At 46.7% G+C, this 57,671-nt stretch carries 48 protein-coding genes (1 of these 48 running past the window's edge); 25 read left to right on the forward strand and 23 right to left on the reverse strand.

Features of this window, described 5'->3' with window-relative positions:
* Nucleotides 1-164 precede the first annotated feature (164 nt).
* Both NG796_RS21790 and NG796_RS21795 read right to left on the reverse strand, forming a co-directional pair.
* A complete protein-coding gene (locus tag NG796_RS21790) occupies nucleotides 165-896 on the reverse strand; it encodes a hypothetical protein (protein ID WP_261209221.1) in 732 nt (243 codons plus the stop codon).
* Nucleotides 897-918: 22 nt separating this feature from the next.
* Nucleotides 919-2,367 carry a sensor histidine kinase gene (locus NG796_RS21795; protein ID WP_261209222.1) on the reverse strand — a complete coding sequence of 483 codons (1,449 nt, stop codon included), beginning with the start codon at nucleotides 2,365-2,367 and terminating at the stop codon, nucleotides 919-921.
* A 567-nt stretch (nucleotides 2,368-2,934) separates the two neighbouring features.
* Between NG796_RS21795 and NG796_RS21800 the strand changes: the two genes are divergently transcribed.
* Both NG796_RS21800 and NG796_RS21805 read left to right on the forward strand, forming a co-directional pair.
* Nucleotides 2,935-3,252: a DUF3155 domain-containing protein gene (locus tag NG796_RS21800; RefSeq protein WP_015150024.1), complete on the forward strand. Its 318-nt coding sequence runs from the start codon at nucleotides 2,935-2,937 to the stop codon at nucleotides 3,250-3,252.
* A gap of 265 nt (nucleotides 3,253-3,517) precedes the next feature.
* Complete coding sequence (locus NG796_RS21805; RefSeq protein WP_261209223.1) at nucleotides 3,518-3,670, forward strand: hypothetical protein; 153 nt, start codon at nucleotides 3,518-3,520, stop codon at nucleotides 3,668-3,670.
* Nucleotides 3,671-3,983: 313 nt separating this feature from the next.
* On the opposite strand, the gene NG796_RS21810 is transcribed toward NG796_RS21805, so the two are convergent.
* The 3 genes from NG796_RS21810 to NG796_RS21820 form a co-directional block, all read right to left on the reverse strand.
* The gene (locus NG796_RS21810) at nucleotides 3,984-4,523 is read right to left on the reverse strand and encodes a cofactor assembly of complex C subunit B (RefSeq protein ID WP_261209224.1); all 540 of its coding nucleotides are present in this window, start codon (nucleotides 4,521-4,523) and stop codon (nucleotides 3,984-3,986) included.
* 401 nt (nucleotides 4,524-4,924) lie between these two features.
* Nucleotides 4,925-7,051: a glycogen debranching protein GlgX gene (glgX, locus tag NG796_RS21815; RefSeq protein WP_261209279.1), complete on the reverse strand. Its 2,127-nt coding sequence runs from the start codon at nucleotides 7,049-7,051 to the stop codon at nucleotides 4,925-4,927.
* Between the two features lie 403 nt (nucleotides 7,052-7,454).
* Nucleotides 7,455-8,042 carry a thioredoxin family protein gene (locus NG796_RS21820; RefSeq protein WP_261209225.1) on the reverse strand — a complete coding sequence of 196 codons (588 nt, stop codon included), beginning with the start codon at nucleotides 8,040-8,042 and terminating at the stop codon, nucleotides 7,455-7,457.
* A gap of 588 nt (nucleotides 8,043-8,630) precedes the next feature.
* On the opposite strand from NG796_RS21820, the gene NG796_RS21825 reads away from it, so the two are divergent.
* Nucleotides 8,631-9,671, forward strand: a complete 1,041-nt coding sequence (locus NG796_RS21825) for a pentapeptide repeat-containing protein (protein WP_261209226.1) — start codon at nucleotides 8,631-8,633, stop codon at nucleotides 9,669-9,671.
* An 846-nt stretch (nucleotides 9,672-10,517) separates the two neighbouring features.
* Here NG796_RS21825 and NG796_RS21830 read toward each other — a convergent pair.
* Nucleotides 10,518-10,718 (reverse strand): hypothetical protein, encoded by a 201-nt coding sequence (locus NG796_RS21830; protein WP_207088410.1) that lies wholly within the window; start codon nucleotides 10,716-10,718, stop codon nucleotides 10,518-10,520.
* 626 nt (nucleotides 10,719-11,344) lie between these two features.
* Between NG796_RS21830 and NG796_RS21835 the strand changes: the two genes are divergently transcribed.
* On the forward strand, nucleotides 11,345-12,127 hold the full coding sequence (locus NG796_RS21835) for an MBL fold metallo-hydrolase (RefSeq protein ID WP_261209229.1): 783 nt from the start codon (nucleotides 11,345-11,347) through the stop codon (nucleotides 12,125-12,127).
* Between the two features lie 162 nt (nucleotides 12,128-12,289).
* On the opposite strand, the gene NG796_RS21840 is transcribed toward NG796_RS21835, so the two are convergent.
* From NG796_RS21840 to NG796_RS21860, 5 genes are all read right to left on the reverse strand, one after another.
* Nucleotides 12,290-12,889, reverse strand: a complete 600-nt coding sequence (locus tag NG796_RS21840) for a gamma-glutamylcyclotransferase (protein ID WP_261209231.1) — start codon at nucleotides 12,887-12,889, stop codon at nucleotides 12,290-12,292.
* 131 nt (nucleotides 12,890-13,020) lie between these two features.
* A complete protein-coding gene (locus tag NG796_RS21845) occupies nucleotides 13,021-14,313 on the reverse strand; it encodes a TolB family protein (protein WP_261209233.1) in 1,293 nt (430 codons plus the stop codon).
* Nucleotides 14,314-14,762: 449 nt separating this feature from the next.
* A complete protein-coding gene (locus tag NG796_RS21850) occupies nucleotides 14,763-15,782 on the reverse strand; it encodes a hypothetical protein (protein ID WP_261209234.1) in 1,020 nt (339 codons plus the stop codon).
* Between the two features lie 740 nt (nucleotides 15,783-16,522).
* The gene (locus NG796_RS21855) at nucleotides 16,523-17,707 is read right to left on the reverse strand and encodes a hypothetical protein (RefSeq protein WP_261209235.1); all 1,185 of its coding nucleotides are present in this window, start codon (nucleotides 17,705-17,707) and stop codon (nucleotides 16,523-16,525) included.
* A 275-nt stretch (nucleotides 17,708-17,982) separates the two neighbouring features.
* Nucleotides 17,983-18,648, reverse strand: a complete 666-nt coding sequence (locus tag NG796_RS21860) for a dual specificity protein phosphatase family protein (protein WP_261209236.1) — start codon at nucleotides 18,646-18,648, stop codon at nucleotides 17,983-17,985.
* Between the two features lie 115 nt (nucleotides 18,649-18,763).
* On the opposite strand from NG796_RS21860, the gene egtC reads away from it, so the two are divergent.
* The 4 genes from egtC (at nucleotide 18,764) to NG796_RS21880 (ending at nucleotide 23,171) form a co-directional block, all read left to right on the forward strand.
* Nucleotides 18,764-19,570 (forward strand): ergothioneine biosynthesis protein EgtC, encoded by an 807-nt coding sequence (egtC, locus tag NG796_RS21865; protein WP_261209237.1) that lies wholly within the window; start codon nucleotides 18,764-18,766, stop codon nucleotides 19,568-19,570.
* Entirely contained in the window at nucleotides 19,545-20,825 is a 1,281-nt protein-coding gene (locus NG796_RS21870) for an SUMF1/EgtB/PvdO family nonheme iron enzyme (protein ID WP_261209238.1), read from the forward strand. The genes egtC and NG796_RS21870 overlap by 26 nt, the downstream gene beginning before the upstream one ends.
* Nucleotides 20,826-21,033: 208 nt before the next feature.
* A complete protein-coding gene (gene egtD, locus NG796_RS21875) occupies nucleotides 21,034-22,092 on the forward strand; it encodes an L-histidine N(alpha)-methyltransferase (protein ID WP_261209239.1) in 1,059 nt (352 codons plus the stop codon).
* Between the two features lie 149 nt (nucleotides 22,093-22,241).
* On the forward strand, nucleotides 22,242-23,171 hold the full coding sequence (locus NG796_RS21880; RefSeq protein ID WP_261209240.1) for an ADP-ribosylglycohydrolase family protein: 930 nt from the start codon (nucleotides 22,242-22,244) through the stop codon (nucleotides 23,169-23,171).
* Between the two features lie 101 nt (nucleotides 23,172-23,272).
* Here the strand turns inward: NG796_RS21880 and NG796_RS21885 are convergent, their stop codons facing one another.
* The 6 genes from NG796_RS21885 to NG796_RS21910 form a co-directional block, all read right to left on the reverse strand.
* Nucleotides 23,273-23,644, reverse strand: a complete 372-nt coding sequence (locus NG796_RS21885; protein ID WP_261209241.1) for a hypothetical protein — start codon at nucleotides 23,642-23,644, stop codon at nucleotides 23,273-23,275.
* A gap of 67 nt (nucleotides 23,645-23,711) precedes the next feature.
* Nucleotides 23,712-24,593, reverse strand: coding sequence for an ABC transporter permease (locus NG796_RS21890; RefSeq protein ID WP_261209243.1), 882 nt, complete (start codon nucleotides 24,591-24,593; stop codon nucleotides 23,712-23,714).
* Between the two features lie 66 nt (nucleotides 24,594-24,659).
* Nucleotides 24,660-25,679, reverse strand: a complete 1,020-nt coding sequence (locus tag NG796_RS21895) for an ATP-binding cassette domain-containing protein (RefSeq protein ID WP_261209244.1) — start codon at nucleotides 25,677-25,679, stop codon at nucleotides 24,660-24,662.
* Nucleotides 25,680-25,893: 214 nt separating this feature from the next.
* Nucleotides 25,894-26,487, reverse strand: coding sequence for a Uma2 family endonuclease (locus NG796_RS21900; protein WP_261209245.1), 594 nt, complete (start codon nucleotides 26,485-26,487; stop codon nucleotides 25,894-25,896).
* Nucleotides 26,488-26,869: 382 nt separating this feature from the next.
* Entirely contained in the window at nucleotides 26,870-27,850 is a 981-nt protein-coding gene (locus NG796_RS21905; protein ID WP_261209246.1) for a heme o synthase, read from the reverse strand.
* A 77-nt stretch (nucleotides 27,851-27,927) separates the two neighbouring features.
* Nucleotides 27,928-28,848: a COX15/CtaA family protein gene (locus tag NG796_RS21910; protein WP_261209247.1), complete on the reverse strand. Its 921-nt coding sequence runs from the start codon at nucleotides 28,846-28,848 to the stop codon at nucleotides 27,928-27,930.
* Between the two features lie 500 nt (nucleotides 28,849-29,348).
* Between NG796_RS21910 and NG796_RS21915 the strand changes: the two genes are divergently transcribed.
* The 3 genes from NG796_RS21915 to NG796_RS21925 all read left to right on the forward strand — a co-directional run bounded on the left by NG796_RS21915 (nucleotide 29,349) and on the right by NG796_RS21925 (nucleotide 32,896).
* Entirely contained in the window at nucleotides 29,349-30,362 is a 1,014-nt protein-coding gene (locus NG796_RS21915; protein ID WP_261209248.1) for a cytochrome c oxidase subunit II, read from the forward strand.
* A 119-nt stretch (nucleotides 30,363-30,481) separates the two neighbouring features.
* Nucleotides 30,482-32,182 carry a cytochrome c oxidase subunit I gene (gene ctaD / locus NG796_RS21920; protein ID WP_261209249.1) on the forward strand — a complete coding sequence of 567 codons (1,701 nt, stop codon included), beginning with the start codon at nucleotides 30,482-30,484 and terminating at the stop codon, nucleotides 32,180-32,182.
* Between the two features lie 90 nt (nucleotides 32,183-32,272).
* The gene (locus tag NG796_RS21925; RefSeq protein ID WP_261209250.1) at nucleotides 32,273-32,896 is read left to right on the forward strand and encodes a heme-copper oxidase subunit III; all 624 of its coding nucleotides are present in this window, start codon (nucleotides 32,273-32,275) and stop codon (nucleotides 32,894-32,896) included.
* 276 nt (nucleotides 32,897-33,172) lie between these two features.
* Here the strand turns inward: NG796_RS21925 and NG796_RS21930 are convergent, their stop codons facing one another.
* Both NG796_RS21930 and NG796_RS21935 read right to left on the reverse strand, forming a co-directional pair.
* Entirely contained in the window at nucleotides 33,173-33,451 is a 279-nt protein-coding gene (locus NG796_RS21930; RefSeq protein WP_261209251.1) for a histidine kinase dimerization/phospho-acceptor domain-containing protein, read from the reverse strand.
* A gap of 457 nt (nucleotides 33,452-33,908) precedes the next feature.
* Entirely contained in the window at nucleotides 33,909-34,121 is a 213-nt protein-coding gene (locus tag NG796_RS21935) for an XRE family transcriptional regulator (RefSeq protein ID WP_261209252.1), read from the reverse strand.
* A gap of 255 nt (nucleotides 34,122-34,376) precedes the next feature.
* On the opposite strand from NG796_RS21935, the gene NG796_RS21940 reads away from it, so the two are divergent.
* The 4 genes from NG796_RS21940 to NG796_RS21955 all read left to right on the forward strand — a co-directional run bounded on the left by NG796_RS21940 (nucleotide 34,377) and on the right by NG796_RS21955 (nucleotide 37,096).
* Nucleotides 34,377-34,685, forward strand: a complete 309-nt coding sequence (locus NG796_RS21940; RefSeq protein WP_261209253.1) for a hypothetical protein — start codon at nucleotides 34,377-34,379, stop codon at nucleotides 34,683-34,685.
* Nucleotides 34,686-34,887: 202 nt separating this feature from the next.
* Nucleotides 34,888-35,847 (forward strand): GDSL-type esterase/lipase family protein, encoded by a 960-nt coding sequence (locus NG796_RS21945; protein WP_261209254.1) that lies wholly within the window; start codon nucleotides 34,888-34,890, stop codon nucleotides 35,845-35,847.
* 311 nt (nucleotides 35,848-36,158) lie between these two features.
* Nucleotides 36,159-36,761 (forward strand): hypothetical protein, encoded by a 603-nt coding sequence (locus tag NG796_RS21950; RefSeq protein WP_261209255.1) that lies wholly within the window; start codon nucleotides 36,159-36,161, stop codon nucleotides 36,759-36,761.
* Between the two features lie 155 nt (nucleotides 36,762-36,916).
* Nucleotides 36,917-37,096 (forward strand): DUF433 domain-containing protein, encoded by a 180-nt coding sequence (locus NG796_RS21955; protein ID WP_261209257.1) that lies wholly within the window; start codon nucleotides 36,917-36,919, stop codon nucleotides 37,094-37,096.
* Between the two features lie 72 nt (nucleotides 37,097-37,168).
* Here NG796_RS21955 and eis read toward each other — a convergent pair whose 3' ends face one another.
* Nucleotides 37,169-38,341, reverse strand: coding sequence for an enhanced intracellular survival protein Eis (eis, locus tag NG796_RS21960; RefSeq protein ID WP_261209259.1), 1,173 nt, complete (start codon nucleotides 38,339-38,341; stop codon nucleotides 37,169-37,171).
* Nucleotides 38,342-38,947: 606 nt separating this feature from the next.
* Here eis and NG796_RS21965 point away from each other — a divergent pair.
* Nucleotides 38,948-40,024, forward strand: a complete 1,077-nt coding sequence (locus tag NG796_RS21965) for a glycosyltransferase family 4 protein (protein ID WP_261209260.1) — start codon at nucleotides 38,948-38,950, stop codon at nucleotides 40,022-40,024.
* A 332-nt stretch (nucleotides 40,025-40,356) separates the two neighbouring features.
* Here the strand turns inward: NG796_RS21965 and pbpC are convergent, their stop codons facing one another.
* Nucleotides 40,357-42,687 carry a penicillin-binding protein 1C gene (gene pbpC, locus NG796_RS21970; RefSeq protein WP_261209262.1) on the reverse strand — a complete coding sequence of 777 codons (2,331 nt, stop codon included), beginning with the start codon at nucleotides 42,685-42,687 and terminating at the stop codon, nucleotides 40,357-40,359.
* Nucleotides 42,688-43,140: 453 nt separating this feature from the next.
* On the opposite strand from pbpC, the gene NG796_RS21975 reads away from it, so the two are divergent.
* The gene (locus NG796_RS21975; RefSeq protein ID WP_261209263.1) at nucleotides 43,141-44,340 is read left to right on the forward strand and encodes an ATP-binding protein; all 1,200 of its coding nucleotides are present in this window, start codon (nucleotides 43,141-43,143) and stop codon (nucleotides 44,338-44,340) included.
* Nucleotides 44,341-44,397: 57 nt separating this feature from the next.
* The gene (locus NG796_RS21980) at nucleotides 44,398-44,853 is read left to right on the forward strand and encodes a response regulator (protein ID WP_261209265.1); all 456 of its coding nucleotides are present in this window, start codon (nucleotides 44,398-44,400) and stop codon (nucleotides 44,851-44,853) included.
* A gap of 172 nt (nucleotides 44,854-45,025) precedes the next feature.
* On the opposite strand, the gene glgA is transcribed toward NG796_RS21980, so the two are convergent.
* Together glgA and NG796_RS21990 are read right to left on the reverse strand one after the other, a co-directional pair.
* The gene (gene glgA, locus NG796_RS21985; RefSeq protein WP_261209266.1) at nucleotides 45,026-46,501 is read right to left on the reverse strand and encodes a glycogen synthase GlgA; all 1,476 of its coding nucleotides are present in this window, start codon (nucleotides 46,499-46,501) and stop codon (nucleotides 45,026-45,028) included.
* A gap of 288 nt (nucleotides 46,502-46,789) precedes the next feature.
* A complete protein-coding gene (locus NG796_RS21990) occupies nucleotides 46,790-47,641 on the reverse strand; it encodes a WYL domain-containing protein (protein WP_261209267.1) in 852 nt (283 codons plus the stop codon).
* 98 nt (nucleotides 47,642-47,739) lie between these two features.
* Between NG796_RS21990 and cas3 the strand changes: the two genes are divergently transcribed.
* The 7 genes from cas3 to cas6 form a co-directional block, all read left to right on the forward strand.
* Entirely contained in the window at nucleotides 47,740-49,917 is a 2,178-nt protein-coding gene (gene cas3, locus NG796_RS21995; protein ID WP_261209268.1) for a type I-D CRISPR-associated helicase Cas3', read from the forward strand.
* Nucleotides 49,918-50,475: 558 nt separating this feature from the next.
* Nucleotides 50,476-50,721 (forward strand): hypothetical protein, encoded by a 246-nt coding sequence (locus NG796_RS22000; protein WP_261209269.1) that lies wholly within the window; start codon nucleotides 50,476-50,478, stop codon nucleotides 50,719-50,721.
* 309 nt (nucleotides 50,722-51,030) lie between these two features.
* Complete coding sequence (gene hepT, locus NG796_RS22005) at nucleotides 51,031-51,465, forward strand: type VII toxin-antitoxin system HepT family RNase toxin (protein ID WP_261209270.1); 435 nt, start codon at nucleotides 51,031-51,033, stop codon at nucleotides 51,463-51,465.
* The gene (cas10d, locus tag NG796_RS22010) at nucleotides 51,458-54,913 is read left to right on the forward strand and encodes a type I-D CRISPR-associated protein Cas10d/Csc3 (protein ID WP_261209271.1); all 3,456 of its coding nucleotides are present in this window, start codon (nucleotides 51,458-51,460) and stop codon (nucleotides 54,911-54,913) included. The genes hepT and cas10d overlap by 8 nt, the downstream gene beginning before the upstream one ends.
* Before the next feature lie 72 nt (nucleotides 54,914-54,985).
* Nucleotides 54,986-56,044 carry a type I-D CRISPR-associated protein Cas7/Csc2 gene (gene cas7d / locus NG796_RS22015; protein WP_261209272.1) on the forward strand — a complete coding sequence of 353 codons (1,059 nt, stop codon included), beginning with the start codon at nucleotides 54,986-54,988 and terminating at the stop codon, nucleotides 56,042-56,044.
* A 112-nt stretch (nucleotides 56,045-56,156) separates the two neighbouring features.
* Nucleotides 56,157-56,879, forward strand: a complete 723-nt coding sequence (cas5d, locus tag NG796_RS22020) for a type I-D CRISPR-associated protein Cas5/Csc1 (protein ID WP_261209273.1) — start codon at nucleotides 56,157-56,159, stop codon at nucleotides 56,877-56,879.
* 98 nt (nucleotides 56,880-56,977) lie between these two features.
* Nucleotides 56,978-57,671, forward strand: the 5' portion of a protein-coding gene (gene cas6 / locus NG796_RS22025; protein ID WP_261209274.1) for a CRISPR-associated endoribonuclease Cas6. Its footprint extends 134 nt past the window's final position; 694 of the gene's 828 nt are visible here — the first part of the coding sequence; its start codon is at nucleotides 56,978-56,980; the stop codon falls past the right edge of the window.

The raw sequence follows: 57,671 nt of genomic DNA on the forward strand, positions 1-57,671 counted from the left end.
CAAGGGGAGCCTAGATGCAAGTCGGGCTCCCCTCTTTATTGCTTTCGTGTCACTGGCTTAGTCTAAACTCCAGTTAACCAGAATAAATACCTAAAAGATACTCCAAGACCTTGGAGGGTTTGGAATACTCTGCTCAACAATCAATCCTATTGCCTTTCTGGGTGTCAGATGATCAGTAACAGCACAGAATAAACCCCTGCACCCGTAGCAAAGGCCCAAAATTGGGTTTCTCGTTCTTCCGGTAGTTCTTCCTTAAGAATATTGAGAATAATGCCTCCCGCTAAAAAGGCAAATAGCAGGGCGATCGCCTCATGAGAAATAGTCGTTACCCTACCGATCGCCCATCCGACAATCACCGACGTTGCCAATACCCAGCGCCCCTTATGATTGTAAGCCCGTTTGTGATGTTCCCGTAAGCCAAAGTCATTAACCAGAAAATGTAACCCCATAGCGATGAAAAAGAGCCATAAACTCAAAACACTCGCTTCTTCTTCGGGATGGGCCAGCAGATAGCCAATGAGGGCATTATAAAGCCCAAAAGAAATAATATGTAACCAAAAAACTCTCTCGCTCGTTCCATGTCCTCGCCCGATTTTAAGTTGGTGCTGTCGGGATGTCTTTGCTAATTTTTCCAACCCATAAAATAGAGAAAATCCTAATAGGGACATGAGATAAACATGGTGTTCTAAAAATTCTAAGCCATTGAGGGATGATGCCTCAACCGTGGCTTGTCCTTCACTCAGTTCAGGAAAAATGTGAATAAATGTGTAAGCGACAGATACACCCCCCGCCATAGAAAGCCAGTAATTACGCGGGACTGAACCCAGAAAGAGTAGATTTTTGGCCCAAATATGAACGATCGCTAAGGCGATCGCAAAGAGGAAAGATAAAGTCATAGAGTAAATGAAAAGATTGAGACTATTTAGGGAAAAATCCCTCTGAGAGTTTCAGCCAAACAATACAGGTTGTCCCCGAATGATCGAAACTAGATCGGTTTTGCCAATTGGGGTCTCGCCATTGTGGGGGAGTGGGACTAAAAACCTCGATTTCCCCTTGCATTTGGGTCATCAATTCTCGGGCGATCGCCAATCCTAGTCCCGTCCCGGGAATATCACTCTGGGCTTTGACTCCTCGATAATACCGTTGAAATAACTGTTCTAAGTCTTGGGGAGGAATGCCGATACCCGTGTCACTAATGGCGATCGCCATCAAGGTTACCCCCTCCATTGGGCGCTGATCCCCCACTTTCACATAAATTTTGCCTCCGGAGGGGGTATATTTCAAGGCATTGTCAATCAAATTGCTCAATACTTCCCGCAGGGCTTTGGGAGAAGCGAGAACCGCAGGCAATTCCGAGGGGATATCGGTCCTCAACTCCAGATGCCGATCGCTGGCGATCGCCAGGGCCGAAATTAGCAACGGTTCCAGTACCGCCCGGATATCGCAGGGTTCTAAATCAAAAGCGGGGAGTAACAATTGTGGCGATCGCTTCTCCAACATCGGAGTTTCCAACGGGACCTCGGTTTGCACATCTGGGACCGCTTCTATTTCTTCGGGTTCGATCGCCAAATTCATCTGTTGTAGCAACTCTTGCACGCGATCGCTCTCCCGCAGAATACTTCCGGCAATATCTCGGTTCGGATCCGGTTCCCGCAGGCGTTTTAACAACAATTTCCCAAAGGTGCGTAAGGCAGTCAGGGGACTGCGCACCTGGTGCAGGAGGTTATCGAGTAAATCATGTTGTTCCGCCTGGAGGCGTTGATGTTGGCGTAGTTGCTGACTTAACCACCGTTGCCGCCGATCCAAAATGCAGGCGATCGCGATGGTTTGGGCGATGCATTCAATCTGCATCCGTTCGCGATCGGTCCAGGGTCGGTCCTCTCGGCGGGTTACCAACAGTCCCATAACGATTTCTTCATGGATCAGGGGTAAGACAATTTGTCGGTGTTGCGCTAAATCCTCCCCCTCGACGATCGGTTCATCTTCTGGGTTTAAATATCGGATCGGTTCGATTAAATGAACCGTCACGGGTCCTTGGGAGGAAGCCGACACTAAGGGGGGCCCTTGAGCCAGGGGGGCATTCGTTCCCGTTGTCGGCGTTTCCCCGGGAATTGCCGTAGGGGGAAAGTCGGGGGTAGGACGCCCTGGGATTTCTGTGGCAATCTCTGAACCGGCGATCGCCCGGGCAGGATTTTCTTCCCACACCACAGCACTTTCGGGATAAGTCACAATCGGAATCAGCTTGGCTTCTCGGTCTTCTGCCAGTTCTTCGGTCAAATACACCACGCTCACGGAGGATCCTAGCCCTTTCGAGAGCAAACCCACCTGTGATTTACACAGGGCCACAAATTCTGAACTGGCTCCCATTCCCATCTTCCCTTATTCGATTTACAGTAACGCTCACCGATGCCCGCCGCTTTCCCCCCGTACCCTGTTTATCCTAACTAGGTGAAGCCTAGGACCGGACCCTCTATGTTCATGTTGGCAGAAATTGAGTCCGGTTGCTTACTTCTGGGGTAAGATACTTTAGCCCCATTGAGAAAACCCGTTGCACGTTCTTTTATTTTCGGGCAATTCTGTGGCAATTCTGTGGCAATTTTATGGCAATTCCGGGGCGTCAGGAATTGAATACAGGCAATTACCCCCCTTCGAGAGCGCCGCTGTCCTCGGGTCAACTCCAGTGAGTAATTCTGATCTCCCCCATCGGCTCTACTCTATTGATTTTTGTAACAAACTTTATAGTTTTGTGAATTTTACCCCACCCTCGCTCTAAAGGGGAGCAAAAAAAGTCTGAAAAGGCTTATGATATAAGAGATGCGGCGTTTTGTAACAAACTTAGCAAGAGGGATTGATTTTTTTTATTACAGCGGATATAATCAGCACGACTTTTGTAACCATCACTACACCTGTCGGCTGAAATAGGAGGTAAGGATTTTGGCAAGGAGACGTAAGCGTAAGAGCCGTCGCCGCCAAGAAGGGCGCAGGATTTTAGAGCACGTGCCTCAGTATAGTATCGAAAGCGGTGAAGATAAGCCAGTCACAGCCGCCCGTAAATTCATCAAGGCAGAAGGCATCGTGCCACCGGCTTTGTTGTTAGTTAAGAGAAACGAGCATACCACGGATCGATACTTCTGGGCAGAAAAAGGATTGTTCGGTGCTCAATATGTAGAAGAAAATCATTTCTTATTCCCAAGCTTAAAGTTTTTTGAAAGCAAAGCAGAAATACCCCCTGTGGCTTTATCAGTCCGGTAAAAGGGTTTTTCTGTCAGTCATAAGAACTGAAGGGTTAAGGGACTTATCGGCGGCGAGAGCAGGATTGTCCTGATCTGGCGATCGCCTCGGATCATCCTTCGGTGCGAAGGTTCGATTTATAGCAGACTCGAACAGCGTACCGAGTAAATTTAGCAGATTTACAGGGGCATTAACTCAGTTTTGGCAAAAACTGGCGTTATAGAGAGTCCCGTAACGGCAAATGTTCCGTCAATCGGTTGATTGGTCACGGGAAAAAACGGTTTGAGTGCCGCATCAGAAGTCGCGATCTTTACAGGCGCATCCAGTTTCCTTGGCGATTAGGGAAACCTGCGTTGGGTCGCGATCGCCGCGAGTGCTAAACCCTGAACGGGTCCCGGGCGATCGGTTGCGCCACGGTCAGGGTAAAGTTCCGGTCTGAATTCCGGCTATCACACTGCCGAAATGTCCCGTCCTCCTAACCAGGAACAGGGGAAAAAGCGTTTGGCCGATCAAAACTAACCGTTAAAATCCGACTTGACCTCATGGGGTCAATTAAGGAAACAAACCGATTAAACTTACCACGCTTTTTTGAAATTAGCTCCATGACAAGCTCACGGGTTTGCATCGGGCTAATTTCTGCTATCCTATCACCCTCTAGGGTCACAGGATTTAAAATAACCCGGGCGGTTACCGGGTTTTTAGCCCTACTGAGTCAGTTTCTTGAGTAGAGATCCAGTCAAGCAACCGGGTTTCTAACCTTGACTGTACTGAGGTCCTAGGGTTTGCTTGAGTACGGCCAGTTCATCGCGATGACCCGTAACTTTAATTCTATTTTGGGTTGGATTATTCCCGGAACTCTCCAGTGACGTCACTTGGAGAGACACCTGTTCAATCCGACCCGAATTTTGCCAATAAAACCACCCGGCGACTGGAGATAACAGAATCAATCCCAGAAATAAATTCCCGACTTGGGGGATGACCATTGATAAAATTAGGCTCAAACACAGCATCCCCACTGCCGCCAACAGGGTCAAGAAAATCGCCAGAAACCAACTGGGACGGACAAATCCTTCAAACGTGACTTGATTGCGTTCCCCATCCACGGCCTTCACCCGATAAGCGCGGCGATCAAAATACCCTTGTAACTCAGGCAGAATCGACTCTTCCGGCTGTTCCGTTACCCATTCCAGTTCCTCCGTTCGGTCTTTTACCGACGCCCGAATAAAGAAAAACAACCCGATTGTCATGAGTAGGGTTAAAAAAAACGTTGATGAGAGAGTCGTCGTATCCATCGGTTCTATCTAAATGACTTCATGACGCAATTTTACATAAATTTACAAACAAACTACGACTCGGGCCTCGTCTAAGCAAGTCCTGGAGTACCCTCTTAAAGCCCAGAGACTAGAAACTGGGCCTTTTAACATCTACCCGTTCCCCGGATCTCCCTTAAATTAAAATCGATTTGAAAAAATTGTGATTTTGGATGCAGACAATATGGTAATCTACAATTCCTTACTATCCTGTTACATTGTCTTGCCCTAAAAAAGGCAGGTGTTTTGGTGCGTTACGGTGGCTTCCGTGACGCACTCTTTTCCCCAAAACTCAATCCAGCAGTAATCCAGCATTTCTGAGATTAATCCCAGAGGATGTCGGGACAATTCAGCGACTGTCCCGACGCAGTGTCCTGGCGTCTCTACTCAGAACGCCTTAACACGACCACCGATTGCCCGAAAACGGGGACCGCCTTATCTGCGGTATAGATGGGTCCATCTTCTAAAAAGCTAGGTTCCTTGGTATCAATCACAGTAATCCACTGATGTTCGTTTAACCCCTCGGGTAACTTAAACTCGATGGATTCCCAATGGGCATTAAAGAACAGGAGGAACGTTTCGTCAATGACTCGCTGACCATAGCGATTGCGCCGGGGAATTTCCTGTCCATTTAACAAGACTGCGATCGCCTTGGCAAACCCTACACCCCACTCCTCATCCTCCATCTCGCTGCCATCAGGATTAAACCAGCTAATATCATTCACCGTCTTCCCATAAATCGGGCGGCCCTGGAACCACTTGCGCCGCTGAAACACCGGATGCTTGCGACGGAAATAAATCAATTGCCGAGTGAAATCTAACAACTGGGCTTTTTCCTCGGGAAACTCCCAATTCAGCCAGGAAATTTCACTATCCTGACAGTAGGCATTATTATTCCCCCCTTGGCTACGTTCCATTTCATCCCCCGCCAATAACATGGGGATACCTTGGGACAGCATCAGGGTCACCAGAAAATTCCGCTTTTGGCGTTCTCGCAAGGCCAATACCTGTTGATCATCCGTATCTCCTTCTGCGCCACAATTCCAGGACCGATTGTGACTCTCCCCATCACAGTTATTTTCCCCATTGGCTTCATTATGCTTCTCGTTGTAGCTCACTAAATCGTAGAGGGGGAAGCCATCATGAGCCGTGATAAAGTTGATGCTGGCATAAGGACTGCGCCCTGTGGTTTCATATAAATCCGAACTCCCAGTGAACCGATAAGCAAATTCACCTAACGTCCGGTCCTCTCCCCGCCAGAAGTCACGCACCGTATCCCGATATCGCCCGTTCCACTCGGACCATAACAGAGGAAAATTCCCTACTTGATAGCCGCCGGGACCCACATCCCAGGGTTCAGCAATCAGTTTCACATCGGAAAGGACTGGATCCTGATGGATGATATTAAAGAAAGAACCCAAATTATTGACGTCATACAGTTCCCGCGCTAGGGCCGATGCCAAATCAAATCGGAACCCATCGACGTGCATTTCTAGCACCCAATAGCGCAAACTATCCATAATTAATTTCAGGATTTGCGGATGGCGCACGTTGAGGGAATTGCCGCATCCGGTGAAATCCATGTAATACCGGAGATTGTCATCGACGAGGCGATAGTAGCAGGCATTATCTACCCCCCGCATGGACACCGTGGGACCGAGGTGATTGCCTTCCCCGGTGTGGTTGTACACCACATCTAAAATAACTTCGATTCCGGCTTTATGCAGGGCCTTGACCATTGCTTTAAATTCCTGCACTTGTTCTCCCGGTACAGTCGCGGAACTATAACCGGAATAAGGGGCAAAGAAATTAATGGAGTCGTAACCCCAATAATTTTTGAGTCCTTTATCCGCCAAATGTCCAGGATAGGCGAGGAAGTGATGAACCGGCATCAATTCGATCGCCGTAATTCCCAAGGTTTGCAGGTGAGAAATTACCGCCGGATGCGCTAGTCCGCTATAGGTTCCGCGCACTTCTTCGGGGATATTCGGTTGAAGTTTGGTAAATCCTTTAACGTGGGTTTCATAAATGATGGTTTCATGGAAGGGAGTTCTTAAAAGTTGGTCTCCTTCCCAATCAAAAGACTCATCAATCACGATGGATTTCGGGATTAAATGAGCGCTATCAGTTTCGCTGAAAGAGAGGTCTTCCTCGGGAGATTCCCAGTTATAACAAAACAGTTCGGGCCCATTGATTACATCTCCTTCAATCGCTTTAGCGTAGGGGTCAATCAGGAGTTTGTTGGGGTTAAATCGATGACCTGCACCGGGGTCGTATGGCCCATGCACTCGATATCCATATCGCTGCCCCGGGGAAATTCCAGGGATGTAGCCATGCCAAACATGGTTATCAACTTCGTTTAGAGAAAGGCGTTGCTCTTTCCCATCTTTGTCAAATAAACAGAGTTCTACTCCCGTGGCATTTTCACTAAATAAAGCAAAATTTGTTCCTTTACCATCCCAGTAGGAACCCAAGGGATAGACTTTACCGGGCCATACTTCTAAATGCATATTGATCGGTTCACTCACCACGAATTTTTAAAGAGAATCAAAACTGGCGATCGCAAGTTATACCCGGAACTTGAGGGGGTCTGTTGGCGATCGCATTCGATTGTTCTCTCTTTAAATTTACGGGCTTCCCTGTTCTGTGGCTTCTACCCTAGGAGTGATGCGAACTGTTAGGGGTTATGTTACTGTAATTAGCCGGTCTGCACCCGAACCCTTGTTTTTAAGCAGTCCGGGTCAAGGCGGCTCAATAATTGGGGTTACATCATATCTCACTTTTGAGGCTGGGTCAAGCACAAGGGCTGATTCCCTTTACCTCATGAGTCCAAGAACCGCTATATATCAAGAGGAGGAGAAAATAGCCGATCGCGCCAGGACCGGGGTTTTCCTCCCCTGGGGCGATGGGTTCCTACCATGCCCCATAATAGGCCGGTTCATGGCCCGGTTTCCATTTAATATTGCAGCCAATGCTAGGTTTTTGGTCTGGGGAGATGGGGTCTCCTGCCAATACCGCATCGATCGCCTCCCGCAAGTCTTTTCCCGTCACAGGTTGATTATTCCCAGGACGACTGTCATCGAGTTGACCCCGATACACCAAGTGGCGACTGCGATCAAACACAAAAAAATCTGGGGTGCAAGCGGCAGTATAGGCGATCGCCACTTGTTGGGTTTCATCGTAACAATAGGGAAAGGAAAATCCTAACGTCAACGCCATTGCTTTGAGATGTTCCGGGGCATCCTGGGGATGTGTCTCCACGGAATTAGAACTAATGGCTACAATTCCCACCCCGCGATCGTGATAATATGACCCCATCTTGGCAAGTTCTTCTTGAACGTGCTTGACAAACGGGCAATGTTGGCAGATAAACATGACAACCAGTGCGGTTTTGTCCCGAAAGGTTTCCAGGGAGATGGTCTTTTTGGTCACCACATCCGGGAGTTTAAAATCTGGTGCCGGGGTTCCCAGTGCCAGCATGGTTGAAGGAGTTAAAGTCATTTTTATCTCTGGAGTTTTTCAAGGGTTGGGCTTCAAGGGTTTATTATCCGTCAGGAACCGCCCTCGGTTCAAATCCCTAGGACATTTCCCCCTTAACTTCCCGTCCCTTGATTTGACCTCTTACCATAAATTATCCCCGTTGTCATCCGCGAATTCTCGTAAAATTTTCCTGATCGGGAAAATGTAACCCAGGAAATGAACGCCTATAAACAGGTAGAAAAATACCCTAATAGTCCGCGATCACTGGTTTTTGGATGGCGAGCAAAATGAGCGCGTAACCTAAATGCTTTTTTTAGACGTAACCTACCCCCAGACGGGTACACACTTTTCCGCCGTCTCTAAAATTCTTTGTTTAGAGAAAATACCAGGTAAAACCCTTTCTATACAAGGCTTTGCGACAAAATTTTTCTCAGAATTATTCAGACAATCTCATCAAAATTCAGCGGAATTGAACCCACGGACATCAGCCCGAGAGCATCCGTTACAAAACGTAATGATACTTCAGAAAATACTCGGTTTCCCAGACTCCGTAATTTTGAGTAAGATTTTAATAGAAAGATTAAATAATTATAAGAAAGTATTTTAGCTATGACGGCGGACCTCCTGAGCGCACCAAAACTTAGCTTTTCCAAAGAAGAACTCCTCCAGCAATATGCAGGAGGAACCCGAGATTTTAATCGCCTGAGCCTTGCCAAAGCCGACTTAAGGGGAGCCAACCTCAGTGGCGTTTACTTAGGTGGAGCCAGCCTCACTAAAGCCGACTTGAGTGGAGCGAATCTCAGCCGAGCCAATTTAAGCGGAGCCAGCCTGAGTGGCGCTAACCTCACCGGAGCCAACCTCAGCGGGGCTAACTTAGCTGGAACTCACCTGAATTGGGCCGATCTCAGTGGGGCCGACCTCAGTGGGGCCAATCTCACCAATGCGGACGTCAGCGGAGCCAATTTAAGCGGAGCCAACCTCCATAACGCCAAATTAAATCAAACCTACTTAATCGGAACGAATCTGAAATCTGCGGATCTGCGAGAAGCGGATCTCACTCTAGCGAGCCTCAACAAAGCCGATTTAACTGAAGCTAATCTGCGTAAAGCGGACCTCAGTGGTGCCAAACTCAAGCAAAGCAACTTGAACCTCGCCGATCTAACTCATGCCAACCTCACGGGTGCTAATCTCAAGCAAGCCAACCTCAGTCAAGCTCATCTCAATTGGGCTAACCTCACAGGAGCAGATATTCGGGAAGCGAACCTCTGCGGTGCTAATCTCAGCAAAGCCAACCTGAGCCAGACGGATTTGACCGAAGTCTGCCTTAAGGATGCGCAATTAAGTGGGATTAACTTTAGTGGGGCTAATTTGACCGGGGTTGACTTGAGTCATAAACTACTTACCGGCGCAAACCTCAGTGGTGCTGAACTCAGTCTTGCTAACTTGAGTGGCGCATATCTGATTCAAACGAATCTGAGTGAAGCGAACTTGAGTGAGGCAAATCTGATGGGTTCTCATTTGATGGATGCAGATTTAACAAAAGCGAATCTTTCTGGCGCAAACCTCTCTCAAGCCAATGTGGTCAATGTCAACCTTCGCGGAGCCAGTTTGAAAGGGGTGATTCAACCCAATGGAAAACCCCGCACCTAAAATGCCTGTTCAATAGCAGTTAGCAACCCAGTTTCTTGACAAAATGTGGGGGAGTTGACAACAAATTAATGGCACAAACTGGGTTTTGGGTTTGAGTTTCTTCATCCGGTAAGGGAAGACAACTTGATTTCTGTACAGAATTTTAGGGAAGTCCCCACAAATTATACTCCATAAGGTATCGGCCTCTGAGAGCGTCGATATTGGAGCGGGAAGAGCAATTGCATTTTTTTAGGGAATTTGTAGCAATGAGCGATATATTTCGCCCAGAAACTACGGTTTTTGTCCTAGGGATTGAATGCTCGGGCAACTCCTATCCGAAGAATGGCCGTTGCTTTCCATCGGTCGTCTTGAGAAGGAGATCGGGCGATCGCCGCTTAAAAATGCCGATTAAAGGGGCTGAGTATTCCATAGATTGACCCCTGGATCTCTCGGTGTGCGTTCAACTTGTGGAGAAAGGGGAGAATGCACTAGATCTACGACGTCTGGAATGGAGAGCGAGAAACTATTAAAAGGGAACAATGTCCGAACAGTAGACCTGTTTCGGGCGGGGGAGTATAGGAGTGGATCGGGATACGGCAGTTGGTATGCTTTGGACGCTCCAGGCTTTATCGGCCATGAAGTTAGGAACCTTGTCTCTCTACTGGCGCATCATGGGGGGTCTAGTTTTTTAAAAAATCCAAAATATACCTCAGACACTGGAGAAACCCGATCTTGCTCTCCTTCTAATGACGAATCGCTGCAAACCGAAAATTTATTTGTTTTTAGAGGGATCCCAGATGACTGTTTAATCACCCTTGATCTGGATAATCTTGGCTTGGAGTACAATTATCCCTTGCTAAAGCGGGTTTACTCTTCCACGCGTAACCATCCCCGGCGGACTGCATGAAGTAGACGGTTGATGGCGTCCATTTCATCTTCCGTTAGTGAATCCTTGAGCAGCGCACTCATTAACCCCCAGCGTTCTAGGTAAGTAATTTTTCCCGATCGCCAGATTTGACAAAAAATTTCTGAAATTGTCAATTTGTAGAAATTTCCCTGAATTACCATTTTCTCCCCTCGTGAAAACGTAATGATTTCTTTAACTTTATTATCTCAAGTATCGGGTATTTTATCAAGTCAATCTGTGATTTAAAACTCCGTCTCGGTGTGATTTGAGTTCTAAATTTGGATAAATTTTCAGGACCCCTGCCTGGAACCCATTGCTGTAGGAGCGTTCTTACGCCTAGGCGATCGCGAGAAAAAATGAGGCGGAATAGAATCGGGGATCGAATCTTTTCGACTAGGGATCGCGACTAAAAAAAGGGCTATGGATTCTGGCGATAATAGGGGGTTTGTTCCCTTACAGGGTTTGCACCACTTCGGAGAGGTTAGAACGTATAATTAACTAGCCTTGGATCGTCAATTTTCTATCTTTCCCCCCCCTCTTAGCTGATAGACTCTTGAGATTCTGAGAACCGGCGATCGCTATACAGACTGGAGCAGCCCTGACTACTCTAACCCAACTCATCCCTCAGCGCTACTAGCGAGGGTTGAAGAAGGGGTAATTTTATGGACGTCCAGTCTCATGGGATGCAAGCCCCTACCCGAGGCAATTCCTAAAAATTTGATAAGCAATTGTAACAAAGACGTAAAATATTGAAAGGCATTATCAATAAGATAAGATTGTTCGGATTATGTATTTGACTTGGTTAGACAGTAATTCATGGCTGATTGAATTAGCCTCTAAGCGGATCCTACTTGACCCGTGGCTCGTGGGTCCATTAGTATTTGGAAACCAGCCTTGGTTGTTCAAAAGCGATCGCCGCAGTCCTCGCTCCATCCCGGACAATATCGATCTGATTTTACTGTCTCAGGGTTTGGAAGACCACGCACATCCACCTACCTTAAAACAACTCGATCGCCAGATTCCCGTTGTGGCTTCTGTTAATGCGGCTAAGATAGTCCAGGAGTTGAATTATACTCAAGTTACCCCTCTAGGGCATGGGGAAAGTTTTTACTTAGGAAATAAATTGGAAATTAAGGCGATTCCCGGTTCACCCCTCGGACCTTTTTTGGTGGAAAATGCCTATATTATCCGGGATTTAGAAACGGGTACGAGCCTATATTATGAACCCCACGGGTCTCATTCTCCGACCCTAAAAAATGAAGGTCCAATTGATGTGGCGATCGCCCCCATTGTTGATTTATCTTTGCCTTTGTTGGGGTCAATTATTAAAGGGAAAGAAAGTGCATTAGAACTGGCTAAAATGCTGAAACCCCAAGTGATGTTACCCACAGCTGCCGGAGGGGATGTGATATTTGAGGGGCTGTTAATGTCTCTGATTCGCGCCCAAGGAACGATTGAAGATTTTCGCTCGTTGTTGGCAAAGCACCAGCTTTCCACCCGGGCGATCGACCCCAAACCGGGCGATCGCATTGAGATTCCACTAGAACAGCGTACGGTTCCGGTTAGTTAAACCGCTGGGTCTCTCCCCAGTGCGGTAGAGATTGAAAATACTCCAAGTTCTCACCCGTTTTCGTCACAGAAACGGGTTTTTTAAGGGGTGTAAGGAGGCAAAATATAGAGGGATTGAAATGAGCAGGTTCGGTCAGGTTACCCCCTAGAAAAAGGGCTGCTTTCATCGAGCCAATTGAGCAGAAATTAAAGCCTTTTTGAGGGTTGCGTTTTGACGGGGGCGGGTTTGCAACTGATGCATATAGTTAAATAGATGCCAACAGTAGGATTCCGGAAGTCCGCAGGTAACTGCCCCGCGTAAGACAACCTGAAAGTACCAATCGTTAGGGGGAAGTTCTTCCGAAAGTTTATGGGCTACGGTATAAGTGCGAACATTTGGGTAAACTTGGTGACCCGAGGAAATTTCGATCGCCTCACGATGATAGCCTTTTTCTCGTTCATCCAGGCGATCGGACAGTCGCCAAGGGAGTTGATAGAGAACGCCTTCTACAGAGGCGGTTGGGTCTTTGATGATATCCAGAACGCCGCAATTTCGTAAGGTTGAATACCCAGAAAATTGCAGTCGATAGCCTTTGAGAGTAGCCGGACCGATCGCATACGGATGGGTGGGTTCCCCCAGCGATCGTTTTAAATCCACCGGACACATACAAGAACCATAAGCGAAATAGTAAAAGGTTTCGCTGGGAGATTCTAATCGGGTTGACCTTTTGCTCAGGGAAGGTTGGGCCTGCAAACCCTGTAAATGTCGAGGGTGAACGCTCATTTTTAGCTAACCAGTTGCTAGGTATAAAAGAAATTCTATCAAAGGCTTGAAGAAAAAACAAGCTAATTCCGACCGGAAAACCGTAGATTAAACAAATCTTTAAAATTGTGCCCAGACTCCGAAGCTGGACCCTACAAGTCAACGGTCATCAGGAGGGTACTAAAGGTCTGAGTTTGGACATCTTCCAGAGGAACAACCAGACGATCTCCGGCCCACTCCAGCTTGCGTTCTGTGGCAAAGAGTCGTTTACCCGAAGGGAGGTAAACCCGCTGGCTGATTTGGCGAGGTAAATCATAAACCCAGAGGGTGTGACCGCCAATGCTATCACTGAGGACCGCCACCACGCGATCGCTTTCTTCTGAGAAATCTGGGCGGATGCTAGATAACCGTTCGATGGGCGTTTCTTCAAATAAGAGTTGGCTTTTTCCCGTATCCGCTGAAAAGGCGTAGAGTTTAGCAAAGCTACTGGTAGAGTTTTCCCCCGAGGGGCGGCTGGCATAGAGTAACGTTTTGTAATCATCACTCAGGGCCAAGAATTCCAGATGTTCACCTTGTAATAAAACTTCCTTATCTCCGGTGGAGGGGGAGATAGCCACCAATGAATTCGGTAATTGGCTATATTCCCAAGCCAAAATTTGACCTTGGGCCGTCCATCCAAAAATCCGATATTTATCCCCAGTGCTGCCCAGGGTTTTTTTGGCTTGACCCGTTGCCACATCCAAAACCCACACACTCATATCAGAGCCTGATCCCAACGTTTCCCGATTCGAGGTAAAGGCAATCATCCGACCATCGGGGGACCAATTGGGATCAGAAGCCCAGTAGAGAATTTTTACCCCAGCCTCGCAAGCCGATTCTTGGCAAGTGGAGGGCGGGGGCGTTGAGGGCAATGCCCTAGTTTTGGAGATAGTCTCCCGTAGCGCATGATGGTTGCCGATCGCCTTCACTTCCAGAGTCTTCGTATCCAGCAGATATAAACCCCCCAGGTTGAATTGAGGTTGAAACAATAGGACCGAGTGGTCTTGAGGATTCGGCCAGAATTGTGGGGAAGGATGCTGGGGATCAGGAATCCAGCGTTGGCTTCCAGCCCAATTAAAGCCCAACAGATGTAACAAATTGGATTCCCCCGTCACCGAATCCGGATATTCAAGTTGCTTCCGGGTGACCTCAAGGCGGCGCTTTTTCCCGTTCAGGTCGATTTCTAGAACTTCGGCAGAAAAGTCGGGATTCGGGTTACTTAGAGGGGAGGGCAGACTGACGAAGACGGCTTCGCGATCGGCTTCGGCGATTAACCGCACTGGCTGATCCACCCTGAGATTCCCGGATGAACCCAAATTGAAGTTTTGACATCCCGCAAGACTGAAACCCGTCAAGCCCAAGAGTACATAGCAGGTGGCGATCGACAGGTTTTTGGGTAATAACATGGCAAAATCCTCCTGGAGTTCGATTCCCTTAACAAGGAAAGCGCTTCCTCGCGTATTTAGCCACCGAGACACGATACGAAGGAAAGCGCTTCTTTCTCTGTAGAATACCTTAGTTTAAAAGCTAAAGCGGCTTGGAGCAAAGGGAGCTGGATCGAGGGAAACTCCCGAAAATATGAAATCCCCCCTTTTGAGAGGTAGATTAGCACTATTTGAGGAGATTGTTCTGAGTCTAGGAATCCTTTTTGGGGGAGTTCCCTAAGCGATGATCCGGGCAAATCTTGCCGGATCCGGATGGGTTTAAAGTTCATAAAAATAGGCCCGCTTTCGGAGTAAATTCCGAGCGGGACGGGGTGGGGTAAGGTTTCCTTTTAGAGGGTTTAAAAGCTGGGATCAGCGGAAAATTTGACGGTTTAAGGTTATAGATTCGGTCTAAATTAGGTTTTCAAGGCTTAGTTTTTAGGGTCCCGATGTTCCGAAATAGCGGTTTCTAAGCCGAGGGTTTTGCCGGTGGCATCGGTGCGATAAACCCAGCGAGTGCCACCATTGGATAAGACGATTCGCCAGCCGTTGACAGTGTTGCGATCGCAGACGGCTTTGGAATGGAGCAATCCCAGACAACTGTCGGTCCAAGTTTGGCGGCTATATTCCGCTACTTCCACTTGTTCCGGTGAAATTCCCACGTTTTCGGCGAGGTCGGCTTTAACTAAGGCGGCTAAACCCGAGGGCAAAGGGGGCTGCATCAAGCGCTCAATGGTGGAAGATAAGAGGGGATTGAATAAGATCTGGTCTCCAGAACGATCCACCTGATAAACCAGACGTTCCTGACCAGCGGCGATCGCAATCTGCCAACCCGGGACCGTCCCCGTATGACAAGTTTGACGGGAGGGATCTACCTCTAGGCAGAGGTTCGGCCAATCCCGGACCTGAATTTCGGTAATGCTGAGGTCAGAGAGGTCCAAACCGGAACGACGGGCGGAGGCTTCTAACACGGCATTGGCAACCTCTGCGGGGAGGTAGCTAACCGGCACATCCGGGGTTTCCAGTTTCAGGGTTTGTCCCTGGGGATCGCTGCGATAGACCCAGCGATCAGAGACCACAATCCGCCATTGATGTAGGGTGGTATCGTTACAATCAACCGGGGGATCCAACTTTTTCTGGCACTGAGAAGGGTGGGATTCGAGACTGTACTCTGTAATGGAGAGTTCAGAAGCGGGAATTCCCAGTTTGAGGGAAAGGTCTTGTTGAACCGCTTGAGTCACTGCATCCGGGAGCCGGTAAGGGTCAATCGTTTGACGCAGGAGATTGCGCGTGTTGCGAACAAGTTGCCCCGCGATCGCCATTGGATCGCTCACTGCACTCGCACTAGAGGTTGCTTTGGGATGGACCTCTATGAGTAAGACACCTGTCAGCATGACGGCGAGTACCAGCGGGTTAGGCTGTTTTTTACGGCGTTGTTCGTCGTGGTTCATAGCACTGCTCCGTTATTGGCGATGCCTAAATGCCTGTTGGAATTAACCCAGATTGCACGTGGCATCCTGGGGGAAAGATCGCAATGGAGTTTCTGCGATCGGGCCAAACCTCAGATGTCAATTTAGACAACAACACCCGGGTTGCAAGTTCCGCAAACGCGACTTCAATCGCGAGATTGCAAGTTCCTGGATCATGCCACAACTGAACCTTAACTCAAAGACTTTCCCGGTCATTTAAGCAGACTTCAAATCAGAAGATATTACTCGCAACCTATCTTTTTCCCTATAGGGATCCGAGTAATTGCAGGGAATTGGCGATCGCGGTTTGCTCGGAACCCGCCCCCTTATTGATTCGGTGTTTTTGTAAAACCCACTACGGGTATATTTTTAACTGTAACAGAATATATCCCCTAAATCAAGACGGGCAGTGCGATCGCGCTAAGTAAAGCAAATCGTTCTGCCCGTTTGTAGCCCAGGCTACATAGATTCAATTTATCCGGGTTGAGATCCCAGGGACCCTATTCGATTTTGTTGATCTAACCCCTTGATTCAGTCTGAAATAGGTCTAAAAAAACACCAGGTTTCTTGATAAGATTGAGGCAGAATTAATCACTTAATCGGACTAAAAAGCCGCTTTTCAACTTTTCTTTTACCCTCGTTTTCAGTCACTCCTACTCCTCCTGAACTGGCTCCTATTCATCTCAATTCATTGGGATGGATTCCCCATCCTATCGGACCCTTTACTGTCCAATTTGACTCACAATGCGATTCCATGATTGAATCACCGGCTGTAAATTGGACGGAAGCTGTTCTTGGTTGATATCGGCATAGCGAATTGTACTCGAACGGCTAGAAAGGATAACCGTAATATAATCTGCACTCCCCCCAGGCGGAGATACATTCAAACCGTTATAGCGATCGAATTGCTGCTGAGAAAGCAACCGTCGAAACTCCTGGACTTCTCGGGGCGAAATCCGACCCACTCGCCGTCCGGAATCATTAGCATTGCCCGGTCCTTGTAAGACCTGCATGATTGTGCCATTATTCATCAGTACCGTTTCATAGGTCTGTCCAGTGATGCCCCCACTCGAAATGCCCCGGAAGATCATGCCTTGAGTTAACGGTTCCGGCATTTCGTGAGAGGGAATTTGGGAAGAATTCAGGAGAGGGCGATTTGCAACCTGTTGTAAGACACCACTAGGACCCGATCGCGGTAAGCTGGACTGACTATCGTAAGCTTCGGATAAAATAACAGTACGACCGGCGTTATCGGTGCGATAAATCCACCGCTGACCCGCAGCGCGATCGCTGATGACCGTCACTTCCCATCCCTCAACCAGCGCTTGAGTACACATTGATCCAGCTTGAGGAACTCCGAGACAGCCATCGGGCCAAGTCTGGCGGACTGCTTTGACAATCCGAAAGTTATTGATAGACATCCGCGCCCGACTGGAAACTGCTTGTAAGACAGCATCGGACACTGATCGCGGTAACTCTGTACTCGTTGCATTCTGTCCCGATTCTAACCGGACCGTTCGCCCATTTTCATCGGTGCGATAGACCCACCGATTATTGTTTTCCGTGAGTACCATCCGCCATCCATCGGTTCGCACTTGAGCGCATAATTCATTCGGTCCTCCCAAACCCAGACAGGAATCCGTCCAAGTTTGGCGGGTCGCTTCCGTAATCCGGATTTGTCGTTCGGGGATATTTTGGCGGCGCGACAGGTCACTAATCACCGCACTTTGGACAGATCTGGGGACCTCATCCAGATTCAACTGGCGATCGCCCTTAGCAATCAAAGTGGCGGACTCTACACCGAATCCTTGGCGCGTCACTTCAGCAGCATTCACTCCCCCTAAAGGGGCGATTAATCCAATCAACCCCATTAACACCAACGAAAAAAGAATTTTTTCAGATTTCATAAAGCCTTGACTCCTGTTTTTGTCCTAATAAATAGCATAGACGCCGGATTCCAATTCAATGTTTACATATTTTTAGTCCGCCATAAAATAACCGATTTATAGGGAATTAAATCTCCAGCGGGGGATTCATGAATTCCCCGGTATTAAGTATTTACTTCATCACCCGATTAAACTCCCCCAATTCCGGGAGCCAGGGGGTGAACTGGGGGTGAAAATCTTTAATTTTCAAGTCTGACTGACTTCAGGACAGTTCACCCGCTCAGTTTATTCTTGAACTAAAACACCAGGGTTTCTAATAACTGGCGCTGGGCGTGATTTAACTTAATCCAAGGTCGGGCTTTCTTTAACATCGCTTCCGCCTCCTGGGCATTGGTTGCCAATCCTCGGGCCATCAAAACAGCAGCACCGACAGTAGCCGATCGCCCATGTCCAATCGCACAGTGAATGTAAACATTTCCCGGCCAATCCGCAATTTTTTGGACTAAGGCGCGGAATTCTCCCTCATCAGGAACATGAGCATCTAACGTGGGTAAACAAAGATAGTCTTTCCCTTTTAGCGCCCCTTTGGGTTCGGGAAACTCGGCGGTTAAATCCACTAATAAACTAATATCGGCGGGTAACTCATCTACAAACGCCCGTCTTCCCATCCACAAACCCGGAGCGATATAATTATAACAGTCTTCTCTCAAAAATCGGCGTTGTAGATGCCAAAATCCCCAACAAAATAACAGATAAGGGAATAATAAGATAACCGAAGGAAGCGCCAATTGTCCATCGGTGGAGCGCTTGCCAAAAATTTTATACCCCAGTTTTAGATAAGCCGCAGCCACAATTAAAAAATCCAGACCTAACCACGCGAACCCCCATCCGAATCCGCCTAATTGCTCTCCCAACGTGAGCAGTCCGGTCCCCAAAATGATAAACAAAACAATATACTTCATAGTTCTGAGTGGGTTGCCTGTCTTTACAAGAGTTTTGACTCACCCGAGTAACGTTGAAACTTCACTCGGGACTGATTTGCTCTATAATTTTACAGAGTCAAATCAAAAATTTACTATGTGTCGTTTACTTGCCTATTTAGGCCGTCCGATTCAACTCGATCGCCTACTCCTGAAACCTGAGCATTCCCTGGTAGCGCAAAGCTATCAACCCCGAGAGATGACTTCCGGAGTCGTCAACGCTGATGGGTTTGGTATCGGATGGTATGATGCGGATCGGGACGTTGACCCGTTTACCTACAAAAATTTGCTGCCGATTTGGAATGATACGAACCTGCCGCATTTGAGTCGGTATATTGAAACCGGAACGTTCCTCGGATGTGTCCGCAGTGCGACGGCGGGACAGGATGTGACCTTAAGCAATTGTCCGCCTTTTGGCGATCGCCGGATTATGGCGGTTCACAACGGGTTTATCGAAAACTTCCGCAAAACCCTGTATCGCCCAATTCGCAACAAGCTAGAGGATGATATTTACCAGCAAATTAGTGGGACGACGGACACCGAACATATTTTTGCCCTCTTTCTATCCCTCTTAGATATCACGGCAGATCATCACCCGCAATCTCGTCCCCCTCTCACTTCTGCATTACACAGTACCTTAACCATTTTAACGGAACTTGCTAGACCCGATAGGGTGAAATTTTCGGCGAATTTTATCATTACCGATGGACATCAATTGGTAGCTTCACGCTTTGCTAATCAGACGGGTGCACCGTCTTTGTACTGGTTACGGGATGATCCGAACTTTCCCGAGTCGGTGATGATTGCCTCGGAACCTTTGTTCGAGGGAGATTGGCATAAATGTCCGGAAGAAAGTATAATTACGGTGGGGGAGAACCTTGACATCAATATCCATCAAATCTAAAGCGATCGCCTCGGGGGTAGTCCGTGACCCGGATGCGGTGAGAGAGGAACTCCGAGAATCCCTGCATCACTGTCGCCTCGGGACCCTCAAGCTGTTTGAATCGATGGATGACGCGACCTTTCGCTGTCAAGTCCATCCCGATTTTAGTCCCGTGGGTTGGCACTTAGGACATATCGGATTTACGGAAGGATTATGGTTGCTGGAACGCGGTGCAGGAATACCGCCCTTATTTCCCCAGTATCGGCAACTGATGGCACAGGATGGATTGCCGAAACATCAACGGGTCAAATTACCTCCGTTGCCGGAGATTCTGGATTATATTTCGGCAGTGCGATCGCAGGTTTTCGACTATTTAAAAACCGCTGACTTGGAAAAACAAGAGCGCATTTGGCGGTTTATCTTGCAGCATGAAAGTCAGCATACGGAAACCATCGCCTTTGTTTTACAATTGCACAAACGGGCTAGGGGAAAACAAGACGAGGCACTTCGCAATGCTTCAGAATTGCAGACTCAAGCTGTCCCTATTCCTGCCGGAGAGTTCTGGTTTGGAAATAATGGACCCGATGCCCTGGATAACGAGCAATCCCCCCAACGATTGTACCTGCCCGATTACACGATTGACCCCTATCCGGTCACCTGTGCCCAATATCGGCAATTTATACAATGCGGAGGGTATCAAACCCAGGAATGGTGGTCTAAGGCCGGTTGGGACTGGTTGCAAGGCGCACAAGTGACTCAACCGCTGTATTGGCGGGATGAACCGGCGTTTCATCATCATCCTGTCTGTGGCGTCAGTTACTATGAAGCGGAAGCATATGCGAAATTTGTCGGGAAGCGACTCCCTACAGAAGCGGAATGGGAAAAAGCCGCCTGCTGGGACCCCCAGACCCAGACCCCGCGCATCTATCCTTGGGGGGATGAATTTCCCACAGGCGATCGCTGCAATCATGATAATCAACAAGCGCAAACAACCCCGGTTAATCAGTATCCCCAAGGTGTTAGCGCCTACGGTTGTTATGACATGATGGGAAATGTCTGGGAATGGACCTCTAGCTGGTTTGCCCCCTATCCCGGATTTAAGCCCTATCCCTACCCCGGATACTCCCAAACCTATTTTGACCAACAGCATCGCGTCTTACGCGGCAGCAGTTGGGCGACTCGTCCTTGGGCGATGCGCGGCAGTTTCCGTAACTGGTATCATCCTTGGATGCGACAAATTTTAGCAGGATTTCGCTGTGCTGGGGGACGTGATTAATAGGAATTATGCAAACCTATCGGATTAATTAGAGTTCGCGATTAGTGAGAAAATTTATTCCTAAAGCAGGAACTTTTCTGCCCGCTCTTCCCAGACAATGAGACAATAGTAAGAACGGCGATCGGGATTCTATCAGCCTCATAAGCCATGAGATAGCTGATAGAACCGTGAGCCTGATTTGTTTATGCCTCACACCTAAAAAATACGGATGAAATTTGCAAAACCGTCTGATACCCCAGAATTAGCCACTCGGGTTGACTTTGAACCGGCTATTCTATCTAAACGATTGCGGCTAGAACGATTAGTCAGTCCCACCCTTTCTCCTGCGGAAATTGATAATGGTTCTGATGTCATTGAGGGGTTAACCCAGATGCAAAAAACCCTTTCCCCTCGCTATTTTTATGATGATCGCGGGTCTCATTTATTCGAGCAAATCTGCGAATTACCTGAATATTACCCGACTCGGACTGAAGCGGCCATTTTGCAAAATTGTTCCGCAGAAATTGCCCAAATTACGGGTTCAAGCGAAATTGTAGAACTCGGCAGTGGCAGTTCCACCAAAACCCGAATTCTGTTAGATGCTTACAAAAACCTGGGATATCCCCTTCGCTATCTGCCGATTGATGTCAGTGGGGGAATGTTAGAAAGCAGCGCCAACCAGTTACTGTTAGATTACCCCTCATTGCAGGTGCATGGATTAGTCAGCACTTATGAATTAGCCCTAGCTAATTTGACTCCTGCCATTCTACCGACCCGCACCCTTTGCTTCTTAGGCAGTACCTTGGGAAATTTGAACCCAGACGAATGCGATCGCTTTTTTACCGATATTGTTCAAGCATTAGAATTGGGAGAATATTTCCTGTTAGGCATTGACTTGCATAAATCTCCCACCATTTTAGAACCGGCTTATAATGACGCTCAAGGGGTAACTGCCGAGTTCAATCAAAATATTCTGCACCATTTGAATTGGCGATTTGATGGAAATTTTAAATTAGAACAGTTTGAGCATTGGGCATTTTATAACGAAGAACTACATCAAATTGAAATGCACTTAAGAAGTCGGCGATCGCAAACTGTACAACTGCGCGCTTTAGATTTAACCGTTGACTTTGAACCCGAAGAAACCATCCTCACGGAAATTTCCCGCAAATTTGATTTACAGGAAATGCGGCAGTATTTGCAAGAACAAGGGTTGACTACCGTCAAAACTTGGACCGATCCAAATCATTGGTTTGGATTAGTTTTGGCCCAAGTGCGATCGGCTTGATAACGCCTCACTTTTCTAAAAGATTTCCCGAAAAAAAGTTCTGTATTTAACCAGAGGGACAGGGCAATGCCTTGTCCTTACTGTTAATATAGTGGTTCCCACAGCTATGATGTACATTTGGGGAGTATCACTGTAGAAGGGTTAATCTGATGTTAAAGTCGAGTTCCCAAGTGTTATCCGGGTTAATGGGTGTCTGTATTGGTGATGCCCTGGGCTTTCCAGTACAATTTATTAGCCGGGAGGAACGAATCAAGGATCCTGTAACAGGAATGAGCCCTTATTCTCTGTGGTCCGATGATAGTTCTCTGACATTTTGCTTGGCAGAATCAATGTGTGGCGGATTTTCTCTTGAAGCGATCGCTGATTCTTTTATCAAGTGGTCTGAGGAGGGATTTTGGACACCACATGGTCATGCCTTTGACATGGGAATGACGACGATTAACGCCATTGATCGTCTCAAAAGGGGTATTCCGCCGGTTGAGGCTGGAGGTTACTCGGAACGGAATAATGGTAATGGCTCCTTAATGAGAATTTTACCCGTAGCATTTTATCATCAAACTTTAAACTTTGCTGATTTAATTCAGCGTGTCCATGAAGTATCTTGCATCACTCACGCCCATCCCCGCGCACAAATGGCTTGTGGAATTTATGTGAGTATTGCGACCCAATTATTAGCGGGATGCGATCGGCAATCCGCCTATTTACAAGGAATCGAAAAAATTAAAGAGATTTATCAAACCCCCACTTATTCCAGCGAACTCTCTCATTTTAAACGGGTATTTAGCGGTAAAATTGCTGATTATTCGATGGATGAAATTGAGTCGAGTGGCTATGTTGTTCATACCCTGGAGGCTGCATTATGGTCCTGGTTAAATACCTCTTCTTATGCCGAATCGGTATTAACCGCAGTTAATTTGGGAGATGATACCGATACGACAGCAGCCGTTACGGGCGGTTTGGCAGGAATTGAATATGGCTTTGCTGCCATTCCTACCCACTGGGTCGATGCAATTCCTAGAAAAGATGACATTATTGATTTAGCTAACCGTTTAGAACTCGCACTTAATCCTCCCTTATAAATTGCCCGAGTGATAGTATCCCTGCCTAATTTATGATAAAAATAAACGCCGATGGAACTGAATCCATCAGCGTCTATTACTCATTTCTAAACTCAACTGAGTTAAGGAGTATCCCCAGAGGTTGAATCCCCATTCGGTAGGGCTTCTTCTTCAGAGATTTCCGGTTCAGAATTGAGCAGCATTTCCAATTGTCGGGAACGGAAATCGGCGGCTGCATCATTGATGCTTTGCTGTTGCTGGAGATTGAATTCCTGCATACTGCGGGTGGTTCCGAATTGGGCGCGATGAATGAGATCCAATACATTCAACTGCTGCCCATCCCCCGTTGTCGATTCAAAGGGATTCTTTTGAAGCTGAATTTGGGGTTCTAGTAAATCACTGGCGCGGTTGGTTTCTTGTGCTGCCGCCGACTCGGGTAACATTACGGCAGTCAGGGCGATCGCCGCCAGGGTTCCGAGTGAAATTCGAGCCATTGGGTTAAAGGTGAACTTCGATTTCATAGGGTTGTCAGGTGAACCATGAGTTATACTGACCATTCTACTAAGCAAAAGTTCTCCGGAGTAGGGGTTGAATGCTCAATAATGCTACGGCTGCAAATCCGGCGAGTATCCCCAATGCACCGCCAAAGCTGACTTCTCCCCAAGGGGCTTGCATGACAATGCTGCTGAGGGTCCAGTCAGAATGGAGGTACAGATAGCGAATCGGTTCGATCGCATAACTCAAGGGATTTAAGGTAGCAACAATTTGCAACCATTTCGGCATAAAAGAAAGAGGCGCTAATGCCGTACTCGCAAACAATAGCGGCAAGTTAATCACGAAAATCACCGCCAGCAGTTCGATATGTCCCGGTAAGGCAAAGGCTAATCCCAGACTCAATCCGGTGACGCCTAAAACCAGCAGCAGGGTAATAAAGGCGATCGCCCCTAATCCGAATCCTCCCGGTAATCCTGCGCCCATAAAAGCCCCGGCAGTTACAATCACCCCAGTTTGAATGAAGCTCAACAGCAAAATATAAATTGCTGAAGCCACTACAATCGAAAATCGAGTTGAAAGGGGGGCAACCAGGAGGCGATTTAGAAAGCCAAATTCGCGATCAAACATAATCGGCAATCCCGCATTTAACGCCCCGGAAAAGGCAGTAAACACAATCACTCCCGCCCCTAAAAATTGGGCATAATTCACGCTCTCCCCAAACATTCCTTGGGGAGCATTTTGAAACAATGCGCCGAATAGAATTAACCACATTAAAGGTTGAATTACTCCGGCAATTAAACTAGAAGGACGGCGTTGTAATTGAATAAATAGCCGTTTGGTTAGGGCCAAGGTTTCCTGAGTAAATTCTCCCAGGGGTTTACTGGCGGGAATCTCAACCCCGGGGTTACTTAAGGCGGTAGCTGAATTGGGTGTAACGGTTTGACTCATAATCTGATTGTTTATGGTATTTTTTGCAGTTGAATGAACAGGGTAAAGACCCAATTGGGAAGGATGTTATCGCATATTCTGTTTACGTTCCTGTTTCGGGTCCCGAGTTCCCGCAGCGGCAATTTCTGCATCTAACAGGGTGCGACCCGTGGCGGTGAGATAAACATCATCTAAACTGGGTCGAGATTGGGCAATTCCGAAGGTGGGTAAACCGGCATCTCGTAAGGCTTGCTGAATGGTTAATAGGGCATCACTTTGAGATTTGACTACCAAATTCAGGGAATTGCCTTGGGCGTTATTGATGATAATTTCTTCTACAAAAGGCAGGGGTTCGAGTAAAGATTTGGCTTGTTGCGCCTCTTCCATTGGGGAGAATTCCCGGATGCGTAGGGTAATGCGATCGCCTCCGACTTTATCTTTTAAGGCAGAGGGAGTACCACTATCAATCACTTGACCGCGATCGATAATTGCCACGCGGTCGGCCAAGGCATCAATTTCTTCCAGATAATGACTGGTAATCAAAACCGTTGTCCCATTTTCGCGCAACTGCCGCAGAAATCCCCAAACCGCCATGCGAGTCTCAATATCCAATCCCACGGTCGGTTCATCTAAGACTAAAACATCCGGTTGGTGCAACAATCCTGCGGCCAAATCCAGACGCTTCTTGAGACCCCCGGAATATTTGCCTGTTTGGCGATCGGCCCATTCGTCCAATCCTAATAAGGCGAGGACCGTCTTAATTCTATCTCTTGCCAAAGATTTGGGAATGTGATATAATGCGGCTTGCAATTCCAACAGTTCGCGACCTGTCAGCACCTTATCTAAGGCGACTTCCTGGGCCACATAACCCAGACGCCCTCGGGCCAATTTAGGATTTGCCACCACATCGATGCCTGAAACCTCCAGACGACCGGCATCCGGTGTGACCAGACTGCATAAACAGCGAATGGTAGTGGTTTTGCCTGCACCATTGGGACCCAACAGCCCGAAGATTTCACCCGGATCAATTTGGAACGAGACGTCTTTGACCGCTTCAACGGTTCCGTAACGCTTTTGAAGGTTTTCGATTAAAACAGCAGGGGCCATGAGTTTCTTAATCCGAACTTGATACAAATCTACACACTCTGTAATTTTATTTTAAACGCTTTATGGTATATCCGGAGTAAAAATTTCAAAATGGGGCCTTTTAGTCCGAGGGATTACCCTCGATCAAGGGTTGGCGGTGGATGAGGCGAATTGGGCGAGGGGGATGGCGTGGGTAATTCCTAAATTGCTAAATTTCTACCAATTTTTCCGGGGATTAAGGAATTTTAGCATCATCAAAAATTTGGCCGGGAGTGAATTCTAATCCGGGGAATAATTCATCGGTAATAACTTCATCCCCGCGTTTGGTTTGAGGGGGAGAATCGGGATAGAAAATTGTTATAGTTTTGACCTTAGCATCGACAATCCAAACGCGAGAAACTCCGGCATTTAAGTAATCGATCGCCTTGCCACTGATTTCGCCAAAACTTTGATCCGGTGAAATAATTTCAATGGCTAATTCGGGAGGAACAGGACAAGCTTCATCGAGGATGCGATCGCCTCTGTCGCGATCGGCTGAGATATACAGCAAATCCGGGATGGGTACCCAGTCGTGACCCTTGCGTTTGAGTCTTATGGCCCACTCAACCCCCACCTCACCCCGGTCTTGATTCCATTGCGTCAGCAGTAAACAGAAGATGCCCGTTAATCTGGAATGAAATCGTTTTGGTAATAGTTTGGGTTTAGCTTCTCCATCAACCAGTTCGTAAGTAATATCCCCTTCCGGTAAAGCAAAAAATTCTTCTAGGGTCAGTTTGGCTTTGACTTCCACATTCCCTCCTCTGATGTTAATATCTATGCACTTTAACATTTTACTCCGAGTTGTTTAAATTATGGGAATGATTACAGCATTGGATAGGGTTATTCTCATACATTATTTTAGGTTTTTGTACATTTTTTCCTCGTGACGTGGCTCTGCCGCGTCACGCCGCTTTGGAGGCTCTGCCTCCAGTCCCCAAGCAAGTGTTTAAGTTAACTATTGTATCTATTACAGCTTCAACTCCTCATGAGAGCTACAGGCGGCAGAGCCGCCAAAAGTGCGTGACGCAGCAGAGCCACGTCACGAGGAAAGGGTGCGGGTTAATATGAAAATTATCCAAAAAATTAGGGGTAGGCAATTGGCCCACCCCATCCCACAATCTCTGTGGTTTACTAACCCAAATGGGTTAGTTTTATTGGCAATTAACTGAGAATTACATGATTCCAGTGGCACTGATTAAAACCTGGACATTCTGAGCGATCGCCGCCGTTACCTGATGAGTTACGGGCAAACTATCTACCACCATTCCGGCAGATAATAACATCAGATATAAAATCGAGTATTTAAACAGCGATCGCGCTTTGTCTCGGTCTGTGGGGGCTTGCAACAGTTCCCAGGCTTTTTTGGCAAAAATCGCCCCTAAAAACACCGCCAAGGCGGCATATACCATTCCACTGGTATGCAAGGGATAAGTCAGCCCTAGGGTTAATGGCAAAAGCAATAAAGTATAATACCAGATTTGACGGGCGGTTTCTTCATCTCCCTTAATCACCGGCAACATGGGGACATTGACGGCGGCATAGTCATCGCGGATCATCATGGCTAATGCCCAGAAATGAGGCGGTGTCCAGAGAAAAATAATGGCGAACATTACCCAAGGTGCCCAACTCAAGTCTCCGGTGACTGCCGCCCAACCGACTAAGGGGGGAATTGCCCCGGCAGCGCCTCCGATGACGATATTTTGGGTACTGTGACGCTTGAGTAAATGGGTATAGATGGCAACGTAGAAGACGATTCCCGACATGGCGAGAAGTGCGGCGAGTAAGTTCGCAAACACCGTTAGCAAGGTAAACGAAGTGACAGCTAGGGCGATCGCAAAAATCAGCGCATCCCGAGGTTGCACCCGACCCGAGGGTAAGGGTCGATGACGAGTGCGTTCCATGATGTAATCGATATCGCGATCGTACAAACAGTTAATCGTATTCGCTGAGGCAGCAGCTAAAGCACCGCCCGCCATTGTCACTAACACTAACAGGGGATCGACTTCGCCATTAGCTGCGACCCAGAGTCCGGATGCCGTGGTAATCAGCAGCAACAGAATAATTCGAGGTTTGGTTAACTGGTAGTAACTTTTTAGCACTTGCAACAGAGTTTCATGATGCCGTTGTGTACCAGTTGCGATGATTTCTTGCATGATAAATATTTTGTTTCCTTTCAGCAGTCAAGAGGCTGGGCCATTGCATCGAAATACAGTTGACGATGGAAAAATTCTCAAACCCGAACGCTTCCGGCGCGATCGCGCAGTGCTAATACGGTAAACGCCACCAGGGTTCCGAGTAAGGCTGCACCCGTCGCTTGGTGAGATACCGTGAGCAGTTCCACTTGCAGATGTTCGTAAAAGGTAGCAATCCCTAAGCCAATTTGCAAGAGCAACAAAATACCGGCCCACCTTGCGAGTTGTCGTAATTTAGGATGCAATGCTGGAGTTCGTAATGCCAAAATCACTAAGGCGAGAATCGTGACGGTCGGGGGAACAACCCCCAGAATGTGACTGTTCATCACGGTACATAGCTGATTGTAGCCGAAACATTGGTGAAGCGCCCATTGGGAACCGACTAATCCCCCGAGTAAACTTTGGACATACACGAAAATTGCTCCGAACAGGCCAATCCAGGGGAGTTTCCCCACACTGCCCGTCCCTTGATAGGGTAACAGTGCCATGCCGATGATTAACAGGGTAGTGAAAAATAAGAGGGCAGTGCCCAGGTGAGCGGTTACAATGTCAAACCGCAGCAGTTCGGTGACGGTGAGCCCGCCTAAGACGGCTTGAAAGACGATTAAACCCAAGGCGCCGGTGGAGGCAAAGGGTAACCAACCGGGGAGTTCCCGGCGATACCACCAGGATAATCCGGCTAAGGCGATCGCGCTAAGACCGATTAATCCCGCATCTAAGCGGTGAAACCATTCCAGGAACACCTGAAGATTCATCTGCTGGGTGGGGACTAACTTCCCGTAACACAGCGGCCAGTCTGGACAAGCCAGACCCGCATTCATCACCCTTGTTGCACTGCCGACTGCCATTAATAGCAGGGTCGCGATCGCAATTTTCCAGACTAAGCGACGAATCCGATCCCGAGGGGGAGAGTCCGTGGGTGCGATCGCCGGATGCCGATCAACGACTGAGTTCGCCATGATTGCTACTCCTTCGCGTCATTTTCGTTCCTTATGTTAAAGTAACACTGAGTAATTATTCTGATGTAGTTTATCCTTTCCCCCAAATCCAACAAGCCCATTCTTTTTCTACAGTAGCGAGTCAGAAGCGAGAGCGACAAGCCTTTTCCCTGATTTTCCCTCCCCGAAAAATTGCCTGGATTTCCTGACAATCTCTCCCCTAAAGTTAACCTTTCTTCACAAATCCCGTTTTAGAGTGACGATTTTAACCGTCCTCCCCGTTCACTGCCGAAAACATTCACCGAGAACAACTGTGCAATTCCCAGGCGATCGACGCGATATTGCCAAAACATCCCCCGATTTATCCCGTATCGGTGACAAATTGAGGGACGGAATATACCCACAACCGATACAGAGGACCCGAAAAATTGCTAACTTAGCAATTGGAGTCAGAAAAAACTGTTGCAAGACAGCACTCGGAGTCGCCGATCGCGGCCAAATTTCTCATCAAGGAGGTTGAAGTGAAAGTACCCAGTGCTATTTGGACGATGATAGCAGGCATCACCATCACGCTGGTGAGCTTGTGGGTCGGCCAGAATCATAGTCTCATGCCCGTTGCCGCCTCAGAAGAAGCGCCTCGGATTGATGCACTATTTAACACGATGATGACCATTTCCACAGGTCTCTTCCTGATTGTGCAAGGGATTATCGTGATTTCCATTTTCAAATTTAGAAAACGGGCCGATGACAATACCGATGGGCCACCCATTCACGGCAACGTTCCCCTAGAAATTCTCTGGACTGCGATCCCAGCCATCATCATCATGGGGATCGGGGTCTACAGTTTTGAAATCTACAACTCAATGGGGGGCCTAGACCCAATGGCCTCCCATGAGGCTCATGTCGCCCATAAACACCAGGCTGGGGCTGCGATCGCCGCCGCCTTACCCTCGGATGAACCCGCCGTTGCCCCTAGTAAAGCACCGGGTAAACTGGTTGCCCTGGGCGTTGGGGCTTCCCCGCGCACCCAAGGCCAAGACCCGTTTGTTAGTGTCAACGTCCTCGGACTCCAGTTTGCCTGGATTTTCACCTATCCCCAGACTGGGGTCACCTCTGGAGAATTGCATCTCCCGGCAGGAAAAGAGGTGGAATTGACGATTAGTGCTAATGATGTGATCCATTCCCTGTGGATTCCGGAATTTCGACTCAAACAAGATGCCATCCCCGGACGAGAAAGCGAGTTGCGCTTCGTTCCCCAGAAAGTGGGGGAATACTCCGTGGTTTGCGCCGAACTCTGTGGGTCCTATCATGGCGGGATGAAAACCCGTGTGATTGTGCAGACGGAAGAAGATTTTCAAGCTTGGTTACAGAGTCAGATTGCCGCCCAATCTGAAGGACTGGAAACCGTGGCCCTGAATCCAGCGGACTTATCGGAAACGGACTATCTGCAACCAATGGCCGCTGAGATGGGGATTGATGGCGAGACCCTCAATCAACTCCATGCCGAACACCATCCTGGCGATCGGGCGATTTAACCCGGGCACTGTCTTTAGTTGTGCAGGGGAGATGCAATTCGCCCTTTAAGCGGGACCGAATGACCCATCCTCCCCCACCCGCCGGGGAACTCAGACGCATCAGTAATAACAATTGATTTATGGCACAAGTAACCGAACCCGAAACCGATAATCTCGGGGAAACCCTGGCTGTTGAAGCCGGTGGACAGACCCCTTGGCGAGAATACTTTAGCTTTAGTACGGACCATAAGGTGATCGGGATTCAATACCTGGTCTGCACCTTCATTTTTTATCTGATTGGTGGTGCCTTAGCCACTGCTGTTCGCACGGAATTGGCAACTCCTGACTCAGATTTTGTCAGCCGCGAACTCTATAACGGTCTGTTTACGATTCATGCCACCGTCATGATTTTTCTGTGGATCGTCCCTGCGGGGACCGGGGCCTTTGGCAACTACCTGATTCCCCTGATGATTGGGGCGCGGGATATGGCCTTTCCCCGGTTGAATGCGATCGCCTTTTGGCTGATCCCCCCCGGCGGAATCCTGCTATTATCTAGCTTCTTCGTCGGTGCCGCTGGTGCCGGTTGGACCTCCTATCCCCCCTTAAGTACCTCTGGGGAAAAAGCGGGCGAATTTATCTGGATTTTGAGCGTTCTGATCCTGGGAACCTCTTCCATTTTGGGCGGGATCAACTTTTTGACCACGATCCTGAAAATGCGGATGCCCGGAATGGGCTTAAATGATATGCCCTTGTTCTGCTGGGCAATGCTGGCAGCTTCGGCTTTGATTTTAATCTCAACTCCCGTCTTAGCTGGGGCGTTAATTCTGTTAGCGTTTGACTTGATTGCGGGAACCGCCTTTTTCAATCCAACGGGAGGCGGAGACCCGGTGGTTTACCAGCATATGTTCTGGTTTTATTCTCACCCGGCAGTTTATATCATGATTCTGCCGATTTTTGGGATGATTTCGGATATTTTGCCGGTGCACGCCCGTAAGCCGATTTTTGGTTATCAGGCGATCGCCTATTCCAGTATGGCAATTAGCTTTCTAGGCTTAATCGTCTGGGCACACCATATGTTCACCAGTGGTACCCCCGGTTGGTTACGGATGTTCTTCATGGTTGCAACCATGATTATCGCCGTTCCCACAGGGATTAAAGTGTTTAGCTGGTTAGCCACCGTTTGGGGGGGCAAAATTCGCCTCAACAGCGCCATGCTGTTCGGGTTGGGTTTCGTCTCCATGTTCGTGATCGGCGGCCTCAGTGGGATTATGATTGCCTCGGTCCCCTTTGATATTCACGTTCACGATACCTATTTCATTGTCGCCCACTTGCATTATGTGCTGTTTGGCGGCAGCGTCTTCGGTCTGTATGCCGGGATTTATCACTGGTTCCCGAAGATGACGGGGCGGATGATGAACGAATTCCTGGGCAAATTGCACTTTATCTTAACGTTCATTGGGTTTAACCTCTGCTTCCTGCCGATGCATTATCTCGGACTGCAAGGGATGCCGCGTCGGGTGGCGGAATATGACCCCAAATTTGCCACGGTGAATTTAATTTGTACCGTGGGTTCCTATATCCTCGCGGTTTCTACCTTCCCCTTGATTATCAATGCGGTGTGGAGTTGGATTGGGGGTGCGAAAGCATCGGGCAATCCCTGGGATGCGTTAACGATGGAATGGCAAACCGCTTCCCCTCCGCCAGTGGAGAATTTTATTGGGGAACCTGTGCGCTTGACGGGGCCTTATGATTACGGCATGGGCGATCGCAACTCGGGCGTTCCAATGCCGGAGTCTCAAGCGAATACCCCGATGTTATCCGGGGGACCGACGGTTTCCTAAGCCGCGCACCTGTATGTTTTGGGGTCGGGCTTGACCCGACCCCAAAACATCCCAGACTCAACCTGTAAACTCTACAACAGACGATGGCTTATGCAAGGGACAATTGATAGCAGCAACGCGGCTATACAAGCCGAACATAGTGCGGGAACCCACGGGGGTCATCATGGTGACCATCCGGATCATCGAATTTTTGGAATCATCATGTTTCTGGTGGCAGAGTCGATGATTTTCTTGGGACTATTCGCCGCTTATCTCACTTTTCGCTCGGTAACCCCGGAATGGCCCCCGGAAGGAACACCAGAAATGGAACTGTTGCTGCCGGGAGTCAATACGATTATCCTGATTTCCAGCAGTTTTGTGATGAATCGCGGCAATGCGGCGATTAAGAAGAATGATGTCAAGGGACTAAGATTTTGGTTCGGTCTCACGGCCCTCATGGGGGCGGTGTTCCTCGTGGGTCAGTTGTATGAATATTTTCATACCGGCTTTGGTTTGGCGGATAATATCTTTACGAGCACGTTTTATGTGCTAACGGGCTTTCACGGATTGCACGTCACCTTTGGATTGCTGTTGATTTTGGCAGTCTTATGGAAATCTTTGAAGGCGGGTCATTATTCTAGCGCCAGTCACTTTGGACCAGAAGCAGCAGAACTTTACTGGCACTTTGTTGATGTGGTCTGGATTGTGTTGTTTACGATTCTGTATTTGTTCTAATCAGGATGTTATACCTCCTTGGGGAGGTGACTTCCCTCTTGGATCAGATTTGCCCCCATTTGGGGGTTTTTTTGTGCGATCGCCGGTTCACCGTGGAGAGCGCCCTAATCATGCGGGTCGCCAGGAGTCGAGTCCGGGGCGTGACAGGCATTATCGGGGCGATCGCTTCGGGTTTTCCCCGGTTTATGGGGATTTTAGAGCAGCGGTTTTCAACTCATGGGCTCAACTTCTCTCCAACAAAAAAGGAGAGAAGAGGTGTAAAATGTATTAAAACACTTAGTGAATTTCACTGGCTACTTTTTGGAGCGTTTCTGTAAAGTGTTCGCTCTCAATCAGCTTGGTAATTTCCAGCGCAGCGGTTTGGATTTGCTGAACGTGCTTTAGTTTTTTCTCATCAGACCAGCTATTGCTATAACATTCGAGTAAATCGGCTGATAATAAAATCGTCGTTAAGGGAGTTCTCAGTTCGTGGGAAATCAGGGTCATAAAGTATGATTTGAGTGCAACTAGCTTTTCTTGATGCTCCTGAGTAGTCCCAGATTGAATAGTATGCATGGCAATTTATTGAGTTAGATTGTTAAGGGAGTTTCCTGTTTAACATGACTCACAGATGAACCGGCATTGATGAGGTCCGAGGGGTGGCTGGCGATCACCTAGGTCCTTTTGTCTCAACTGACTTGGATCTCGATGGGACAATTCCCGCCACTTCCATTCAGGGATCCCCAACCCCCCCAGAATTCCCAACCCTGAACCCCGGGTTTTTACTCTGAGTTAACCCATATATTAAGCGATCTGCCTCAGTACAGCTAGAAGTCATCCCGCCTATTTTTCACCAATGGCAGCCTCTGCCTGCTACTCCCATCATTGGCGAGAAAAACACCACAAATCGGGGTTTAGTGCCCTGATTGCACCTGTTCAATCCGGGTCGGGTAAAGTCCCACCGTTCGCCCATCCAGATCCTATCAACGGATCATCGCGATTCTCAGAGGCGGCGAACACCGGAACCCGTTTGCTATTCTTCGATAATTTCTACCCAGTCTTCTATCAGAACATCGAAGGTTCGGGCTAATTTGTGGAGGGCGGTAAAATCAACGGTGGCGATCGCCAGACGCCTTGCATAGCTTCTGACGATACTGTACACAATCCCGGAGCGATCGGCGACTTCTTTGAGGATCCAGACCTTTTCCTCCGCTAATTCCCGAATTTTCAATCTAACTAAACCCATACCTGACAGGTGATGCAATTGCATCATATCAGAGTTTGATATGAGAAAGCGATCGCCCTCCGGCCTGGAAAACTAACAGGCGATCGCTCCTAAAACAAGCCTGGACAGTATAACCCGGTTCAAGCCATTGGCTACTAAACCGAGGTCCTATCCAACCCAGTCAGGCTCAACGACAGCCATTGTCTATCTCAGACAGGAATTATCCATCCAAGTTAGGGACCATCTATCAAGGGGAGCATTTATCGCATTGATTGTATGCGCCATGTCGTCTATGTGCATGGCAAAGGTGTGAGTCAGTTTGTGAGTTATTCCGACTTTCCGCCAATTTTAGGAGTGGCATCACCCACCCTGCCGGATTTAGCGCGGTGGCATCAACGCTGGCGCAAGGGGTGGCGAAGTCATTATGCACCGGAGTTTTGGACACAATTTTATCAGATTCAACTCCAAAAATCCCAACGATTAGAACAGTTACAGGCTTGGGGATTGTTGATTCGTTCCCTGCAATCTGGGTTATCCGAGACAGCATTAGTCGAATTGCGGCAGGCATATAAACTGAAAAAATAGGGAGAGTTTCAGACTTACAACAGGAGGGCTTTTAAGCATAACTGCATTTCCGGTCCCCTCCCCTTGGCAAGGGGAGGGTTAGGGTGGGGTTCCCTCTTGGCGATCGCCCTAAACACAGCCGCTTGCGAAAATGTCCACTGCCTCAACTCAACCTCAATTTATGCCCTTATCTTAGAATTCCAGGCATAGTGAGGGGTTACTCATGAATCGACCGACTTCTGGAATTCAAATGTATTTACAACGGATGGAAGGGTTGAAAGTTGGTAGGACTTATACCCTACTCCCACCGGATAGCTTTAAATCAGTATGGGAACAAGCGATCGGTCAACCCACCTATCAGGATTGGACCAATCTATTAGCTTCGGAAGCTTACGCAATTACCAAGGGACAGGGTTCTAATCAGTTGTCGATTTTATTAGGGGATTCGATTTCCATGTGGTTTCCCCCCGAACTCCTGCCGCCGGGAAGATTGTGGCTCAATCAAGGAATTTCCGGGGATAATACCAGCGGAATTTTAAAGCGATTGTGGACATTTTCCGAGACTAAACCTCATACCATTTATATCCTAGCAGGCATTAACGATTTGCGTCAAGGTAGACCGGATGCCAGTATTGCAGATAATATTTATTATACAGTCCGGGAACTGCAACTGATTCACCCCCCGGCTAAAGTGGTGGTGCAATCGATTTTACCCACGCGACTGGCGGCACTTCCTAATACCAGAATTCGTAAAATTAATCTCGAACTCGCGGCGATCGCCAAATCCGAAGGCGCAATCTATTTAGACCTGAATTCCGGCTTTACCAACGACGAAGATAGATTACAGCGCGAGTTAACCACGGACGGTATCCATTTGAGCCAAGCGGGATACCAACTCTGGCAAAAAGCCTTGCATCAGATGACATCTCGCTTAGACTTGAATCGAGATAACCGATATCAGCAATGGTTGCAAAAGTCTCCCAGTTTTACCCTAGATGGCAAAACTTATACTTGGGTTTCCTATCAACCTGAATCCGGAGATAGCTTACCGCAATTGTCTCAGAAAGCCTTTGGATTTGATAGCTTTGAATACTGGGATTTAATTGCTTTGAAAAACAATCTGAGGTTTGAGGAAAAGTTAGGAAACCGAACAATTTTGATTCCTCAAACTGGGGGGACTTAATACGAGGGCGGTTCCCCAATTTATGAGTTAAAGATGCGATAAGGAGTGCGTTTGCGTCTGCTGACGCACTCCTTATAACTGATTTTTCTTGTGATGTGGCTTAAGTGCGTCACGCTGCTGGACGAGGTATAGATGTTTTAAGCCGCCAAGAGTGCTTGACGCAACAGAGCTTCCGGGATCAACCTTACTGGACATACCTACATAACAAGGGAAAAATCTTTACAGAGTTTAACGCTTTTAACAATCAAATGGTGCTATAAATAAGCTAGAGCTATTTAAAATCCGCTAAATTTTTTAAATTAAAGGAAGCTATGAGTGGGGATTGCAAGCAAACATCTGGCAAACTAGGCGGTCATTCTTGTGATAGCAATCCGGCTAGTCAAAATCAACGCACTCTTGCTGATTGGGTGAATGATTATCTCGGTGATTTCGGAACTTATTATCAAGATCAAGCCCAATGGTGGGGCGATCGCACCCTGACTTGGGATGCAGCCTTGGAACGAGCTTGGCTTTCTCGATTTGCGGATGGAAAAAAGCACCGCCATCAGTACCGGGTCCCTTCTAATAAATTAGCAGAAGGCTTGAACGTATCTCGCCACGATGGTAAGCAAGCACAGCAGTTTAAAACCTTTGCAGAACTTCATGACTGGGTAGAGTCAGTGACTTGTCGGGTTAAAGGATTAGGAGAAACCACAGCTTACGATGTGGCTCAACGCTTGGGAATGTGGTTAAATCTAGCACCCGATTTAGTCTATCTTCATGCGGGGACGGCTAAAGGTGCAGCCCTTTTTAAGATTACCGGAAAAACCTCATTTTTAAGTTTTTTTCCTGTAGAAATCCAAAAAATCGGAGCCAGTCATGCAGAAAACTTTTTGTGTATTTATAAAGATAACCTTAAATCGTTATTCAAATAACTCACTTTCCTATAAACCCTTGAAGAACATTAACTCAAAAGCTCTATTTATTATAGAAAATAATGAACGTAATTTTCTATAAACACTAATTTTATGGAGGTTGTTTGATTATCTCAAACCTAGTGGAAAGAATTACCATAAACCCTAAATAGTGTGTGGGCCCTCCCTGTATTCGTTGCATGAGAATTCGAGTGTCTGATGTTCTGGATTTGTGTGCAGTTGGGCTTAGTTCCAAACAGATTTTAGAGGAACTCCCCGATCTGGAAATGGATGATTTGAGAGCAGCGCTTGCCTATGCGTCACTTCAACTTAATTTTTATACTACAAATCTCTAAAAACGACAAGAGGCGAGTTTTTCGGCTTTTTTATCATCCATTCAGATGCCAATTACCTAAGTTTTTTGCTTTCTAAAACATATCTGTCATCCAAGGATGGGGTCCTGAAAAGAGCTGAGAGGCGATGGATAATGTACCAGGGTTTCCTTGAAGATGACCGCTTAAATAGAGTTGATGGGGGGTGAAAAAGCCTGTATAAAGAGGTGCTAATCCCCGCACATCTAAGATTAAGTCCCCACGTCCTCCGGGTGTTACTTCGCCTTTGCCATTGGATACGGTGAGGATGAATTTTCCATTATTTTCAGACAAGATATTATCCTGGACTTCTAAATGTAATTCTGCTTCGATGCCGATGGGATAACCCCGTTGTTGCAAGGATAAAGGGACATCGACGATGCGTAACATCCAGTGAGAGAATTCTGTAATTTTTCCGGTTTGTTCGGGGAGGCATAACAAAAATGGGTCAAGGGGAGAACTCCGCCAAATGACGTTGGTAAATTGTGAGCGAAAATCGGCGATGAAGGTCCAGAGGCGACGGATGGCAGCAGGGGTTAAGGCAACCCAATCGGCGATCGCAAGGGTTTGGGAGTTCCCTTCTCTCCGTTGACTATAGATAATATAGCCTTGCCAGTCGTCGGGTTCGCCGATTAAGTCGGCATAAAGGGTTTCTTCGGGGATCGGTTTAAAGATGTTCTCCCAGATTCCGGGGTGGCGATCAAGATTGCCATTACAAGTAGCTGCCTGTTGCTGATACAGTGCGGCGATCGCCTCGGATAAAATGGGTTCGACGGGGTACATTGTCAGGGTGCGATCGCGCATCCGAATGCTATTAATGGGGAGTTGCCACTTACACAGACTTCCCGCCTGTTCATAGCCTACTTTTCGATAAAGAACCTGCGTCGCTGGATAGAGAACTGACAATGGAATTTGATTATTATAAATCTCTTGGAGGGTATGTCTAAGCAGTTCTTCTGCTACCCCCGTCCCGCGATGTTCGGGAGCAACCCCCACTGCCGCAATTCCTGCCATTGTAACGGGATTTCCACCCCACCATTGTGCCATTGGATACAGTCCTAATCCGCCGATGATTTGGTTGCCTTCCCAAATTGCTCGGTAGTTTTTGATACCAATGCGATCGCGAAACAGTTCCCACCCCGTAAAATTGAAGCTATGGCAAAGCATTAATCCGAGGTTTTCTGCCTCTTTTTCGTTGGAAACCGGGCCAAATTTACGCTGCTGTTGCATTATAACTCTCGATTATAGATCAGTTAAAATCAGTCATTGAATTATTGCCAGGGTTCCAGCTAAAACCTCAAATCTGAATAAATCAAGAGGGGATTAAGTAGGGTTTACCGAACCAGACCCCGGGTTTGATTTTTATTTGCAATCAATAATATTAACAAAACTTAAATAGAATCAAGATAGTCAATTGCAGGAATAGCGTAAACCGCCAATTATCTTCCCGCAGGGACTCCTCCAACTTCTCCACTGGAAATTTCAGCGGATCTCTTACGGCTCAAAGCATTGAAATCTTAAGGGAATTTTGAAAACTCCGGTCTTAAATTTTTAACCGTTCCCTGGACTACTACGCAAAGATTGGTACGGTTAATACTACTACCCATCCCATGAAGAGTCACGTTAAGTTTTGAGCATAGGCAATCAACAAGGTAAAAATGCTTGCTATGAGTAGTTTCTACGAAATAGCAATTGTTTCAACTGGAATAGCGCTTAAACCTCGCACAAGTATTCTGGTTCAAACCTAAAAGTCTATCTAAAGATAGATGCGTTAATTGCTATTTTCTAGTTCATTAATTATTGAATTGAACTGCATTTACCACCGAGGAGAGAGATATGCGAATTGCTCAAGTTTCACCTTTAGCAGAACGAGTTCCCCCCCCAGGTTATGGGGGTATCGAATTAGTTGTTAGCCATATAACCGATGAATTAGTCCGTCGGGGTCATGATGTCACTTTATTTGCCTCTGGAGATTCCCACACTTTAGCTCACTTGGAATCGGTGGTTCCCCGCGCTTTACGTCTGGACCCCACGGTGAAAGAACCGGCAGTGTATGATATGCTGCAACTCAACCGCATTTATGAAATGGCTTCCCAGTTTGATATTATCCACTTTCACAATGGATACTCGGCATTGCCTTTGGCGGAACTGATGAAAACCTCTGTGGTACATACCCTACATGGGAACTTTAGCGCCGATAGCCGGAAATTGTATCAAAAGTATGGCAACCAGGGTTATATTAGCATCACCAACGCTCAACGCGAAGGTGGACCTGAATTGAATTATTTAGGGACAGTTTATAATGGGATTGATATCGAAGCCTATCCGTTCTTTCCTAAGCCCCAGGACCCGCCCTATTTGGCATTTTTAGGCAGAATTTCCCCAGAAAAAGGGATTCATCATGCGATCGCGATCGCCAAAGCAACTGGATGGCATTTGAAAATTGCCGGTAAAGTTGATGCCGTAGACAAAAAATTCTACGAAAATGAAATTAAGCCCCAAATTGATGGCACCCAAATTGAATATTTAGGGGAAACAAACCATCAACAAAAGGTGGATCTAATTGGCAATGCCGTCGCTACTCTGTTCCCGATTACCTGGAGAGAACCCTTTGGTTTGGTGATGATTGAATCGATGTGTACAGGAACCCCACTGATTGCCATGAATCTGGGTTCCGTTCCCGAAGTGATTGCCCACGGTAAAACGGGCATTGTCTGCAACACCATCGAAGAAATGATTGCCGCGATTCCTGCCGTCATGAAGCTTGATCGCCAAGCTTGCCGCGATCGCGTCGTTAGCCAGTTTAGCATTGCTACAATGGTTGATGGATACGAAGCTGCTTACCGTCTTGCACTCTCAAAAACCATTCACCAAAATGGTCATTTCAAGGATAAATTGACCGTCATTGCCTAAAACTTTTGAAATAAAATAGGAGGTGTATTTACATGAAAGTCAGCAATCAATGTCCTTGTTGTAATGGCTCTTTATTACACCATATCCGCCAAGGCGGTTCTTACTGGTTTTGTTCAAATTGTTGGCAAGAAATGCCCAATTCCTTGCCGAACAAGCTGATCACATCAGCCTCAAAAAATAAAGTGAATTAACTTCTGACTACATCCGGCGTTTAATTTCAATTTTGTTTTTCTAAACCCCAGCCGAGAATGGAGCTGTTTAAAGCCCTATTCTCGGTTTTTAAAATGATTAGAAAATCTTTACAATAAATACTGAAAAAACCGAAATAAACCTCATTTTTCCTCCTCACTGCTGACTCGAAATCCTTGGCGGCTGGGTCGATTATCTGGAGGTTGCACTTGAAAAGTTACCCGATCGCTCAAGTTTCCGCTTTTAACTTCTAACGTCCATTTCCCCACCTCCATCGGCCAAAATAAAGCATGATTCGCCTCATGGTTCAGTTTTTGTTTCCCCGATGGACCGCTTAACCACCATTCTATCGGAGTCTTCGGTGCAACGGCTAACTTAAATTGAATGCGTGGCGCAGAATCTCTGGAATCTAAGATAAAATAATCATCGTTTTCAGGGAAAGCAATTTTCAGCCGATCGCCCGACTGTTGAGGTTGACTTTGCCTTGCCAACCAGCTATTATACTCCGCAGATAACTCAAACTCTTCTCCCCGATTATACGCACTCAAATGTTCCGGGGCTAAATATTCCAGAACCACTGCTGGACAATCGGCCTGGGGTTTTAGTCCCGTGACGGCACAAATGGGATACTGAACCAAATGTTCCGGAGTTGGCAAGGCAGCCGGTTCCCGAGTTTCATGGAGATGTAACATAATGCGATTCCACAAAGGGGCCGCACCTGTGACTCCGGATACTTTTCTCATGCGATCGCCACTAAAATTCCCCACCCAAGTGGCTACGGTATAATCCACCGTATATCCCACCGTCCAAGTATCCCGATAATCGGAAGAAGTGCCGGTTTTCACTGCTGCGGGAAATGGTAAACTGAGGACGGACTCTACCCCAAACGCCTGCGATCGCGCATAGCGATCGCTCAACATATCCCCAATCAGCGCCCAATAGGAGGATTCCGGCAGCGGAGGTGCGGAGGAAGCGGGGAGGCGACTGCCCGGAGTCACCGACAACGGCATCAAATCCCCATTGCGGGCGATCGCCACATAAGCCCGCGCCAACTCCCATAAACTCACTTCCCCACTCCCCAAAGCTAACCCTAACCCATAATAGTCTGGAGATTTTGTGAGATGCTCAAACCCCAATTGATGCAGCCGACCTAAAAACCGCTCCACCCCTACCTGTTCCAAAACTCTCACCGTGGGTACATTCAGTGAATTTGCCAACGCCGCCCGCACCCGTACCGGCCCTAAAAACTTTTCACTATAATCTACCGGACTATACAACTGCGCGCCCGGTATGGCATAATGGGTGGGAACATCCGCTAAAATCTGATTCGGGGCGATCGCGCCAATTTCTAAGGCAAACTGATACAAAAACGGTTTGAGCGCCGAACCCGGTTGGCGTAATGCCTGTACCCCATCATTCCGCCCCTGTTGCGCATCGGCGAAGTAATTGGGAGATCCGACATAAGCCAACACTTCCCCCGTGTGATTATCAATCACTAACGCTGCGGCATGATTCACTTGATGAGCCACTAAGGACCGGACCACTTCCTGCACCTGAGTTTGGACAAACTGTTGCAATGGGCGGTCCAGGGTTGTTTGTACGGTAGACACCCCGTCCGGCAAGCGTTCGGCGAGCCAAAATAGAAAGTGAGGGGCGGCGATAATAGCGCGATCGGGTAATAAAACCTGGATTTCTTCTTGTTCCGCCCGAGTCGCTTCCTCTGGGGTAATATAACCATCGGCGATCATGCGATCCAAAACATACCGCTGCCGCTTTTTGAGCGATCGCCAATTAGAATAGGGATTATAATAATTGGGTGCATTGGGAATCGCGGCGAGAATACTCCCCTGAGCTAAGTTCAGTTCCGAAGCCGGTAGTCCGAAATAAGTCCGCGCCGCCGCTTCTACACCATATATGTTACCCCCCATTGGCAGCCGGTTAATATAAGCCTGGAGAATTTCATCCCGGTTCATCCCGGCAAACAATCGCCAAGACAGCCAAACTTCACCCAGTTTATTGGGCAATGTGCGAGGGGCCGGTTCTAGCATCCGCGCCAATTGCATGGTAATGGTGGATGCGCCAGAAACCAGCGATCGCGCTTGTACCGCTTCTAAAACTGCCCGGGCGATCGCTTGTAAATCGATCGCACCATGTTGATAATAGCGCTTATCCTCTGCCGCAATAATTGCCTGGAGAAATGGTTTAGAAACCTGATCAAGTGCGACTACAGCGGTATGATCTTGGTCCCGGGTGAGCAGGGTACCGAGGGGGAGTCCATTGCGATCGCGAAAGGAAACCGCTTGTTCACTTTGGGCAATATCTTCAGCGGGGATCGGTGCTAAATAAGGCAACATCCGCACAGTTACCCCCAGCAACGCGATCGCCAGGAAAATTTTCAGAGAACCCCGCAATTTGGGATATCTCTTTAACCCCAATTGCTCAACTAACAAGCCGATTTCGGAGATTTTGCTCATGGTTTTGTGTTCGGCTACGGGAACATGAAAAATATCCCCCCACTCAGGAAATATTCAACCCGCTTGGGCTTTTTTCCCGGGACAAGAAGAATCTGTATTTATTTTAGGCCGTGAGTACAGGATTGGTTAGAAACCCAATTTCTTAAGCAAATCTGTAGCCTTCTGTAACAAATCTAGCCAAGGAACCAAGTTGCTGGTCCCGGGGGAATCCGGTTCCGAGGTTCTCCGGCTGATTTGAGAGTTCGTTATCAGTCCAATGTTACCTCCAGAGAGTCTTCAGAGGCTGAGTCGTAGTTGACCCCTACTGTCAAGGGTCGCCGCTGATAAAATTGGCCTGAATGTAGGCCGCAGGGTAAAGAAATAGGCTAGGCGACTGCTACCGAATCCAAATTAATTTGCCCTCGAAGCGATTCTGTGAGGGATAATAAATACAAAATCATCAGTATCCGTAATATGACCGATCCCATCGGAGATATTTTATTAGTAGACGATCGCCCAGATAACCTCCGCTTGCTTTTAAATATTCTGAAAGACAAGGGTTATAAAGTCCGGTGCGTGACCACTGGCGCGATGGCCCTCCGAGTTTGCCTCAGCCATCCTCCTGACCTGATCTTTCTCGATATCCAAATGCCTGAAATGAACGGCTATCAAGTTTGTGAACAACTCAAAGCCAATCCGGAAACCGCCGAAATTCCCGTGATTTTTTTAAGCGTGATTGAAGAGACGCTTGAGAAGGTCCATGCTTTTAATGTCGGGGGAGTAGACTATATCACTAAACCGTTTCAAGTTAAAGAAGTGGTGGCGCGGGTCGAAACCCAACTACAAATTCTGCGACTGCAAAATAAACTGAAAGAGCAAAATATTCGACTTGAACAAGAAATTCGAGAGCGTAAAGCCATCGAACAGCAGTTACTGGAGTTAAACCAGGAAATGAAACGGTCTAATCATGAACTTGAACAATTTGCTTATGTGGTTTCCCATGACTTACAAGCGCCATTAGGAACCATTGCCAGCTTTGCCCAACTGTTACAAAACCGTTACCCAGATAAACTCGATGGCAAAGCCCTTCAGTTTATTGATCGCATTATCACGGGTAGTTTGAGGATGCAAAAATTGATTGATGACTTACTGCAATATTCCCGAGTGGGGAGAATGGCACAAGTCTTTGAAACGGTCAACTGCGATCGGGTATTATTCCAAGTCCTGGCGAATCTCGAAACCCCAATCAACGAGACACAAGCCCTGATCACCTATGACCCTTTACCCGCGATCGTCGGCAATAGCATGGGGTTATTACAATTGTTTCAAAACTTAATTAGTAACGCCCTGAAATACCGGCATCCCAGGATGTCACCCCGGATCGATATTAGGGTCTCTCTACAGGAGGATATGTGGATCTTCTCGATTCAGGATAATGGAATTGGAATAGAAACCAAACACGGAGAACGCATATTTCAAATTTTTCAGCGCCTCCATTCCGACAAAGAGTACCCGGGAACAGGCATCGGACTAGCTATTTGTAAAAAAATTGTCGAACTGCATGGGGGGAAAATTTGGGTTGAATCTTGTTCATTACAGGGTTCAACATTTTACTTTACCATACCGGCTCATAAAAAACAAGAGAATCCTTTCATAGAAGAGCCTACCTTATAACTAGCCCTAATTTTTATATCCAAACCCTAAACCCCAAATCTTATCGAGACCCCAGCTATGAATTCAGCCCTAAACCCCCACACTATTTTAATCGCCAATGACGATTCCTCCTTCTGTCTCTTAATTGAAGAAGCGTTTCAGGAAGTTCGCGCCAACCTCGCCCTATTTTTTGTAGAAGATGGAGAGCAACTCCTCGACTATCTCTATCGGCGTGGGCCTTATCAGGACCCCCTTAATTCCCCTTTTCCCGACCTCCTTTTACTCGATCTAAATATGCCCAAACTCGACGGACGAGAGGCATTAAACGAAATTAAATCTGACCCCATTCTCAAGACTATTCCTGTTGTTATCCTGAGTAGTTCTTATCATGAAGAAGATATTTCTAAATGCTACGATGCCGGTGCTAACTCCTTTATCGTCAACCCCTTAACCTTCGACAAATTGGCAGTTGCCATGCAAAGTTTATGTAACTATTGGTTGTCCATCGTCGCCCTTCCCCCGAAAAAACTCTAAGCGAGAAGGCATCCCTATCCCCAGAATTCCCTCAATATTTCTAAACTTAGAAAAGAGCCACTCTACCCAAAATAAATACCGAAGGCGAGTCAAAAACTGTGAAGTTTTACCTGACTCGCCTTCGGTATAAGTGGTTTGTTTTGCCTGGGTTATTCGGCGTGATTTCCCTTAATTATTGATGCCGGATGGAGTCGTAAATCTCTACATAATTTTTTCCGGGATAATTCCAAGAGTAGTCATATTCCATACCCTGAATTGCGAGTTGACGAAACTCTTGCGGTGACTCATACCATAAATCGATCGCCCGACCCAGGGCCGACTCCACCGCAGCCTCATCCGTTTCATAAAACACATAGCCATTACGTTTTTCTGGCGGCTTATTCTGGTCATAATCACGGTCAAATACCGTATTCACCAATCCCCCAACCCCTCGCACAATGGGAACCGTACCATATTTCAAGCCAATCATCTGGGTTAAACCACAGGGTTCATAATTACTCGGAACTAGAATCATATCCGAACCGGCATAAATGAGATGGGATAACTCCTCATTAAAGCCCAACTCCAAATGACAGTCGGGATTATCATTTAAAAACTGTTTCTCATGCCAGAAATGGTCATTAATCGCCGGTTCCGTCGCTGAACCCAGGAGGACAAACTGCGCCCCTTTACTTAAGGCATAGTACATAGCATGATGCACTAAATGCACACCTTTTTGTTGATCCAGGCGTCCAATATAGGCAATAATGGGTTTATCTTCATCGCGTAACAATAATTGCGATCGCAGCGCTTTCTTCGCTTGCTGCTTGCCCTCAAAATCATCAATACTGTAATGCTCAGGAATGTAGCGGTCTATTTCCGGATTCCAGAAATCATAATCAATCCCATTCAGAACCCCGGTAAACTTATCCTGATGCAAATGTAACGTATGACCCAATCCGGAACCCACCTCAGTGTAATGGGCTTCCCAAGCATGGTGAGGGGAAACCGTCGTCACCGCATTAGAATAAACAATGCCGCCTTTCATGAGATTTATAGCAAAGGGATTGAAATTATCCCGGAGGCGATCGTATTGGAAGTAATAAGCATCTTGATTCAGACCCGTTGCTCTAAGTACCTCTGAACCCGCCATCCCTTGATGTTTAAAGTTGTGAATCGTATAGCAAACCCGCTGAGTCCACATCCCATTATACTTGTAGATTTCGTACAATAAGACTGGAATTAAACCCGTTTGCCAGTCATGACAATGAATGACATCCGGTCGCTTATTACTTCTGAGGAGAAACTCTAAAGCCGCCTTGCTAAAGAAAGCAAAGCGCATATTATCATCACTACACCCGTAGTAACAACCCCGGTTAAAGAAATTATCTTCGCAATGGGGTTCTATAAAGAAGCAAACCCGCCCGTGAACCCATCCACAATAGACCGAACAGTGAACCGCCCCCCCATACCAAGGCACAAACAAGTCCTTATAGGCATCATGAAGGCCCCAAATATGGTCATAGCGCATACAATCATATTTGGGCAGAATCAGTTCCACCGTATGACCCCGATTCTCTAACTCTCGGCTTAACCCATAAACCACATCCCCCAATCCGCCCGCTTTAATCACCGGGGCGCATTCCGAGGCAATCTGTACGATGTACATTTTTACTCCTCACGTTACAAAACTTAATTTTATCTCTGCTTTCATTGATTAGCAGCAAGGAGTCAATTTTGGCAAGTGCCGGTTTCACGAAATCAACACAAGCACCCCACAGCCACCGGGGTTAGGGTGATTTCCTTCAAACATCGGCCCCGTAACGGTTAGAAACCGGATTCCTGGAAAAAATCTGGGCCTAGCTTGCACTAATTTAAGCCAAAAACCCGGTTTCAGGTCCCCGTGAACTCATCCCCGATTTAGGTCAAGGGGCCTCTTCTAGGATGGGGGCAATCCCTAGGAATTTTCATAGTGTTGGCAGAGTGCCAGTAATTTTTCCCGGATGCGATCGCGCACAGACTGGGGTCCCACGACCATCATATCTGGGGCTTCTCGCTGGACTTCCCGGATAAACCAGTAGGTACTAGAGATGCGACGCACCACCTGCTTAACCTGATTTTCTAACCAGTCTGCGGAGATATCCCCCGGTTTGGGTTTATAGGCAAAAGCTAATCGATTGTACAAGTGGATTTCCACCGCTATCTGATCAAGCTGGGGACGCCACGGAACCTGAATAGGGAAAATGGCGGCGTCAGGAATGCGGTCTAAACGCAAACACCAGTTATGGATCAGTTCTGGGATGTCCAGATTGTGTTCGGTTTCCTCGCACCAACAGTCCAAATATTGCCGTTCTTCATGCCGGTTAATCTGGGCATGACGAACGGTAAAGGTCCACAGACGTCCTGTGGCATCTTGATAGGAGAGTTGAAAAGGTTGCTGGCGGAGGATATAGCGATTGAGTTCGATGCGCCAAGGGTGAGGGGGAGTCTCCAGAAAACGTTCGATTTTGTTGCGGAGGGGGATAGAGAGTTCGCTTCGTTCTTGCAACAGTTGGGCGATCGCCTGCGCTTCCAAAATCCTCCCGGCATCGGTGAGGGCATCCAAGGCACAATTGAGGGCTTCTATCCGGGTATTTGACCAGTCATTATTCGGGGCAATTTGCAGCTCACCCCGGGCGATCGCCTCCACCAGTCGGGAGATATTCGGGCGATCGCCCCACGTCTTCCCCAGTTCTAGGGCGAGTTCTTGCAACTGGGTTTTATCTCGTTCTGAAATAGATAGGGTTATGGATTGACCTTTGCGGCTCATAATTTTTATACGGACACTTTATACGGGTAAGGTCTTGTCAGTTTCTATTTTGAGTGGCAACATAAGAAATAACAAGCAAGTACGGACACAAAAAACTTATGTCCAATTATGACATTCTTCTCAAACCAATTTACTCTGCTCCAGCTTCAAAAGTCCCCCAGGACATCGAACTGCCTGCGGGATGGAGACTTTCCTGGCATCAACTAGAGACATTAAAGGCGATTCAGGACCCGAATATTGATGTAATTTTCAATACAGCAATGACCGGGGACGGTAAAACCCTCGCCGCCTTTCTGTGCATTTTATATGGACATCTAGCGGCAGTCGCCCTCTATCCCACCAATGAACTCGCACGGGATCAGGAGGGACAAATTGGCGGATATACTCAGCAATTGCAGCTTTGCGATCCACCTCGCCTTTCTCGCTTAAGTGGGGAAGTGCTAGAAATTTATGCAGAAACTGAGGGATTGCGGAAAAGTGCGGCGATCGAAACTCGTGCCAGTCAATCGGAGATTTTGTTAACGAATCCAGATATTTTTCATTACTTACATCGCGGTGCCTATCTCACCAAAAATTCTAGTCCTGATAGTTTGTGGAATCGTCTCGATAAACAGTTCGATTTGTTTATTTTTGATGAATTTCATGTGTTCAGTGCGCCACAAATTGCCAGCGTCATTAACACACTGCTGTTGATTCGCTGTACCAATCGACGCAAAAAGTTTCTGTTTCTTTCTGCTACTCCCAATGAGGATTTGCTGAACCGATTAAAATTGGCAGGATTTCGGTGTCAAGAGATTAATCCTGTCAGTGAAAAAAAGTATCGCTTTCCGGATAGGGAGGAAGAGTGCCACGAGTTGAAAGCGCAAGGATGGCGACAAGTATCGCGGGGAATTCAGCTAGAGTTTATTTCGTTAGAACCAACGGGTAAAGCATCTGAAACCTGGTTGAAAGAGAATAGCCAATTAATTGTATCTCAGTTTCAGAAATATCCGGGGAGTAAAGGGGCGATCGTTCTCAATTCCATTGCCGCAGTCAAACGCCTGACGCGATTTTTTCGGGAACTGCTGGCACCGTATGGGTTAGTAGTAGCCGAGAATACGGGATTAACAGGGAAAGAACAGAAAGAGCGATCGCTACTTGCTGATTTAGTTTTAGGAACCAGTACGATTGATGTCGGCGTAGATTTTAAAATTAATTTCCTAATTTTTGAATCTGCCGACGCCGGAAGTTTTATCCAACGGTTAGGACGATTGGGACGACATGATAGCTATGAAAAAGAGGGGGAAACGATTCCTTTTAAAAAGTTTACAGCCTATGCCTTGTCACCGAATTATTTAGTCGAACGGTTGTTTCAGGGTGAGTCGGCACCGTTGGTATCGGGTGGAACTTGCGATCGCGTGTTCTTTCACGAGACGATTCGGGAAAAATACCGTCAAATTAACAATTTTCAAGGCTATTACAAGCGTTGGGGTGCAGTACAGTCTATGCAATTATGCCGCCAACTCGGACATCCAACGATTAAGGAACAATATGCAGATGCTTCCCAGGTGTTTAAAAAAGCCTGTGAGGAGGTGTTTGATACTCTGCTCAAGAAAAAGTATGGACAAGTTAAAGGATGGCAGGAAGAATGGCAACAGCTATCGGGAACAGATAAGGGAAATCCCATTGCAGAGGATGCCACCAGTTTCCGGGGATCGAGTCCTCTCCAATGTGGGTTATATGATGTGACGGAATCCAACGAGAGCGATCGCTTCAAAACTTATGATTTGCCGGGAGTGTTAAGCCATTTGGACATCGAACCCATGACAGAAGTGGCATTTATGCGATTGATAGAAGAAACCGCACAACGCACCGGCAAACCCATTGCCAAAGGACGATTTAAACATTGTCTGGGGTTTATGAAATTGCGGGAATATCGTCAGGAAAAAGAGAACTGGAATTTTACTTATCCCGGTAACTTGCAGGCGATCGCCTGCAAAGTACAGGTTCTGGTAGGGATACAAGTTTGGCAACTCACGCCAAACCCCTGGCTCCGAGAGATTAACCAGCAACTGAAGAAACAGGGATTAGTCTGTTATGTAATTCCTCATCCCGTTGCCGAGGTGCGATCGCGCTTGCGCCTGCCGATGCACTTTCAGATCTATCCCATGAAGGATCAGTCCAGTTTGCACGATAAAAGTGCAGATTATGCGATCGGCTTCAGCCAATCGGCGCTATTACTGGATACCCTCGCCTACTGGTTTAAGAGCAAAGGGGGTGAGGTATGGGTGGTGTAGTAGGTGGATCCCTGAAAGGGATTTTAGGTTGGCACTCTTATAGAAAGAGTATGTTGGAGCGATCACCATTGGCTGCATGGCTATTTATTTCAATCCCTGAAAGGGATTTGATCACCTTGCTGATTGGGCAAGATCCGCTCCACCAACTTGTGAAACTAATCATAGCACAGAAGAAGAGACACTAAAGATCTGCTTGGTTATTTGACCAGTTCCAATAGCTAAGTACCATGAAGCACACTAAATTTATTGAGGGAAGAAGAGACACTAAAGATCTGCTTGGCTATTTGACCAGTTCCAATAACTAAGTACCATGAAACACACTAAATTTATTGACGGAATCAAATACACGGTCTATATTGGGAAGTTAAGGAAGCCATACCTTGAATAGCGAGCACGAGTGGATACATGAGTATTTATGCCTCATCCCCTTTTTGGCTGATCGGGCTTTTTATTTCTCCTTGTCTACTTGCTCTACTCGGTCTACTTAGACCTTGTAGATCAATTTTTAGGTATGGCAGCCCTAAATAAACATTATGAAGGAGTAAGGAGAAAAGCTCTATGCTACAACCAAATATCAACCCTGAGCTTGAAGGCAAGGTGCTGAAAGAGCTAGAAACTCTCTGGCGCACAATCTCTACCATGAACACTCAGATTAAAAATCATGGAAATTCCATTGAAAATCATGGAAATTCCATTGAAAATTTACAGATGGAGATGACTTATCAATTAAGGCATCTTGTTGATGAAAATATTAATCTCCACGCCAATCTGAGTTACTACTGTCCCCCAGAGGATGACTTGTAATTTATAGGATCATACACTAGGGCAAACACCTATTTTTATCAATTGTTAGGATAGCTTTTTCTGCATTCAGATTTGCTATGTTATGTTGATAAACTTTCTAATTAAAGTTTTTAAAACTTTAATTAGAAAAGGCGTTTGCCCTTCAAATAAAGCTGTTTCATTTTTTAGTGATTTACATAATTTGACTCTGACTAGCCCTTAATCTATCTGGGGTCAAGTTTTATCATAAATCTCTGACCTTAAAAAATATCTAGCAATCTAAACGGCAAATACTGGAATAAACTTTTTTAGATGGGGTGTATAAAAGCTATGGATTCTGGTTTGGTAGAAATGCGGCTTCAATTACTTAATAAGTATTTGAAAACCCTTCAAGACTTTCAATCTGTTAGTTTAAATGAATTTTTGGATAGTTTTGATAATCAATTGATCGTCGAAAGGTTGCTTTATTTAATACTTGATATTTCATTAGGTATTAATCGGCATATTCTGCTAACTGACTATCAAGGTTTTCCGGAAACTAATGAGTTGTGTTTTTTGGAGTTGGGTAAAAATGGAATTATTGCCAGTGATTTAGCATACAATCTGGCTGATTGGATAAGAATTCGGGACATTTTAGAATATCAACATGAAAACATAGATCTAAAAGTTGTGTATGCCTGTATTTCTCGGGCGTTAGAGGAATATCCCCTTTACATGAGACAAGTAAACAATTATCTCAATTCCTTAGAGGTTAATAATGGCTAAAAAACGGAAGCAATCAGATAATGAACAATTGATGCAATTATCTCTGTTTGACATAACACCCAATCCTGATGAGGAGTTATCCGAAGAGGAATCCGAGGATGATTGGATGGGGGATGGGGATGATGAGATGGGGTGGGAACCGAGCGATCGCACGATTGAACCCCAGCAGCGCGAGTTACTGACGCTTAAGTTATTGCGGGAGGCAATAGAGGCGCAAAATCCGAATGATGTGATTATGCATGATTTTGCCGAGTATGTTTTACCGAATTTGCTTCGGGTGGCGATCGGGGTGACGGCAAAAGGGGGTAAATTTTTTGATCGCCTGGATGAGAAACGCGGTAAAGAAAATGTCAGACGCGATAATGCTGGTGATCAATCGTTGAATACTCATTTACTGAATGGATTATTTCCGGCTAATTTAATCCAGCTGCGCTTGCAACAGTTTAAAACAACTGTTAAGCAGGTGGTGAAAGAGAGAGAGCGGCGTCTAGTGATTGCGGGGTTTATTCTCCATGATTTTGAGAAGTTTGATTATAAAGCATTTCCCAAAATGCCGGAGAAGTATCGGGTCATTCGAGAAAAAACGCCGGATCAACTTCGCTCGTTATCTATTCCAGAACATGGAGAAATTGTGGATGCGATCGCCTGTGAACTTAATCTCGATCGCTTCATCAATCCCGAAGAACCCGCAGCGTATCAAGAATACCTGGATGATTTGCTCTGTGTCGCCTATAACGCACAACGTAAATCCGATACGAATTTGAATTTTTCGGTGCATGGAGGGTTAAATCCCGTATTGCGCGATCGCGTGTTGATGTGTCTTTCTGACTTAACCTGTCTCGCTGATCGCCTCTCCTCGATTATCAAACATCCTTATGATGCCGAAAACCCCAGTTTAAACAACCTCATCCACAGTCTGAGCGATGGTAATCTCAAATTTACCTATCACAGTTTGGCGGAAAATCGCGGCGTGTTAACCAATGTCGTTAATAATGCGCTAATGGATGCTCACACAGCATTAAATACTGCCGATTGCACCTACTATGAACCCTTACTTTATCTACCAACAGGAGTAATCTATCTAGCGCGGCGAGATGCGCCACCCGTCCCCGTCGAAGATATTCCCGAACGAGTGATCACGAAAATTAAGCAATTGTGCACCAATCAGCTTAAACGCCGACAAACCGGGTTCGGTAGAGGTGGCAACGGCATGAAGTATGCTGACTATTACACCCTGTTTTTTGATGATTTGGGTTTGATGGAGGTGGCGCTTAGTGCGACTTTAAAGATTCTCAATCCGCTGAAAAGTTCGGTAGCAAAAAGTCGGAGTGAAAATTTGATTGCCTTTCAAAAGAAAGGAGTTTTATCCGAGAATGCTGACTTTAAGTTTGAGGATGATATCAGAATCGACCAAATTGCCGAATTTGGGGATGTGGCAACCCGCAAAATTTGGGGCGATCGCCTCAGTCGAATTGAAGTGGCACGCAAGCAAAATAAGAAATTGCCGGAACCGCCAGATTTAGATTTAGTGCAGGAAATGGCAAAGTTTTGGAACCTTTCTCAATATCTGCCACAGATTAGAGAAATCCAGCGGATTAACGAAAGTCTCAAAACTCTAAAACTCAAAGGAAATACCGGCGGTGTACCCTATGAGTGGTATTATCTAGCGGCCAAATATCTCCAACATCATCCCGGTATTGAAGAGGTTAGACCGATTTGTGAAGAGGCGATCGGGCATATTTGCCAACTCAATTCCCCGATTATTTCTCAATATGAACTCCCCGATGGATGGGACGACTTGCGCCAGTGGGTACAGCAAGGGGTGATGCTACCGGGAATGACAACCGTTGAGACATCGGCGGATACCTTCCTGGATGAACTTAATCGGTATAATATGGCAAAAAAATCGGGACGAGGACGGCAAATGATTTGCTCGATTTCTCATTCTGCCTATACCGTAACTGAACAAATGGAATCAGCGGTTTTATTCACGCCGCAGGTTTACACTAACAAACAAATGTTAGGAGGTTCTAACGCCAAACGGAATATTTCGAGTATTGCGGGATTGGAGATGATGCTACGGCAAATTTTGATGAATCAAACCCAGGCAACTGGGAAACGATTTGAAGATGGCAAATATCGCTATCTCTATTTCTATCCCACCTATTACTTTACTCCGGAAACAAACAAATTTCTCCATCGTGCCTATACGGATATCGCTCAAACACGGTTTAACGCTCAAATCCGCAATCACTTTATCGGCGATGAGTTTAAAGCGAATTTTGACCGCACTCAATATCAAAGTGTCGATGCGTTTCTGATTGATGAGGATTTGCAGCGCAAGAAAGAGTTGCCAGAAGATGATAAAGAACACAAAAAAGACCCCACGTTTAAGTTGTCTTACTTAGAAGACCAACCCATGACCTTTTATTTCATGGCACTCCCACCGGGACGGGACCCGACGGATACGGAATCCTGGGTAATGCCTGCTTGGTTAGGGTTTGTATTTCCGATGATTCTGGATGTAAAAACCGTGGTTTCCGAGTCACCGATTCCGCCTTTTAATGATGGTTCTGAATTTGAGGAAACGGTGTTTTTAGATAGCGCACCCGTTGCCTTGCGCTTACTCACCAAGGGAGAGCGTTTCCGCCTCGACTACATCCTAGAAGGATGGCAAGAAAACGGCGCATCCTATCCCGCACCCCTGAAGGCGTTAACCGCTGCTTATGCCATCCATCTGGATGTAAATGCCAAACAAAGCAAGGGAAAATATGATGCCAACTGGGGGAAATTAACTGAGTTAGCAACGGATTTTGAAACCAGTCCTTTGTTTGTATTTGCCTATCTCAATCGCTGGGTGCGTCGCCAAGGGGTCGATACAGCCCGAATTGAGAAAATCAAACTGTATGCTTATGATTTTTACCCCTGCTTTGACCCATATTGTACCTATAATTCTGAACAGGAGACCCTAAACGTGGGAGAAGAATCGAGTTTGAACCATCCCAAACAATTAACTGAACTGTATCGCGAATTTTACCGTGCCAATAAGCGATATAATCCCAAAGCTAATGCTGTCCTCAAACCCATTGATATTGCAGCCGATACTATCCTCAAAGCTGACCCGAGCTTTCAAGGGGAAGCGTTAGTGATGGTTGTTGCTGCTGAAGTGTTCAAACTGATGGATCGGGTCCATTCTTCCACCGCAGAAGGACGCTGGATTTTCAAAAATCGCGAAGAGGAACGGCAGGCAATTTTAAAGTTTGCTGAATATTTTGTGATGGAGGTTTTTGAAAAATCTTTTGGAGGCGATCGCGCTCGTTTAGCGGGACGACAACTTAACCTGATTCGTGATACCTGCGAATTTCTTTATCGTCTAGCCGATGACCAAGAAAATAAAGACTATTCCTCTAAATCCAAAGAAAATTCTGAAGAAGAATCCCCAGAATAACCCCAGGGAAAAGGTACTGCCTTGTCCTCCCCGTACCCTTGTCAATTGTTGTAATTAATGGAAGCAAAAATCATGGCATTCTTAAAAACTGTCTCCTCCCAATTTTTTCAGACCGAAATTCCCTATAAACCAATGGGGAAATATGTCCACTTTCTCACCGTTCGTGTTACCGAATCCTATCCCCTGTTTCAAACCGATGGGGAATTGAACAAAGCGCGGGTGAGTTCAGGAATTAAGACGAAAGAACCGATTAGCCGGTTGACCATGTTTAAGCGCAAGCAATCTACTCCGGAACGGTTAGTGGGTCGGGAATTGCTGCGAAACTATGGATTCATGACGGCTGAAGAGTGCGAATATAATGTCAAATTTGCCATGAACAATCCGGATTGTATTATTTATGGCTTTGCGATCGGCGAGTCTGGTTCGGAAAAATCGAAAGTGGTAGTTGATACAGCTTTTTCGATTACCCCCTTCGATAACGCACATGAAACCTTTACCTTAAATGCGCCTTATGAGAATGGGACAATGGCATCTAAAGGCGAAAAAAAATCTGAGGGTAAGCTAGATGGTGAAATTGGTACGACTACCGCACGAATCAATCAGCAAGACCATATTAAACCCCAGGTGTTTTTTCCTAGCATTGTTACCCTGAAAGACCCCACTGAGGCCGGGTTTCTCTATGTGTTTAATAATATCCTTCGGACCCGACATTATGGCGCTCAAACGACGCGGACGGGTCGCCTCCGGAATGAGTTAATCGGTGTGGTTTTTGCCGATGGGGAAATTACTAGCAATCTGCGATGGACTCAGGCTATTTATGATGAAATGAACCTCGCCGAAAAGCTGCGATCGCCCGATCCATTGAACGAAGATGAAGTCATGGCGGCTGCAACAACAACCATTCAAGCCTTGATGGAGGAGGAATTTATTGTGCATACCGATTTTGTAGGCGATAGTTTTACTCCCATGCTCAATGAAGTGAAAACCCTGATTCGCAGCGAAGAGGGAATGAAATCAATTTTGCAGCAAGCGGATGCGGAAGCCAAAGACTATGCTAAGGAGCATATTAAAAAGAAGCCCTCAGATGATGACAAAAATAAAGACAAAAAAGTCCGTGAAAAATCTAAATAATTCACGCAACTAGGTCAAGAAAGTTAATTGGAAAAGGACACGGCAGTGCCGTGTCCCTAATACAGTTTAATTTAGAATGATGACAACAAAGTAATTCTTTGAGGTATTTTTCATGGCTATTATTTCTCGCTATCATCTGGAACTTCACGATAGCCTTTATTATGCGACTCGCGAAATCGGTAGACTGTATGAAACTGAACCAATTTTGCATAATTACGCCCTTTGCTATGCACTGGGATTGGTCGATAGCGATCGCTACGCGACTCGCGTACCAGAAGAAAATTCTTACCGATACTTTTGCCGAGAACAAGTGCCGCAATATGAGGCACATTTGACCGCGCTAAATCAGGCGGGAATTTATGTTACTCCAGCGCGATCGCTCTCCTATACCACTCAACTCAATACCTGGAAATATGCTGACAACCGCTATCACGTTGAAATGGCAAAAACTCAAAAAAATATTCCCAGTTATGGGAGAAACAAAGAGGTTTCACCCGAAAGCATCTTTGAGTTTTTTGTCATTTCCAGTCAGCCGATAAAATTACCACGATGGATTCGTCTGGGTAAATGGATGAGTAAAGCAAAAGTAATCGAAGTTCCTTTTTCTGATGAAGTTAAGCGAATTTCATCAAAAGAACCGTTTATTTGCAATCACCCGCTTAATCCACTAGATATCATGTTTACTTATCCAGTTTTTAGTTATGATACGATTAATATGCCGCCGGTTAGTTTGATTCAAAATGTGCGCCTACAAGGGGAATGCTATTCTGTTGGAAAACTTAGAATTCCAGCTTCTATGAAATATCGATTTCGGCCTAAAGATCCCGAAATTTAAGTGAGAAAATTTGCCTGATAATTTTCATCGTATCTCGTTAAAGTTCCGTCTTTTCTTCAAGAGAATATTTGCACTACCCTCTAAGGCAAGGATTAAAAATGCCCCATAGTCTCATCATCAACCTAGTTCCCACCTCACCAATTTCGCCACAATTTCTTAGTGGTAGACATCTCCATGCTTTGTTTCTAACCCTCATCAATTCCGTTAATCCAGAATTGGCGACTTTTTTACATGAACAAAAAAGCGAAAAAGCCTTCACCCTCAGTCCCCTGCAAGTAAGATATTCCTCTCAAAATCCTGGTCAATTGCTACAATGGCAGCACAATAAACCCATTCCCAAAGGGATAGATTGTTGGTGGCGGGTTTCTCTGTTAGATGATAGTTTATTTAACAATTTGATGCAGCTTTGGTTAAATCTGAATCCCGAGCAACCTTGGCATTTAGGGTCTGCCAATTTGCAGATTACTCGGATTTTAGGAACCCCGCAGGTGAGCCAACCTTGGGCGAATTTTTGCAGTTATGGGGAGTTGCATGAAAAAGCCTCAGATAGTCAACGGAAAATAGATATGGTTTTTTGTACGCCTACGGCTTTTCGGCAGGGTCAATATGATTCCTGTTTGCCAACCCGAGAATGTTTATTTAATAGTCTGCTACACCGTTGGAATAAATATAGTCAAATTCCCTTGGCGGAGTCTTTGACAGAGTATATTTTCCCCACTTATGTGAATGTTCACTCGGAGATTATTAGCGATAAACGCAGTAAGTTTATTGGCTGTGTGGGGGAAATGGGAT

Source organism: Laspinema sp. D2d, from assembly GCF_025370755.1.
Taxonomy (GTDB): Bacteria; Cyanobacteriota; Cyanobacteriia; order Cyanobacteriales; family Laspinemataceae; genus Laspinema.

Bases quoted from the DNA above. Each gene is read 5' to 3' on its own strand.
- NG796_RS21790 (WP_261209221.1), bottom strand. From the start codon at position 896: ATGACTTTATCTTTCCTCTTTGCGATCGCCTTAGCGATCGTTCATATT.
- NG796_RS21795 (WP_261209222.1), bottom strand. From the start codon at position 2,367: ATGGGAGCCAGTTCAGAATTTGTGGCCCTGTGTAAATCACAGGTGGGT.
- NG796_RS21810 (WP_261209224.1), bottom strand. From the start codon at position 4,523: ATGGATACGACGACTCTCTCATCAACGTTTTTTTTAACCCTACTCATG.
- glgX (WP_261209279.1), bottom strand. From the start codon at position 7,051: ATGCATTTAGAAGTATGGCCCGGTAAAGTCTATCCCTTGGGTTCCTAC.
- NG796_RS21820 (WP_261209225.1), bottom strand. From the start codon at position 8,042: ATGACTTTAACTCCTTCAACCATGCTGGCACTGGGAACCCCGGCACCA.
- NG796_RS21825 (WP_261209226.1), top strand. From the start codon at position 8,631: ATGACGGCGGACCTCCTGAGCGCACCAAAACTTAGCTTTTCCAAAGAA.
- NG796_RS21830 (WP_207088410.1), bottom strand. From the start codon at position 10,718: ATGGTAATTCAGGGAAATTTCTACAAATTGACAATTTCAGAAATTTTT.
- NG796_RS21835 (WP_261209229.1), top strand. From the start codon at position 11,345: ATGTATTTGACTTGGTTAGACAGTAATTCATGGCTGATTGAATTAGCC.
- NG796_RS21840 (WP_261209231.1), bottom strand. From the start codon at position 12,889: ATGAGCGTTCACCCTCGACATTTACAGGGTTTGCAGGCCCAACCTTCC.
- NG796_RS21845 (WP_261209233.1), bottom strand. From the start codon at position 14,313: ATGTTATTACCCAAAAACCTGTCGATCGCCACCTGCTATGTACTCTTG.
- NG796_RS21850 (WP_261209234.1), bottom strand. From the start codon at position 15,782: ATGAACCACGACGAACAACGCCGTAAAAAACAGCCTAACCCGCTGGTA.
- NG796_RS21855 (WP_261209235.1), bottom strand. From the start codon at position 17,707: ATGAAATCTGAAAAAATTCTTTTTTCGTTGGTGTTAATGGGGTTGATT.
- NG796_RS21860 (WP_261209236.1), bottom strand. From the start codon at position 18,648: ATGAAGTATATTGTTTTGTTTATCATTTTGGGGACCGGACTGCTCACG.
- egtC (WP_261209237.1), top strand. From the start codon at position 18,764: ATGTGTCGTTTACTTGCCTATTTAGGCCGTCCGATTCAACTCGATCGC.
- egtD (WP_261209239.1), top strand. From the start codon at position 21,034: ATGAAATTTGCAAAACCGTCTGATACCCCAGAATTAGCCACTCGGGTT.
- NG796_RS21880 (WP_261209240.1), top strand. From the start codon at position 22,242: ATGTTAAAGTCGAGTTCCCAAGTGTTATCCGGGTTAATGGGTGTCTGT.
- NG796_RS21885 (WP_261209241.1), bottom strand. From the start codon at position 23,644: ATGGCTCGAATTTCACTCGGAACCCTGGCGGCGATCGCCCTGACTGCC.
- NG796_RS21890 (WP_261209243.1), bottom strand. From the start codon at position 24,593: ATGAGTCAAACCGTTACACCCAATTCAGCTACCGCCTTAAGTAACCCC.
- NG796_RS21895 (WP_261209244.1), bottom strand. From the start codon at position 25,679: ATGGCCCCTGCTGTTTTAATCGAAAACCTTCAAAAGCGTTACGGAACC.
- NG796_RS21900 (WP_261209245.1), bottom strand. From the start codon at position 26,487: ATGTTAAAGTGCATAGATATTAACATCAGAGGAGGGAATGTGGAAGTC.
- NG796_RS21905 (WP_261209246.1), bottom strand. From the start codon at position 27,850: ATGCAAGAAATCATCGCAACTGGTACACAACGGCATCATGAAACTCTG.
- NG796_RS21910 (WP_261209247.1), bottom strand. From the start codon at position 28,848: ATGGCGAACTCAGTCGTTGATCGGCATCCGGCGATCGCACCCACGGAC.
- ctaD (WP_261209249.1), top strand. From the start codon at position 30,482: ATGGCACAAGTAACCGAACCCGAAACCGATAATCTCGGGGAAACCCTG.
- NG796_RS21925 (WP_261209250.1), top strand. From the start codon at position 32,273: ATGCAAGGGACAATTGATAGCAGCAACGCGGCTATACAAGCCGAACAT.
- NG796_RS21930 (WP_261209251.1), bottom strand. From the start codon at position 33,451: ATGCATACTATTCAATCTGGGACTACTCAGGAGCATCAAGAAAAGCTA.
- NG796_RS21935 (WP_261209252.1), bottom strand. From the start codon at position 34,121: ATGGGTTTAGTTAGATTGAAAATTCGGGAATTAGCGGAGGAAAAGGTC.
- NG796_RS21940 (WP_261209253.1), top strand. From the start codon at position 34,377: ATGCGCCATGTCGTCTATGTGCATGGCAAAGGTGTGAGTCAGTTTGTG.
- NG796_RS21945 (WP_261209254.1), top strand. From the start codon at position 34,888: ATGAATCGACCGACTTCTGGAATTCAAATGTATTTACAACGGATGGAA.
- NG796_RS21950 (WP_261209255.1), top strand. From the start codon at position 36,159: ATGAGTGGGGATTGCAAGCAAACATCTGGCAAACTAGGCGGTCATTCT.
- eis (WP_261209259.1), bottom strand. From the start codon at position 38,341: ATGCAACAGCAGCGTAAATTTGGCCCGGTTTCCAACGAAAAAGAGGCA.
- NG796_RS21965 (WP_261209260.1), top strand. From the start codon at position 38,948: ATGCGAATTGCTCAAGTTTCACCTTTAGCAGAACGAGTTCCCCCCCCA.
- pbpC (WP_261209262.1), bottom strand. From the start codon at position 42,687: ATGAGCAAAATCTCCGAAATCGGCTTGTTAGTTGAGCAATTGGGGTTA.
- NG796_RS21975 (WP_261209263.1), top strand. From the start codon at position 43,141: ATGACCGATCCCATCGGAGATATTTTATTAGTAGACGATCGCCCAGAT.
- NG796_RS21980 (WP_261209265.1), top strand. From the start codon at position 44,398: ATGAATTCAGCCCTAAACCCCCACACTATTTTAATCGCCAATGACGAT.
- glgA (WP_261209266.1), bottom strand. From the start codon at position 46,501: ATGTACATCGTACAGATTGCCTCGGAATGCGCCCCGGTGATTAAAGCG.
- NG796_RS21990 (WP_261209267.1), bottom strand. From the start codon at position 47,641: ATGAGCCGCAAAGGTCAATCCATAACCCTATCTATTTCAGAACGAGAT.
- cas3 (WP_261209268.1), top strand. From the start codon at position 47,740: ATGTCCAATTATGACATTCTTCTCAAACCAATTTACTCTGCTCCAGCT.
- NG796_RS22000 (WP_261209269.1), top strand. From the start codon at position 50,476: ATGCTACAACCAAATATCAACCCTGAGCTTGAAGGCAAGGTGCTGAAA.
- hepT (WP_261209270.1), top strand. From the start codon at position 51,031: ATGGATTCTGGTTTGGTAGAAATGCGGCTTCAATTACTTAATAAGTAT.
- cas10d (WP_261209271.1), top strand. From the start codon at position 51,458: ATGGCTAAAAAACGGAAGCAATCAGATAATGAACAATTGATGCAATTA.
- cas7d (WP_261209272.1), top strand. From the start codon at position 54,986: ATGGCATTCTTAAAAACTGTCTCCTCCCAATTTTTTCAGACCGAAATT.
- cas5d (WP_261209273.1), top strand. From the start codon at position 56,157: ATGGCTATTATTTCTCGCTATCATCTGGAACTTCACGATAGCCTTTAT.